This window comes from Microlunatus antarcticus (assembly GCF_014193425.1).
Lineage (GTDB): Bacteria > Actinomycetota > Actinomycetes > Propionibacteriales > Propionibacteriaceae > Microlunatus > Microlunatus antarcticus.
Genome location: NZ_JACHZG010000001.1, coordinates 340,862 through 396,754, shown reverse-complemented (window position 1 = coordinate 396,754; position 55,893 = coordinate 340,862). Strand labels below are relative to the sequence as shown.

Annotated in this window: 55 protein-coding genes (2 of these 55 only partly in view); 27 read left to right on the top strand and 28 right to left on the bottom strand. The window is 71.1% G+C overall.

What is annotated here, in order from left to right; translation table 11 throughout:
- Positions 1 to 483, bottom strand: partial view of a sensor histidine kinase gene (locus tag FHX39_RS01930; RefSeq protein WP_332836623.1) — the start only. 762 nt of this gene lie to the left of the window's left edge; only the first 483 of its 1,245 coding nucleotides appear in the window; the start codon lies at positions 481 to 483; its stop codon lies beyond the left edge, outside the window.
- 179 nt (positions 484 to 662) lie between these two features.
- Here FHX39_RS01930 and phoU point away from each other — a divergent pair, with 179 nt between their 5' ends.
- The gene (gene phoU, locus FHX39_RS01925; protein ID WP_183340775.1) at positions 663 to 1,328 is read left to right on the top strand and encodes a phosphate signaling complex protein PhoU; all 666 of its coding nucleotides are present in this window, start codon (positions 663 to 665) and stop codon (positions 1,326 to 1,328) included.
- A 196-nt stretch (positions 1,329 to 1,524) separates the two neighbouring features.
- Here phoU and FHX39_RS01920 read toward each other — a convergent pair whose 3' ends face one another.
- Positions 1,525 to 2,271, bottom strand: a complete 747-nt coding sequence (locus FHX39_RS01920; protein ID WP_183336326.1) for a phosphoglyceromutase — start codon at positions 2,269 to 2,271, stop codon at positions 1,525 to 1,527.
- Positions 2,272 to 2,332: 61 nt separating this feature from the next.
- Between FHX39_RS01920 and FHX39_RS01915 the strand changes: the two genes are divergently transcribed.
- Positions 2,333 to 2,809, top strand: a complete 477-nt coding sequence (locus FHX39_RS01915; protein WP_183336324.1) for a PPOX class F420-dependent oxidoreductase — start codon at positions 2,333 to 2,335, stop codon at positions 2,807 to 2,809.
- Here the strand turns inward: FHX39_RS01915 and FHX39_RS01910 are convergent.
- Both FHX39_RS01910 and FHX39_RS01905 read right to left on the bottom strand, forming a co-directional pair.
- Positions 2,806 to 3,303 (bottom strand): type III secretion system chaperone family protein, encoded by a 498-nt coding sequence (locus FHX39_RS01910; RefSeq protein ID WP_183336322.1) that lies wholly within the window; start codon positions 3,301 to 3,303, stop codon positions 2,806 to 2,808. The two genes, FHX39_RS01915 and FHX39_RS01910, sit on opposite strands and share 4 nt — an antisense overlap.
- A gap of 161 nt (positions 3,304 to 3,464) precedes the next feature.
- A complete protein-coding gene (locus FHX39_RS01905; protein WP_332836622.1) occupies positions 3,465 to 5,366 on the bottom strand; it encodes an amylosucrase in 1,902 nt (633 codons plus the stop codon).
- Between the two features lie 41 nt (positions 5,367 to 5,407).
- Between FHX39_RS01905 and FHX39_RS01900 the strand changes: the two genes are divergently transcribed.
- Entirely contained in the window at positions 5,408 to 5,896 is a 489-nt protein-coding gene (locus FHX39_RS01900; RefSeq protein WP_198423223.1) for a hypothetical protein, read from the top strand.
- A 12-nt stretch (positions 5,897 to 5,908) separates the two neighbouring features.
- Here the strand turns inward: FHX39_RS01900 and FHX39_RS01895 are convergent, their stop codons facing one another.
- Positions 5,909 to 7,039, bottom strand: coding sequence for a GTPase family protein (locus FHX39_RS01895; RefSeq protein WP_183336320.1), 1,131 nt, complete (start codon positions 7,037 to 7,039; stop codon positions 5,909 to 5,911).
- Between the two features lie 172 nt (positions 7,040 to 7,211).
- On the opposite strand from FHX39_RS01895, the gene typA reads away from it, so the two are divergent.
- Positions 7,212 to 9,077, top strand: a complete 1,866-nt coding sequence (gene typA / locus FHX39_RS01890; RefSeq protein ID WP_183336318.1) for a translational GTPase TypA — start codon at positions 7,212 to 7,214, stop codon at positions 9,075 to 9,077.
- A gap of 66 nt (positions 9,078 to 9,143) precedes the next feature.
- Here the strand turns inward: typA and FHX39_RS21620 are convergent, their stop codons facing one another.
- Positions 9,144 to 10,004: a hypothetical protein gene (locus FHX39_RS21620; protein ID WP_183336316.1), complete on the bottom strand. Its 861-nt coding sequence runs from the start codon at positions 10,002 to 10,004 to the stop codon at positions 9,144 to 9,146.
- Between the two features lie 31 nt (positions 10,005 to 10,035).
- Complete coding sequence (locus FHX39_RS01880) at positions 10,036 to 10,431, bottom strand: helix-turn-helix domain-containing protein (protein ID WP_183336314.1); 396 nt, start codon at positions 10,429 to 10,431, stop codon at positions 10,036 to 10,038.
- Between the two features lie 137 nt (positions 10,432 to 10,568).
- Here FHX39_RS01880 and FHX39_RS01875 point away from each other — a divergent pair, with 137 nt between their 5' ends.
- On the top strand, positions 10,569 to 12,011 hold the full coding sequence (locus tag FHX39_RS01875; protein WP_183336312.1) for an APC family permease: 1,443 nt from the start codon (positions 10,569 to 10,571) through the stop codon (positions 12,009 to 12,011).
- A gap of 157 nt (positions 12,012 to 12,168) precedes the next feature.
- Here the strand turns inward: FHX39_RS01875 and FHX39_RS01870 are convergent, their stop codons facing one another.
- Both FHX39_RS01870 and FHX39_RS01865 read right to left on the bottom strand, forming a co-directional pair.
- Complete coding sequence (locus tag FHX39_RS01870; RefSeq protein ID WP_183336309.1) at positions 12,169 to 14,673, bottom strand: glycoside hydrolase family 65 protein; 2,505 nt, start codon at positions 14,671 to 14,673, stop codon at positions 12,169 to 12,171.
- Entirely contained in the window at positions 14,673 to 15,407 is a 735-nt protein-coding gene (locus FHX39_RS01865) for an HAD family hydrolase (protein WP_332836621.1), read from the bottom strand. The genes FHX39_RS01870 and FHX39_RS01865 overlap by 1 nt, the downstream gene beginning before the upstream one ends.
- 166 nt (positions 15,408 to 15,573) lie before the next feature.
- Between FHX39_RS01865 and FHX39_RS01860 the strand changes: the two genes are divergently transcribed.
- Positions 15,574 to 16,551: an asparaginase gene (locus FHX39_RS01860; RefSeq protein WP_183336308.1), complete on the top strand. Its 978-nt coding sequence runs from the start codon at positions 15,574 to 15,576 to the stop codon at positions 16,549 to 16,551.
- 28 nt (positions 16,552 to 16,579) lie between these two features.
- Here the strand turns inward: FHX39_RS01860 and FHX39_RS01855 are convergent, their stop codons facing one another.
- The 4 genes from FHX39_RS01855 to FHX39_RS01840 form a co-directional block, all read right to left on the bottom strand.
- Complete coding sequence (locus tag FHX39_RS01855) at positions 16,580 to 17,458, bottom strand: hypothetical protein (RefSeq protein WP_183336306.1); 879 nt, start codon at positions 17,456 to 17,458, stop codon at positions 16,580 to 16,582.
- 126 nt (positions 17,459 to 17,584) lie between these two features.
- Positions 17,585 to 17,776 carry a CsbD family protein gene (locus FHX39_RS01850; protein ID WP_183336304.1) on the bottom strand — a complete coding sequence of 64 codons (192 nt, stop codon included), beginning with the start codon at positions 17,774 to 17,776 and terminating at the stop codon, positions 17,585 to 17,587.
- A 71-nt stretch (positions 17,777 to 17,847) separates the two neighbouring features.
- On the bottom strand, positions 17,848 to 18,837 hold the full coding sequence (ygfZ, locus tag FHX39_RS01845) for a CAF17-like 4Fe-4S cluster assembly/insertion protein YgfZ (protein WP_183336302.1): 990 nt from the start codon (positions 18,835 to 18,837) through the stop codon (positions 17,848 to 17,850).
- A 71-nt stretch (positions 18,838 to 18,908) separates the two neighbouring features.
- Complete coding sequence (locus FHX39_RS01840; RefSeq protein ID WP_183336300.1) at positions 18,909 to 19,403, bottom strand: FABP family protein; 495 nt, start codon at positions 19,401 to 19,403, stop codon at positions 18,909 to 18,911.
- 38 nt (positions 19,404 to 19,441) lie between these two features.
- Here FHX39_RS01840 and FHX39_RS21925 point away from each other — a divergent pair, with 38 nt between their 5' ends.
- Positions 19,442 to 20,458, top strand: coding sequence for a ketopantoate reductase family protein (locus FHX39_RS21925; RefSeq protein WP_183336298.1), 1,017 nt, complete (start codon positions 19,442 to 19,444; stop codon positions 20,456 to 20,458).
- A gap of 21 nt (positions 20,459 to 20,479) precedes the next feature.
- Here FHX39_RS21925 and FHX39_RS01830 read toward each other — a convergent pair whose 3' ends face one another.
- Positions 20,480 to 20,854 (bottom strand): DsrE family protein, encoded by a 375-nt coding sequence (locus tag FHX39_RS01830; RefSeq protein WP_183336296.1) that lies wholly within the window; start codon positions 20,852 to 20,854, stop codon positions 20,480 to 20,482.
- Positions 20,855 to 20,889: 35 nt separating this feature from the next.
- On the opposite strand from FHX39_RS01830, the gene dtd reads away from it, so the two are divergent.
- A complete protein-coding gene (dtd, locus tag FHX39_RS01825; protein WP_183336294.1) occupies positions 20,890 to 21,321 on the top strand; it encodes a D-aminoacyl-tRNA deacylase in 432 nt (143 codons plus the stop codon).
- Between the two features lie 97 nt (positions 21,322 to 21,418).
- Here dtd and FHX39_RS01820 read toward each other — a convergent pair whose 3' ends face one another.
- From FHX39_RS01820 to FHX39_RS01810, 3 genes are all read right to left on the bottom strand, one after another.
- The gene (locus FHX39_RS01820) at positions 21,419 to 21,721 is read right to left on the bottom strand and encodes a DUF1416 domain-containing protein (protein ID WP_183336292.1); all 303 of its coding nucleotides are present in this window, start codon (positions 21,719 to 21,721) and stop codon (positions 21,419 to 21,421) included.
- A gap of 44 nt (positions 21,722 to 21,765) precedes the next feature.
- The gene (locus FHX39_RS01815; RefSeq protein WP_183336291.1) at positions 21,766 to 22,614 is read right to left on the bottom strand and encodes a sulfurtransferase; all 849 of its coding nucleotides are present in this window, start codon (positions 22,612 to 22,614) and stop codon (positions 21,766 to 21,768) included.
- A gap of 396 nt (positions 22,615 to 23,010) precedes the next feature.
- Entirely contained in the window at positions 23,011 to 23,265 is a 255-nt protein-coding gene (locus FHX39_RS01810; protein ID WP_183336289.1) for a MoaD/ThiS family protein, read from the bottom strand.
- Positions 23,266 to 23,366: 101 nt separating this feature from the next.
- Between FHX39_RS01810 and FHX39_RS01805 the strand changes: the two genes are divergently transcribed.
- Positions 23,367 to 24,074, top strand: a complete 708-nt coding sequence (locus FHX39_RS01805; RefSeq protein ID WP_183336287.1) for a winged helix-turn-helix transcriptional regulator — start codon at positions 23,367 to 23,369, stop codon at positions 24,072 to 24,074.
- A 286-nt stretch (positions 24,075 to 24,360) separates the two neighbouring features.
- On the top strand, positions 24,361 to 27,630 hold the full coding sequence (locus tag FHX39_RS01800; RefSeq protein WP_183336285.1) for a CHAT domain-containing protein: 3,270 nt from the start codon (positions 24,361 to 24,363) through the stop codon (positions 27,628 to 27,630).
- Positions 27,631 to 27,796: 166 nt separating this feature from the next.
- Here the strand turns inward: FHX39_RS01800 and FHX39_RS01795 are convergent, their stop codons facing one another.
- Complete coding sequence (locus tag FHX39_RS01795; protein WP_183336283.1) at positions 27,797 to 28,396, bottom strand: hypothetical protein; 600 nt, start codon at positions 28,394 to 28,396, stop codon at positions 27,797 to 27,799.
- On the opposite strand from FHX39_RS01795, the gene mshD reads away from it, so the two are divergent.
- Genes mshD through FHX39_RS01780 form a run of 3 tightly spaced genes read left to right on the top strand, consistent with a single transcriptional unit; the run spans position 28,395 to position 32,527 of the window.
- Positions 28,395 to 29,330, top strand: coding sequence for a mycothiol synthase (mshD, locus tag FHX39_RS01790; RefSeq protein ID WP_183336281.1), 936 nt, complete (start codon positions 28,395 to 28,397; stop codon positions 29,328 to 29,330). The two genes, FHX39_RS01795 and mshD, sit on opposite strands and share 2 nt — an antisense overlap.
- A 54-nt stretch (positions 29,331 to 29,384) precedes the next feature.
- Positions 29,385 to 31,568, top strand: coding sequence for an RNA degradosome polyphosphate kinase (locus tag FHX39_RS01785; protein ID WP_183336279.1), 2,184 nt, complete (start codon positions 29,385 to 29,387; stop codon positions 31,566 to 31,568).
- Positions 31,565 to 32,527, top strand: coding sequence for an NUDIX hydrolase (locus FHX39_RS01780; RefSeq protein WP_183336277.1), 963 nt, complete (start codon positions 31,565 to 31,567; stop codon positions 32,525 to 32,527). Before FHX39_RS01785 ends, FHX39_RS01780 begins: the two co-directional genes overlap by 4 nt.
- 9 nt (positions 32,528 to 32,536) lie before the next feature.
- On the opposite strand, the gene FHX39_RS01775 is transcribed toward FHX39_RS01780, so the two are convergent.
- Genes FHX39_RS01775 through FHX39_RS01760 form a run of 4 tightly spaced genes read right to left on the bottom strand, consistent with a single transcriptional unit; the run spans position 32,537 to position 35,661 of the window.
- On the bottom strand, positions 32,537 to 33,235 hold the full coding sequence (locus FHX39_RS01775) for a Type 1 glutamine amidotransferase-like domain-containing protein (RefSeq protein ID WP_183336275.1): 699 nt from the start codon (positions 33,233 to 33,235) through the stop codon (positions 32,537 to 32,539).
- 43 nt (positions 33,236 to 33,278) lie between these two features.
- Complete coding sequence (locus FHX39_RS01770; RefSeq protein ID WP_183336273.1) at positions 33,279 to 33,671, bottom strand: hypothetical protein; 393 nt, start codon at positions 33,669 to 33,671, stop codon at positions 33,279 to 33,281.
- Positions 33,668 to 34,732, bottom strand: coding sequence for a glycerophosphodiester phosphodiesterase (locus FHX39_RS01765; protein WP_198423221.1), 1,065 nt, complete (start codon positions 34,730 to 34,732; stop codon positions 33,668 to 33,670). The genes FHX39_RS01770 and FHX39_RS01765 overlap by 4 nt, the downstream gene beginning before the upstream one ends.
- 32 nt (positions 34,733 to 34,764) lie before the next feature.
- Entirely contained in the window at positions 34,765 to 35,661 is an 897-nt protein-coding gene (locus FHX39_RS01760) for a hypothetical protein (RefSeq protein WP_183336268.1), read from the bottom strand.
- Positions 35,662 to 35,875: 214 nt separating this feature from the next.
- On the opposite strand from FHX39_RS01760, the gene FHX39_RS01755 reads away from it, so the two are divergent.
- On the top strand, positions 35,876 to 36,976 hold the full coding sequence (locus tag FHX39_RS01755; protein ID WP_183336266.1) for a hypothetical protein: 1,101 nt from the start codon (positions 35,876 to 35,878) through the stop codon (positions 36,974 to 36,976).
- 24 nt (positions 36,977 to 37,000) lie between these two features.
- On the opposite strand, the gene FHX39_RS01750 is transcribed toward FHX39_RS01755, so the two are convergent.
- Positions 37,001 to 37,957, bottom strand: coding sequence for a glycosyltransferase family 2 protein (locus FHX39_RS01750; RefSeq protein ID WP_198423220.1), 957 nt, complete (start codon positions 37,955 to 37,957; stop codon positions 37,001 to 37,003).
- A 143-nt stretch (positions 37,958 to 38,100) separates the two neighbouring features.
- On the opposite strand from FHX39_RS01750, the gene FHX39_RS01745 reads away from it, so the two are divergent.
- The 3 genes from FHX39_RS01745 to FHX39_RS01735 all read left to right on the top strand — a co-directional run bounded on the left by FHX39_RS01745 (position 38,101) and on the right by FHX39_RS01735 (position 41,590).
- The gene (locus tag FHX39_RS01745; RefSeq protein ID WP_183336264.1) at positions 38,101 to 39,039 is read left to right on the top strand and encodes a glycosyltransferase; all 939 of its coding nucleotides are present in this window, start codon (positions 38,101 to 38,103) and stop codon (positions 39,037 to 39,039) included.
- A 135-nt stretch (positions 39,040 to 39,174) separates the two neighbouring features.
- A complete protein-coding gene (locus tag FHX39_RS01740; RefSeq protein ID WP_183336262.1) occupies positions 39,175 to 40,335 on the top strand; it encodes a UDP-galactopyranose/dTDP-fucopyranose mutase family protein in 1,161 nt (386 codons plus the stop codon).
- Between the two features lie 16 nt (positions 40,336 to 40,351).
- Positions 40,352 to 41,590, top strand: a complete 1,239-nt coding sequence (locus FHX39_RS01735; RefSeq protein ID WP_183336260.1) for a glycosyltransferase family 2 protein — start codon at positions 40,352 to 40,354, stop codon at positions 41,588 to 41,590.
- Here FHX39_RS01735 and FHX39_RS01730 read toward each other — a convergent pair.
- Both FHX39_RS01730 and FHX39_RS01725 read right to left on the bottom strand, forming a co-directional pair.
- The gene (locus FHX39_RS01730; RefSeq protein ID WP_183336258.1) at positions 41,574 to 42,917 is read right to left on the bottom strand and encodes a glycosyltransferase family 2 protein; all 1,344 of its coding nucleotides are present in this window, start codon (positions 42,915 to 42,917) and stop codon (positions 41,574 to 41,576) included. The genes FHX39_RS01735 and FHX39_RS01730 overlap by 17 nt on opposite strands.
- A gap of 36 nt (positions 42,918 to 42,953) precedes the next feature.
- Entirely contained in the window at positions 42,954 to 43,913 is a 960-nt protein-coding gene (locus tag FHX39_RS01725; protein ID WP_183336256.1) for a glycosyltransferase, read from the bottom strand.
- A gap of 327 nt (positions 43,914 to 44,240) precedes the next feature.
- On the opposite strand from FHX39_RS01725, the gene pstS reads away from it, so the two are divergent.
- The 7 genes from pstS (at position 44,241) to FHX39_RS01690 (ending at position 50,737) form a co-directional block, all read left to right on the top strand.
- Positions 44,241 to 45,392, top strand: coding sequence for a phosphate ABC transporter substrate-binding protein PstS (gene pstS, locus FHX39_RS01720; RefSeq protein WP_183336254.1), 1,152 nt, complete (start codon positions 44,241 to 44,243; stop codon positions 45,390 to 45,392).
- Between the two features lie 456 nt (positions 45,393 to 45,848).
- A complete protein-coding gene (gene pstC, locus FHX39_RS01715) occupies positions 45,849 to 46,730 on the top strand; it encodes a phosphate ABC transporter permease subunit PstC (protein ID WP_183340764.1) in 882 nt (293 codons plus the stop codon).
- Positions 46,730 to 47,650, top strand: a complete 921-nt coding sequence (pstA, locus tag FHX39_RS01710; protein WP_183336252.1) for a phosphate ABC transporter permease PstA — start codon at positions 46,730 to 46,732, stop codon at positions 47,648 to 47,650. Before pstC ends, pstA begins: the two co-directional genes overlap by 1 nt.
- Positions 47,651 to 47,654: 4 nt before the next feature.
- On the top strand, positions 47,655 to 48,431 hold the full coding sequence (pstB, locus tag FHX39_RS01705; protein ID WP_183336250.1) for a phosphate ABC transporter ATP-binding protein PstB: 777 nt from the start codon (positions 47,655 to 47,657) through the stop codon (positions 48,429 to 48,431).
- Positions 48,432 to 48,580: 149 nt separating this feature from the next.
- On the top strand, positions 48,581 to 49,645 hold the full coding sequence (locus FHX39_RS01700) for a DUF2510 domain-containing protein (protein ID WP_332836620.1): 1,065 nt from the start codon (positions 48,581 to 48,583) through the stop codon (positions 49,643 to 49,645).
- A gap of 41 nt (positions 49,646 to 49,686) precedes the next feature.
- Positions 49,687 to 50,265, top strand: coding sequence for a biotin transporter BioY (locus tag FHX39_RS01695; protein ID WP_183336248.1), 579 nt, complete (start codon positions 49,687 to 49,689; stop codon positions 50,263 to 50,265).
- A 19-nt stretch (positions 50,266 to 50,284) separates the two neighbouring features.
- Positions 50,285 to 50,737 (top strand): YdeI/OmpD-associated family protein, encoded by a 453-nt coding sequence (locus tag FHX39_RS01690; protein WP_183336246.1) that lies wholly within the window; start codon positions 50,285 to 50,287, stop codon positions 50,735 to 50,737.
- A 387-nt stretch (positions 50,738 to 51,124) separates the two neighbouring features.
- Here FHX39_RS01690 and FHX39_RS01685 read toward each other — a convergent pair whose 3' ends face one another.
- Positions 51,125 to 52,537, bottom strand: a complete 1,413-nt coding sequence (locus FHX39_RS01685) for a mycothione reductase (protein WP_183336244.1) — start codon at positions 52,535 to 52,537, stop codon at positions 51,125 to 51,127.
- Between the two features lie 151 nt (positions 52,538 to 52,688).
- Between FHX39_RS01685 and FHX39_RS22375 the strand changes: the two genes are divergently transcribed.
- The 3 genes from FHX39_RS22375 to FHX39_RS01675 all read left to right on the top strand — a co-directional run bounded on the left by FHX39_RS22375 (position 52,689) and on the right by FHX39_RS01675 (position 53,723).
- On the top strand, positions 52,689 to 52,769 hold the full coding sequence (locus FHX39_RS22375) for a putative leader peptide (RefSeq protein ID WP_408631497.1): 81 nt from the start codon (positions 52,689 to 52,691) through the stop codon (positions 52,767 to 52,769).
- 73 nt (positions 52,770 to 52,842) lie between these two features.
- Positions 52,843 to 53,316: a cysteine dioxygenase gene (locus tag FHX39_RS01680; RefSeq protein ID WP_183336242.1), complete on the top strand. Its 474-nt coding sequence runs from the start codon at positions 52,843 to 52,845 to the stop codon at positions 53,314 to 53,316.
- Positions 53,313 to 53,723: a rhodanese-like domain-containing protein gene (locus tag FHX39_RS01675; RefSeq protein ID WP_332836619.1), complete on the top strand. Its 411-nt coding sequence runs from the start codon at positions 53,313 to 53,315 to the stop codon at positions 53,721 to 53,723. The genes FHX39_RS01680 and FHX39_RS01675 overlap by 4 nt, the downstream gene beginning before the upstream one ends.
- Positions 53,724 to 53,860: 137 nt before the next feature.
- Here FHX39_RS01675 and ccsB read toward each other — a convergent pair whose 3' ends face one another.
- Both ccsB and resB read right to left on the bottom strand, forming a co-directional pair.
- Positions 53,861 to 54,847 (bottom strand): c-type cytochrome biogenesis protein CcsB, encoded by a 987-nt coding sequence (ccsB, locus tag FHX39_RS01670; protein ID WP_183336239.1) that lies wholly within the window; start codon positions 54,845 to 54,847, stop codon positions 53,861 to 53,863.
- On the bottom strand, positions 54,844 to 55,893 hold the 3' portion of the coding sequence (gene resB, locus FHX39_RS01665) for a cytochrome c biogenesis protein ResB (RefSeq protein WP_232530743.1). 471 nt of this gene lie beyond the right edge of the window; 1,050 of the gene's 1,521 nt are visible here — the last part of the coding sequence; its start codon lies off the right edge, out of view — the gene reads right to left on this strand; its stop codon occupies positions 54,844 to 54,846. The genes ccsB and resB overlap by 4 nt, the downstream gene beginning before the upstream one ends.

Below are 55,893 nucleotides of genomic sequence, written 5' to 3'. Positions count from 1 at the left end.
GAGCTCGTGGCTGACGTTGGCGACGAAGTCGCGGCGGGTCGCCTCGATCCGGTGCGACGCCGTCAGGTCGTCGGCGAGCACCACCACGAGCCCGTCGGGCAGGGCGGCCACGCGAGCGCTGAGGTAGAGGACCGGGTCGCTCGGCCCACGGCTCAGCTCGAGGTCGAGCAGCCGCGTCTGCCCGTCGCGGCGGGCGGCCCGGACCAGGTCGAGCACCTCGGGGATCCCCACGCGGGTCCCCCGGGCCAGGCCGAGCGAACGGGCGGACCGGGTCGCCTCGAGCACCTCGTCGTGGGGGCCGACGACGACGGCCGAGGCGCTGAGCACGGACAGGATCTCCGAGACGCCATCGGGCACGACGGGCGGCGGCTCCTCGAAGGTGACGGGCTCCTCCGGAGCGGGCCGGCGCATCAGCATCCAGACGACGAGGGCGCCGAGAAGGATCCCCGTGAGCAGCACGGCGGCGGCCCCGAGTGGGTTCACGCTGCGATCCTAGGCCGACCGCACCCGGCCGCTACCGCCCAGAACCGCCGTACGCGACAAGGGTCGCCAGGCGTTCGGGACCCGTTCACGCGCCGTTCACGCGCCGATGGGTCTGCGGTAGGCCGCGACCCTAGGCTGACCCCTGCACACGATCTTCTCAGATGGGACACCCACCGACCATGCGCGAGAACTACCGCGAACAGCTGGACGACATCCTCGCCGACCTGGTGCAGATGTGCCAGACCGTGTCGGGCGCCGTCCGCACGGCCACGACCGCCCTGCTGGAGGCCGACCTCCAGCTCGCCGAGACCGTCATCAGCGAGGACGAGGCGATCGACGCCAAGCAGCGCGAGGTCGAGGCCCGGGCCTTCTCCCTGCTCGCCCGCCAGGCGCCGGTCGCCGGCGAGCTGCGGACCGTCGTCACCACCCTGCGCATGGTCACCGAGCTCGAGCGCATGGGCGACCTCGCCGCGCACGTGGCCAAGATCGCCCGCCTCCGCTACCCCGAGGTCGCGGTCCCGACCTCGCTCCGCTCGAACTTCGTCCGGATGGGCGACGTGGCGGAGAAGATGGTGGTCACCGCCGGCCAGACCCTGAACGACCGGAACATCCAGGTCGCCCAGGAGCTGCGCTCGCGCGACGAGGAGATGGACGAGCTGCGGCGTACGCAGTTCCGCGTGCTCCTCAGCGACGAGTGGGACGACGGGGTCGAGAAGGCCGTCGACGTCGCGCTGCTCGGCCGCTACTACGAGCGCATCGCCGACCACGCCGCCTCGATGGGCCGCCGGATCATCTACGTCGTCACGGGGCAGTTCCCCGAAGAGGACTTCTGGCCCCAGCCCTGACGCTGCCGCCCGGCCTGCGCTCGTACGCGGGTCGGGCCGCGCTTCAGGCACACCCTGCTCACGTCGGCACACCTAGCTCGTCGCGGCACACCCTTCTCGGAACGGCACACCCTGCAGGGTGTGCCGAATCGAGGAGGGTGTGCCTGCTTGCAAGAGGTGTGCCGACGGCGCCAGCGGGAGCGCCTGCGCCGTCGGGCTACTTCTTGCCCTGGTTCTTGACCGCCTCGATCGACGCGGCCGCGGCGGCCGGGTCGAGGTAGCGGCCCGGGCCGGTCGGCTGGAGGTCGTCGTCGAGCTCGTAGACCAGCGGGATGCCGGTCGGGATGTTCAGGCTCACGACCTCGGCGTCGCCGATCTTGTCGAGGTGCTTCACGATCGCCCGCAGCGAGTTGCCGTGCGCGGCGACCAGCGTGACCTTGCCGGCCTGCAGGTCGGGGACGATCGCGTCGTACCAGTACGGGAGCGCCCGCAGCAGCACGTCCTTGAGGCACTCGGTCGCCGGACGCGCGTCCGGCGGCAGGCTCGCGTAGCGCGGGTCGGAGAAGTTGGCGTACGGGTCGTCGCGCGGGATGGGGGGCGGCGGCACGTCGTACGAACGGCGCCAGACCATGAACTGCTCGGCGCCGAACTCGGCGAGCGTCTCCGCCTTGTCCTTGCCCTGCAGCGCACCGTAGTGACGCTCGTTGAGGCGCCAGGAGCGACGCGTCGGGACCCAGTGGCGCTCGGCCCCCATGAGCGCGATCTGGGCGGTGCGGATGGCCCGCTTGAGCAGCGAGGTGTGCACGACGTCGGGCAGCAGGCCGGCCTCGACCAGCAGTTCGCCACCGCGCTTCGCCTCGGCCTCGCCCTTGTCGTTCAGGTCGACGTCGACCCACCCGGTGAAGAGGTTCTTCGCGTTCCACTCGCTCTCGCCGTGACGGAGCAGGATCAGGGTCGACGTCATGTTCCCGACCCTAGTAGAGCGGTCTGAGAGCGACCACACACGCCCGGGTAGTGTCCGCGACGTGCCCCGCTCGATCGCCACGACCACCTCCGTGCCCCTCGCCGAGCTGCTCGACTTCGTCCGGCCGCGGCACCGCTTCCTGCTGGCGACGACCCGCCGTGACGGCCGGCCGCAGCTCTCCCCCGTCTCCGGCGGCGTCGACGCCGAGGGCCGCCTGGTCGTCTCGTCGTACCCCGCGCGGGCCAAGGTCACGAACGCCGAGCAGCGCCCCGAGGTCTCCGTCTGCGTCATCTCCGACGAGTGGAACGGCCCCTGGGTGCAGGTCGACGGCCACGCCGAGGTGCTGCACATGCCCGAGGCCGAGGACGGGCTCGTCGACTACTTCCGCTCGATCTCCGGGGAGCACCCGGACTGGGACGAGTACCGCGCGGCGATGCGGCTGCAGGACAAGTCGCTGCTGCGCATCACCCCCACGCGCTGGAGCCCGATCGCGACGGGCGGCTTCCCGGCCGACGTGGCCGCACGGCTGGACGCCTAGAGGCCGTCCGGGGTTCCGCGCCCGGGGTCGAGGCTCGCGAACGCGGCGAGGTTGGCCGTCGACTCTCCGCGGGAGCGCCGCCAGGCCCACTCGCGTCGGATGCTGTCGGCGAACCCCATCCCCACCAGCGGGTCGAAGCTCCTGTCCGCGGTCTCGGCGACCGCGCCGAGCAGCCGGTCGACGCTCTTCGGAACCAGCCCGGCGACGGGCAGCCGCCCGACGAGGTAGACGTCCCCGAGGTGGTCCACGCAGAACGCGATCCCGCCGAGTCGTAGGTTCCGCTCGAGCAGCCAGCGGTGCACGCGGTCGGCGTCCTGCTCCGGCGCCCGGACGACGAACGCCCGCACCTGCACGCTGTGCACCCCGACCTCCAGCGCGCACTCGGTCGTCAGCTTGTGCTCCCCCGGCAGCGTCACGGTGAACGTGTCTCCACGTCGTCCCCATGGCAGCCCGAGGTCACGCAGGGTCTGTTCTACGACCTCGACCGCACTCACGAGGCGAGCCTACGAACTCGCTCGGCGAACCAACCGCACAGGACGCAGCAACGGGGCCGCCCTGCGTGGTCGAGGTCGGCTGCCCGGCTCGCGAACTCTGCGCCCCCGCCATCACCTTGCGCCCGCAGGAACGGGCGCAACGTATCCGGCGGGGCGTGACGTCACGTCTGCTGGACGAACCAGCGCACCTCGTACGGCTCCAGGTGCAGCGGGCCGTCGGTGAGGGGCGTCTCCTCGGTCAGCGCGTCCCAGGCCCAGCTGCCGACGGGCAGCACCCAGCGCGGGAGGCTCTGCGGCTCCGGCGTGACGTTGTGGACCGCGACCATCGTCTGGCCCGGGGCGGAGCGCAGACAGACCAGCACGGCCGGGTTCACGGGGTCGAGGACCTGGGTCTCGACCGACGCCTCCAGCGCGGGCAGGGCGGAACGCACGGCGACGAGGTGCCGCATCCCGGTGTAGACCCGGTGCTCGAGCGTGCCGGGCTCGTGGCGCCGCCCGACCCGGTCCCACGGCATCTTCGGGCGGTGCACCCACCGGTTGTCGTCGGCGTGGTCGGGGTCGGCGTCGAACTCGTAGTCGTTGACCAGCCCGAGCTCGTCGCCCATGTAGATCAGCGGGAGGCCGCCGTAGCCGAGCACGACCGCGTACGCGAGGAGCAGCTTGCGGACGGCGAGCTCGAGGTGCGTCTCGTCGGTGCTGCCGAGCGCGGCCTCGATCCCGACGAGGGACGCCGCCGTGCCGCTGATCCGGCGGTCGCCGGTCTCGAGGTTCTCCTGGAACACGAGCCCCCGGGCGTCGCTCATCGGGTAGACGCCGGCGTAGAAGTCGGCCAGGAAGCGGCGGTGCTCGAAGCCGTTCAGCCCCACCGAGGCCGCGTCGGCGTCGTCGATGGCCCAGCCGATGTCGTCGTGGCAGCGGAGGTAGGTGTCCCAGACCGTCGTGACGGGCTTGGACGGGAAGCGGTTCATGGCCGCGCAGAAGAGCCGGGTGTCCTTGGCCGCCAGAGCCGACCAGATCTGGACCATCAGCGAGTTCTGGTAGGCCATGTCGCTGACCTTGCCGGCGTGCTTGCCGACCCCGAGGTACGGCGCGAGGTCGGCCGGGCCGACGATCGCCTCGGCCTTGAAGACGAGGGCCGGAGCCGCGATCCGCGCGACGGTCCGCAGCGCCTGGGTGATGGCGTGCACCTCGGGCTGGTTCTGGCAGGCGGTGCCCATGCGCTTGAACAGGAACGCGATGGCGTCGAGCCGCAGGCACTCCACGCCCAGGTTGGCCAGCCAGAGGATCAGGTCGGCGAACTCGTAGAACACGTCCGGGTTGTGCCAGTTGAGGTCCCACTGCCAGGAGTTGAACGTCGTCCACACCCACGAGGACGACTCCTCGTCGAAGGTGAAGCTGCCCGGCGCGGTGTCCGGGAACACCTCCGGCAGGGTGCGCTCGTACGCGTCGGGCAGCTGGCGGTCGGCGAACATGTGGAAGTAGCTGCGGTGATGCGCGTCGCCGCTGCGGGCGGCGACTGCCCAGGCGTGCTCGGCCGCCACGTGGTTGAGGACCAGGTCGAGCGTCAACGAGATGCCGCGTCCGCGCAGCGTGGTCGCGAGGTCGCGCAGGTCCTCGACCGTGCCGAGGTCCTCGCGCACCGCGCGGTAGTCCATGACCGCGTAGCCGCCGTCGCTCTGCCCCGGCCGCGGCTTGAGCAGCGGCATCAGGTGCAGGTAGGTGACGCCGAGCTCGGCGAGGTAGTCGACCTTCTCCCCCACCCCGCGCAGCGTCCCGCCGAAGAGGTCGGTGTACGTCGCGTAGCCGAGCATCGACTGGTGCCCGAACCACTGCGGGTCGGCGTGGCGCTGCAGGTCGAGCAGCCGCAGATCGGCCGGCCGGCGCCGGAAGTTGTCCGCCGCGATCTCGACGAGGCGGTGCGCCATCTCCATCGCGTGCGCCGGGTAGGCGCCGGTCAGACCCGTCACGAGGTCCGGCCAGTAGCGCTTGAGGCGCGTCGCGAACACGGCCTGGTCGTGCGGCGGCTCGCCCTCGAGCAGCTCCGCGACGTCGGGAATCGTCACGCCGGGAGCCTAACGGGCCTGGTCACGGAGAGGATGGTGCGGTGCGGATCACCGGGGACGAGATGTGGACGGTGCTGCGGAGGCTCGACGACCCGGACCACCTGGAGTGGCCCGCCGACTTCGACTTCGCCGCGACGCGGGCGAGGTTCGAGCGGCTGGTGAGTGGCCTGGACGCGGCGTTCGGCTGCCGGTGCGACGCCGACCGGTCGGTGCAGGACGCGAGCCTGCACGCGCAGGTCGCGATCCCGGCGGGCGCGACAGTCACGGGCGAGCGCCTGGTCGTCTGCGTCAGCAACTTCGGGTCCTTGGCCACCGTCTCGGTCGTCAACCCGGGCGTCTTCGACGAGGAGGAGCACGAGGCGTTGCTGGACGCCGAGGACGCACGGCGGATCCACGACGTGCTCGACGACCTGGGCTACGTCGTCGTCCCCGAGGCGCCGCTGTGGCAGACCTACGACGGCCCCAGCCGGATCACCGTCGACCCCTCGTACCCGGCGTCCTGGTGGACGCGCTACTTCGACTACCTCTGAGGGGCAGAACGCTCAGCGCGTCTTCTGCCCGCCCCGGAGCCTGAGGCGCGACTTGAACTCCTGGGTGAACGCCTCGCGCACGGCGTCGGTGTCGAGCGAGTCGCCGAGCTTGCCGAACGACCCGGTGACGGCACGCTGGCAGACGGCGAGCCAGGCCTGGCCCATCGCGTACGTGTAGGTGGACGCCACCCCGGCGCCGATCAGCCCGCCCGCGATCGTGCCGGCACCCGGGATCAGCTTGAGCAGGCCCGTGGCCGTGGCCCGGCCGGCCTGCGTCGCCGCGGTCGTCGAGGCGATCGCCATGAGTGCCGCCCGGTCGAACTTGATCTTGTAGAGCTGGGCGATCTTGGCCATCATGCCGAGCTGGATCGGCACCAGCATGACCGCGTCGGAGAACGGCACCGGCACGGCCGCGCTGGCCGCGGCGCTCGACGCGGCGGCCGCGATCACCCTCTGGGCCTCGGACGCCTTCCGGGAATGATCGATCTCCTGCGCCGCGACGAGTGCTCCGTGTACGCCTTCTGGCGCAACGCGAAAGGTGGCATCGAGGACCTCTCGCAGCCCGTACGCCCGCTGCCCGGTGAACGAGTCCGCCTTGGCGTAGGTGAGGAACGGGCTCCCGGGCACGATCGGCAGGTGCCGCTGCCGGACCAGCTCGGCCAGGGCGACGGCGTCCGGGTGGAAGCCGGACTCGTTCCGCGGCACCTGGGTCATGACGATGATCACCGGCAGCCCGAGCTCGTCGAGCGCGCGGACGAAGTCGGCCTCGGTGTCCTCGAAGCGCCGGTCCATGCCGCGCACGCAGTACCAGGCGACGTGCACCTGCTCGCTCAGCGGCATCTTGCGGGTGCGGTTGATCATCTTCTGCATCTCGTCGATGATCTTGCGGTCGTCGGTGCCGATCTCCAGGCCCTGGGTGTCGACGATGCCGAGGCTCCCGACCTTGTCCAGGTAGAGGTGGCTGCCCTGCGTCACCGGCTCGCCGATGCCCACCTTGGCGACGTCCTCACCGAACACCGCGTTCACCAGCGTGGACTTGCCGACGCCGGTCTTGCCGAACACCGCGAGGTTGAAGCGGCCGATCGCCTCCGACTGCTGCTCGTACTCGGTACGGAACGAGTCCTTGAGCCAGTCGTTCGCCATGGGACCTCCTGCAGGTGGGAAAAGCCAAGGCTACGGGGGTCCTGCGCGAGCGTGAGCCGGCGCCTCCGGTCCCAGGTAGACTCGTCTGGTTGCCCGAACGACGCCGTCGCGGGCCTGCAGGACCGGCTTGCCCTGGTCCGCACCCCACGTCTGAACAGGGAGCACCACCGCCATGCCCGTACGCAGCGATCTGCGCAACGTCGCCATCGTGGCCCACGTCGACCACGGCAAGACCACCCTCGTGGACGCCATGCTGTGGCAGTCCGGGGCCTTCCGCGCCAACCAGGACATCAACAACCGGGTCATGGACTCCATGGACCTCGAGCGCGAGAAGGGCATCACCATCCTCGCGAAGAACACGGCGGTGCTGCACCACGCACCGGACGGTTCCGACGTCATCATCAACATCATCGACACCCCGGGCCACGCCGACTTCGGTGGCGAGGTGGAGCGCGGCCTCGAGATGGTCGACGGCGTCGTCCTGCTCGTGGACGCGTCCGAGGGGCCGCTGCCCCAGACCCGGTTCGTGCTGCGCAAGGCGCTGGCCAAGAACCTGCCGATCATCGTGGTCGTCAACAAGGTCGACCGCCCCGACGCCCGGATCACCGAGGTCGTCGAGGAGACGTACGAGCTGTTCCTCGACCTGCTCGAGGACGGCGAGACCGACGTGCTCGACTTCCCGGTCGTCTACGCCTCGGCCAAAGCCGGCCGCGCGTCGCTGAACGCCCCCGAGAACGGCGAGATGCCCGACTCCGACGACCTCGGCCCGCTCTTCGCGACCATCCTCAACGGTGTCCCCGCCCCGGAGTACGAGGAGGGCGCGGTCCTCCAGGCCCACGTCACCAACCTCGACGCCTCCCCCTACCTCGGCCGCCTCGCGCTGTGCCGGGTGTTCGCGGGCGAGATGAAGCGCGGTCAGGTCGTGGCCTGGTGCAAGCAGGACGGCACCATCCAGAACATCAAGCTCACCGAGATGCTGATCACCGAGGCGCTCGACCGGGTCCCGGCCGACATCGCCCGTCCCGGCGACATCATCGCCATCGCGGGCATCCCCGACATCACCATCGGCGAGACGCTCTCGGACCCCGAGAACCCGAAGCCGCTCCCGCTGATCACGGTCGACCAGCCGTCGATCTCGATGACCATCGGCATCAACACGTCGCCGCTGGCCGGCAAGTCCGGCAAGCTGCTGACCGCCCGCCTGGTCAAGAACCGGCTCGACGCCGAGCTCATCGGCAACGTGTCGATCAAGGTCGCGAACACCGAGCGCCCCGACACCTGGGAGGTCCAGGGCCGTGGCGAGCTGCAGCTGGCGATCCTCGTCGAGATGATGCGCCGCGAGGGCTTCGAGCTCACCGTCGGCAAGCCGCAGGTCGTGACCCGCGAGGTCGACGGCAAGATCCACGAGCCCGTCGAGCGCCTGACCATCGACGCCCCCGAGGACTTCGTCGGCGTCGTCACCCAGCTGCTCGGGCTGCGCAAGGGCCGCCTCGAGCAGATGATCAACCACGGCACCGGCTGGGTCCGCATGGAGTACCTGGTTCCCGCCCGCGGCCTCATCGGCTTCCGGACCGAGTTCCTGACCGAGACGCGCGGCACCGGGATGATGCACCACGTCTTCGAGAAGTACGAGCCCTGGCACGGCGAGCTGCGCACCCGCCCGAACGGCTCGCTGGTCTCCGACCGCAGCGGCGTCGTGACGGCGTACGCGTCGTTCTCCCTGCAGGAGCGCGGCACCCTCTTCGTCGGCCCGACCACCGAGGTCTACGAGGGCATGATCGTCGGCGAGAACGCCCGTTCCGACGACATGGACGTCAACATCACCCGCGAGAAGAAGCTCACCAACGTGCGCTCCTCCACAGGTGACGAGCTGGAGCGGCTGATCCCGCCGAAGAACATGGCGATGGAGCAGGCGCTCGAGTTCTGCCGCGGTGACGAGTGCATCGAGGTCACCCCGGCCGCCGTCCGGATCCGCAAGGTCGTGCTGAACGCCGGCGAGCGGTCGCGCACCCGCTCGCGGGCCAAGACCAACAGCTGACGCACCACGCGTGACGAACGCCCCCTGAGCCTGGCTCAGGGGGCGTTCGTCGTTCGTGTCCGTCCGTCAGCTGGCGGTCCCGGCGCCCTGGTCGGGAGCAGGCTCCTCGTGCTGCGGGAGCGTCGACGCCTTCTTCGCGGCGGTCTTCTTCGCCGGGGCCTTCTTGGCCGGCGCCTTCGTGGCCGGGGCCGTGGTCACCGAGGCCTCGGCCGCGGTCTTCTTCGCCGGAGCCTTCTTGACCGGGGCCTTCTTGGCCGCTGTCTTCTTGGCCGCCGTCTTCGCCTCGCGCTCCTGCGCAAGGGCCTGCGCCGGGCTCACGTCGGCGTCGACCTCCGGGGCGGCGGCGGTCGTCGCGGCCGCGGCCGCACGGGCGGCCCGGGTCGCGCTCTCCGGCGTGACGTCCTCGGCCGGCTTGGGCGTGGTCCGGGCCCGCGCGGCCCGGCCGGTCACGTTCCGGCGGACCTCGGTGACGGCCTCCTGCGCCTGGTCGACCAGCGGCTGGACGGCCTCGGCCGCCTCGTCGAGGTTCTCCTCCGCGGTCTGACGCGCGGCGCGGGTAGCCGTCCGCACGTCGCCGACCCGGTCGTCCACGACGCGCTTGCCGCGCCCGGCGAGCGAGCTGTAGGTGTCGCCGGCCTGCGCGACGAGCTCCTCGGCCTGACGCTGCAGGTCGGCGAGGCGGATCCGCGTCGTGTCCGGCAGGGCCCGGACCTGCTCGGGCAGCGTGGACAGGAACTCGCGCAGCTCGTCGGCGTTCACGCGCGCCTGCTCGACGCGCTCGAGCCGCCGGTCACGGATCTCGGCCAGCCGCTCCTCGGCCTTGCGCTGCCGTGCGGCGACCGACTCGCGGAACAGGTCCGCGATCACGTCGGCCAGGCCGGCGACGGCGTAGAAGGGGCGCAGGTCGGGCTCGTCGTGCTTGGGCATGGTGCTCCTTGGGGGTGATCGGACGCGGGGATCAACCCGCGACGGGCTCGGGCTCGGGTCCGGGGTCGGACGGGTTCGCCGCGTCCTCGGCGACGAAGCTGCGGTAGACGTCGAGCAGCACCTGCTTGTGCCGCTCGCTGATCGCGGTGTCGGCCAGCACGGCCGTCTCGACGGTGCTCGACGGGTGGTCCTCGGGGTCGAGGATCCCGGCGCGCACGTACAGCGACTCGGCCGAGACCCGCAGCGCCTTGGACAGCTGCTGCAGGACCTCCGCCGAGGGGCGCCGCAGCCCGCGCTCGATCTGGCTGAGGTACGGGTTGGACACCCCCGTCAGCTCGGCGAGCTGACGCAGCGTCAGCTCGGCGGCACGACGCCGGTCGGCGATGTACTCACCCACCGAGTCGAGCGTGCTGGTCCGCCGTGCCATGCACCCCAGGATGCTTGCAGGTGCAAGCAGAATCAAGGGGGAGCAAGCAGGAGTGTGAGAGAACTCCCCCTAGCCATTCCGGCGCACGACCCGGCACACTTGAGCGCTCCTCCGTCCCCTGACCCAGGAGCGCACCCGTGAGCGACACCACCACGGCCGACCGGACCGACGAGGTCCAGGACGAGCCCGGCCTGAAGCGGGTCCTCGGGCCCAAGCTGCTCCTGCTGTTCATCGTCGGCGACATCCTCGGGACGGGGATCTACGCCGTCACCGGGACGGTCGCCAAAGAGGTCGGCGGTGTCGTCTGGCTGCCGTTCCTCATCGCGTTCGCGGTCGCGCTCGTGACGGCGTTCTCGTACCTGGAGCTGGTCACCAAGTACCCGCAGGCCGCCGGCGCCGCCCTCTACGCGCACAAGGCGTTCGGGGTGCACTTCGTGACGTTTCTGCTGGCCTTCGCGGTCATGTGCTCGGGCATCACGTCCGCGGCGACCGCCTCCCGGGCGTTCGCGGCGAACCTCGAGGCCATGGTCAACGTCGTCCGCGCGGAGTGGCTGGGCGGCGTCGAGGTCGACCTCTCCGCCGGCCTGACGACCGTGCTCGCCGTCTGCTTCATGCTCGTCATCGCGCTGGTCAATCTGCGTGGGGTCGCGGAGAGCGTCTACGCCAACATCGTGCTGACCTGCGTCGAGCTGACCGGCCTGCTGATCGTGATCTTCGTCGGCTTCTACGCCTTCACGCAGGGCAAGGCGGACATGTCACGGGTCGTCATGTTCGACACCGCCGAGGACAAGTCGATCTTCATCGCGGTGACGACGGCGACGTCGCTGGCCTTCTTCGCCATGGTCGGCTTCGAGGACTCGGTGAACATGGCCGAGGAGGTGCACGAGCCCTCGAAGGTCTTCCCGAAGATCCTGCTGACCGCCCTCGGGATCACCGGTGCGATCTACATCCTGGTGTCGATCACCGCGATCGCGCTCGTGCCGGCCGGCGAGCTCGGCCAGGGCGACGCCCCGCTGCTCAAGGTCGTGAACGCGGGCGCCCCCGACCTGCCGATCGGCGACATCTTCCCGTTGATCAGCATGTTCGCCGTCGCGAACACCGCGCTGATCAACATGCTCATGGCCAGCCGCCTGCTCTACGGGATGGCCCGTCAGCGGGTGCTGCCGCCCGTGCTCGGACGAGTGCTGCCGGGCCGGCGTACGCCATGGGTCGCCATCCTCTTCACCACCGCGCTGGCCGTCGGCCTGATCACCGTCGTGGGCCGGATCAGCGCGCTCGGCGGCACGACCGCGCTGCTCCTGCTGGGCGTCTTCACCGTGGTCAACATCTGCTGCCTCGTGCTGCGGCGCGAGCGCGTCGACCACGAGCACTTCCACGCCCCGACCTGGCTGCCGGTCGTCGGCGCGCTGGCGTGCGCGTACCTCGTGGGTCCGTGGACCGGCCGGGCCGCCGAGCAGTACTGGGTCGCGCTGGTCCTGATCGGCATCGGCCTGGTGCTCTGGCTGGTCACGTTCGTGGTCAACCGCGCCCTCTACAGCCGGCACACCTACTTCCAGAGCCCCGAGGACCTGGAGAAGTAGGACCAGGGCGCTCGACCGTGCCTTGACCCCACCGCCGCCGGATCTCGCGCCGGTGCCTGGACGACCGGAGCGAGCAGGACACGCTTTTCGTCCTGCTCGCGGAGGGAGGAAGGCATCGGGTCAGAGCGAGATCCGCGCCGGAGCGGAGCGGAGGCAATCAAATGCGGGCGGACTGAGGAACGCTCGACGTGATCAGCGTCCCGTCGGGTCGCCGCTCGCCGCCGCGCGGGCCGATCGGGCCCTGCAGCCGGGGCCCCTGGTCCTCGAGCGGGACCGTCACCTCCGCCGCCGCCGACACGACCACCCGGTGCCCCCTGACGCTGACCTCGGCCTGGCCGCCCTCGAGCACCGTGAAGATCATCTGCTTCGCCCGCAGGTCGACCCGGAGGCGCGTGCCGCGCAGCGTCAGCTGGAAGCACAGCCCCTGCCAGCCCTCCGGCAGACGGGGGTCGAAGGTGATCACGCCGTTGTAGTCGCGCATGCCCGCGAAGCCGTAGACCAGCGCGTTCCAGACGCCACCGGTCGAGGCCACGTGCACGCCGTCGCTGGTGTTGCCGTGCAGGTTCGCCAGGTCGACGTAGAGCGAGTTCTCGAAGTAGCGCAGCGCCAGGTCGGCGTAGCCCACCTCGGCCGCGACGATCGACTGCACGACCCCCGACAGCGTCGAGTCGCCCGTGGTGATCGGGTCGTAGTACTCGAAGTCGACGCGCTTCTGCTCGGCGGTGAAGTGGTCGCCCTGCAGGAACAGCGCCAGAACCACGTCGGCCTGCTTGAGCACCTGGAAGCGGTAGATCACCAGGGGGTGGTAGTGCAGGAGCAGCGGCCGCATGTCCATCGGCGTGTTCGCGAGGTCCCAGACCTCGCGGTCCAGGAAGAGCGAGTCCTGCGGGTTGATGCCGGTCACCGGGTCGAAGAGGATCGTCATCGCGCGGGCGGCCGCGGTCCACTCGTCCGCCTCGTCCCGGCCGATGTCGAGCCGTTCGACGGCGCGGGCGTACGCGTCCGGCGCCTCGGTCTTCATCCAGCCCAGCGTCCAGGCCGCCTGGTCGAGGTTGAAGCGGGCCATGACGTTGGTGAAGAGGTTGTCGTTCACCACGGTCGTGTACTCGTCCGGGCCGGTGACGCCGTGGATGTGGAAGCTCCGACGCCCGTCGCCGTTCTCGCGCCAGAAGCCGAGGTCGGCCCACATCCGCGCGGTCTCGACGAGGATGTCGACGCCCTCGCGGTTCATGAAGTCGTGGTCGCCGCTGGCCGCGACGTACTTGCAGAGCGCGAAGGCCACGTCGGCGTCGATGTGGTACTGCGCGGTCCCGGCCGCGTAGTAGGCCGAGGCCTCCGAGCCGTTGATCGTCCGCCAGGGGTAGAGCGCGCCCACCTGCGTGAGCTCCTGCGCGCGCGCCCGGGCGGCGTCCAGCAGCTTGTAGCGGAACCGCATCGCGCTGCGGGCCATCGCCGGCGACGTGTAGGTCAGGAAGGGCAGGACGTAGATCTCGGTGTCCCAGAAGTAGTGGCCGCTGTAGCCGGACCCGGTGACGCCCTTGGCCGGCACGCCCGACTGCTCGGCCCGTGCCGCAGCCTGGGCGATCTGGAACAGGTTCCAGCGGATCGCCTGCTGCAGCTCCGGCTGGTCGACGAGCGCGACGTCGGAACGGTCCCAGTAGGCGTCGAGCCAGCGGCGCTGCTCCGCGAGCTCGCGGTCGATCCCGTGCCCGGCGACGCGGTCGAGCACCCGACGGCAACGGTCGTTGAGCTCGCGGACCGGCACGCCGCGGGAGGTGTGATAGGTGACGGTCTTGACGATCGTGATCGCCTGGCCGCGCGAGGCCGCGACCCGGTAGACCATCTTGCCGGTGTCCTCGTCGGCGCTGATGTGCTCGGTGTACGCGTTCTCGGTGATGATCTGGTGGTCGACCCCGACGGCGAGCGTCATCCCGGAGTGGGCGCAGCGGTAGCCCATCATCAGCCGCGCCCCGTCGGCCGAGTGCGTCTGCGGCTCGAGCACCCGCTCGTGGAAGCCCTCGGCCTTGCGCGGGTCGGCCAGGCTGCCCTCGCCCATCGCGGCCGAGCGAACGTGGTACTCGTCGCGGCCGTCCTGGCGGTTGAGCGTCTGGCTCGAGATGACCACGGGCGCGCTGTCGTCGAGCATCGTGACCTCGAAGGTCATGATCGCCAGGTGGCGCTGGGTGAAGCTCACCATCCGCCGCGAGCTCACCTGGACGCGCTTGCCGCCCGGGGTGCGCCAGATCAGGTCGCGCCGCAGGACGCCGTCGCGGAAGTCGAGCGTGCGGTCGTAGTGCTCCAGGTCGGCCACCGAGAGGAGCAGCGGCTCGTCGTCGACGTAGAGCTTGATCGTCTTGTTGTCGGGGACGTTGACGATCGTCTGGCCGACCTTGGCGAAGCCGAATGCCTCCTCCGCGTGCCGGATCGGGTAGGTCTCGTGGAAGCCGTTGATGAACGTCCCGTGCGCGTACGTCTCGCGCCCCTCCTCGACGTTCCCGCGCATGCCGAGGTAGCCGTTGCCGACGGCGAAGAGCGTCTCGGTGACGCCGAGGTCGTCGGCCCCGTAGACGGCCTCGGTCAGGGCCCAGTCCCGGACCGGGAAGCGGACCCGGTCGAGCGGGTCGCCGTGGTGGCGCGGGGTGTCCTCGTGCGAACCCCTCATCAGCGCTCGCCTGCCAGCTCGGCGAGGTCGGTGACGACGACGTCCGCACCCGCGTCGGCGAGCTTGTCCGCGCCCACGCCCCGGTCCACGCCGACGACGAGACCGAAGCCGCCCGCGTGCCCGGCCGCGACCCCGGAGACCGCGTCCTCCAGCACGACCGCGTGCTCGGGATCGACCCCGAGCCGCCGGGCCCCCTCGAGGTAGGTGTCCGGGGCCGGCTTGCCCGGCAGGCCGGCGTCGGACGCGACCTGGCCGTCGACCACGACCTCGAAGCGGTCGGCCAAGCCGGCGGCCTCGAGCACGGCGGGTGCGTTCCGCGAGGAGGAGACGACCGCGATCTTGGTCCCGCGCTGCTCGAGGTGGTCGAGCAGCGTGACCGAGCCCGCGTACGGCTCCACGCCGTCGGCGGCCAGCGCCGCGGCGAAGAAGTCGTTCTTGCGGTTGCCCAGCCCGCAGACCGTCTCGGCCGACGCCGGGTCGGAGGGCTCCCCCTCCGGCAGCGTCAGGTCGCGGGAGGCGAGGAAGTCGCGGACCCCGTCGTACCGGGGCTTGCCGTCGATGTGGTCGAAGTAGTCGGCCTCGGCGTACGGCCGCGCCGTCTCGCCCTTGAGGGTGAGGTAGTCGGTGAAGAGGTCCCGCCACGCGCGCATGTGCACCTCCGCCGTCGGCGTCAGGACCCCGTCGAGGTCGAAGAGCGCAGCGTCGTAGTCGTCCCAGTCCACGAGGAAGAACACTAGGGGGAAATTGTCACGACAAGATGCCGTCGGCGCGCATCGATCAGCGCGTCACGAGGAAGCGCTGACGGCATACCGCCCCTGCGAGCGCACCTGGGTCTGGAGTCAGCGGTTCCTGCCGCGGACGAGCAGGTCCCGGGTGGGGTCAGACCCTAGAGTCGGGCGCGTGCTGAGCCCGTTCGACCGTGACCCCGTCCTCGTCGAGGTCGTCCGTGACGGCCTGGTGGAGAGCGTCCACCACGGCCGGGTGGCGGTGACGGGACCCGACGGCTCGCTGATCGCCTCGCTCGGCGACCCGGGCGCCCTCGTCTACCCGCGCAGCGCGAGCAAGCCGCTCCAGGCGGTCGGGATGCTGCGCGCCGGGCTCGACCTCGACGGCGAGCTCCTCGCTCTGGTCTGCGCGTCGCACTCGGGCGAGCCGTTCCACCGCGCGGCGGCCCTGCGCGTCCTGGCCCTGGCCGGGCTCGACGAGTCGGCTCTGCAGGACCCGCCGGACTGGCCGCTGGACGAGCAGGCCAAGGAGGAGCTCCTCCGCCACGGCGGCGAGCGGAGCCGGCTCGCCATGAACTGCTCCGGCAAGCACGCCGGGATGCTGCTGACCGCCGTACGCACGGGGTCCGACCCGGCGACCTACCTCGACCCGGCGCACCCGGTGCAGCGGGCGGTCGAGGACGCCCTCGCGGACCTGACCGGGGAGACTCCGGCGGGACCGGCGGTCGACGGGTGCGGTGCTCCGCTCTGGGCGGTGTCGCTCACGGGCCTCGCGCGGGCGTTCGGGCGGGTCGCGGCCGACGGAGGTCCGGCGGAGGCGCGGGTGGCGGCGGCGGTCCGGGCCCACCCGGAGTTCGTGTCCGGCACTCGGCGCGACGAGCTCGCGCTGCACCGGGGCCTGCCCGGGATCGTCGCCAAGGCCGGTGCCGAGTCGGTGTACGCGGTCGGCCTGCCCGACGGTCGTGGGGTGGCGATCAAGATCGACGACGGCTCGACCCGGGGCCGGGCGGTCGCGATGGCCGGCGTCCTCCAGCGGCTCGGGCTGGTCGCCGACGTGCTGGACGAGCAGTCCCGCGTCCCGGTCCTCGGGGGCGGGCGCCCGGTCGGCGAGGTCCGGCCCTACGCCCCGACCCTGGAGGGGATCGGGGCGTAGCGCCTCGGCGGCCGTGGCCGCCGGGGACCTACTTCTTCTTGCTCTTCTTCGACTTCTTGTCGTCGGACTTCTTGTCGGACTTCTTGCTGTCCGACTTCTTCGTGGCCTTCTTGCTGTCCGACTTCTTGTCCGACTTCTTGTCGGACTTCTTGTCGGACTTCTTGTCGGACTTGTCGTCCTTGGCCGGAGCCTTCGCGGCGGCCTTGGCCGGCTTCGCCGCGGGGACGGCCGCGTTCAGCGACGCCTCGAGGCTGGTGAGCCGCTTCTCGGCGTTGGCGAGCGCACGACGCAGGACCTTGAGCTGGTCGCCCTGCGCGTCGACCTGGTTGTCGATCTCGGTGATGACGTCGCTGACCGGGGTGTCGATCGTCGGGCGGGCCGGCGGGGTCGGCGTCGTACCGCCGTCGGGGCGACGGCTCAGGTGCTCGGCGACCTCGGTCGGCAGGGCCTGCTTGTTGTTCGGCGCGTCGAGCGGCGAGTCCGGCGTCTCCGCACCCGACTGGGGCGTGGGGGCCGGCGTCGAGGCGGGGGCCTTGCGGGCCGTCGTCTTGCGCGGCGTGGTCGGTCGGGCCGTCGCGGCCTTGCGAGCCGTCGCCGCCGTACCGGTGGTGGTCCCGGCCGTCCGCGGCGTCGCCGCCTTGCGCGGGGTCGCGGCCTTGCGCGGCGTGGTGGTGGTCTTGCGCGCGGTGGTCTTGCGCGGGGTCGTGGTCCGGCGGGCCGGCGGCGCGGTCGCCGGGGGCGTGTCGGCGTCTGCGGCGAGGTCGCCCGGGGTGGCGCTGGACGGGTCGGACGGCGCGGGCGTCGTGCTGCTCGCCTCGGGCTCCGTCGTCGTCGAGGTCGGCTCCGACTGCTCGGCCGCGGCCTCCGCGGGGGCGTCGGGGGTGACGTCAGGGGTGGTTTCGGTCATGGGCGGTCCTCGTGGTGTGGATGGTTTGACGACGTGCCGCCCGAACAGGGGCACGGGGTGGAGAAAAGGGTGGTGAGACGACTCAGCCGCCACCATGACGGTGACGGCTGAGTCGAGGACGACGTGCTACTTGAAGGCGTCCTTGACATCACCAGCGGCGTCCTTGACGTGCTCGCCGGCCTGCTTCGTCTGGGCGGAGGCCTGGTCGGACTGACCCTCGGCCTGCAGCCGCTCGTTGTCGGTCGCGTCGCCGGCAGCTTCCTTGGCCTTGCCACCGAGCTCTTCGACCTTGTTTTGGATCTTGTCACCGATGCCCATAGGAGGGGCTCCCTTCGTCGACGCTGTTGCGGTCAGGTTACGCCCCGGCCCCGAACCGCGCCGGATCGGGATCAGCGCACCCCGAGGCGGGGACGGACGTGCAGCCCGACCTCCGGGTCGACCAGCGCCTCCTGCCCGGCGGCGATGCCGTCGGCGAGCAGGGTGGCGTCGACGTCGACGTTCCGCTTGACCAGCCCCAGCGCGATGGGCCCGAGATCGTGGTGACGGGCGGAGCTGCCCACGAAGCCGACCGTACGGCCGTCGAGCGTCAGCGGGGAGCCGACCGCCGGGAGCCGCTCGGCGCTGCCGTCGAGGAGCAGCAGCACCAGGCGGCGCGGTGGGCGTCCGAGCGTGTGGACCCGCGCCACCGTCTCCTGGCCGCGGTAGCAGCCCTTGTCCAGGTGCACGGCCACGCCGATCAGGCCGGCCTCGTTGGGGATCGTGCGGGCGTCGGTGTCGAGACCGGTCCGCGGGACGCCGGCCGCGATGCGCCGCGCCTCGTACGCCCAGGTCCCGGCGCGCGGGGCGTCGCCCAGGACGTCCTCGAGGCGTTCGCGGGGCACGAGGAGCTCGGCCCCGCCGAGCGAGTCGGCACCCTGTCGTACGGCGAGGGCGTCGGGCTCGACCACGTCCGGGTCGGCGCTCCAGACCACGGCGACGGAGTCGGTCAGGTCGGCGACCTCGACCCGCATCATGAAGCGCATCGAGTCGAGCCAGGCCGCGGCGGCCGCAGCGGCTCCGGGCTCGGTGTGGGCCCAGAACGACGTGCCGTCGTCGACCCCGTACAGGGTGTGCTCGAGGTGCCCTTGCGGGGAGAGCACCAGCACCGTCGTCCCCTGGCCGGGCGCCAGGCCCAGCAGGTGCTGGGTCGTCAGCGAGTGCAGCCAGGTGAGCCGGTCCGGGCCGGTGACCCGGAGGACACCGCGGTGCGACAGGTCGACCCTTGCGTCACCACGTTCCATGGCGCGCTGCTCGCGGACCGGGTCGCCGTAGTGCCAGGGCACGCCGGCGTCGGGACCCTCCTCGGCCACCACGGGGGTCGGTCGCTGCGCGTCGCTCATGCGAGGGTCAGCGTCTCCGGGGAGACGTTTCTTCCCCCTCCGCCGGGAGACGATCTCCCGGCGCTCGGAGCTCAGACGCGACGCAACCGCGCCCAGAGGTGGTTCTGCAGCGGGTGGCCGCCGGCGGCCTTGTCGAACGTCCACAGCAGGTCGCCCTCGACCAGGCCGTACAGCCGCTGCCCGGCCGTGTACTCGTCGGCGCTCGCGGTCCGGACCACGGCGTCGGTGGTCAGCTCGATCTTGGCGCCGGTGATGCTGCCGTACCAGACCTCGGCGTAGCCGCTGGGGTGGCACATGACGACCTCGAGCCCGTCGTCGGCCTGCGGGCGCCAGAAGCCGGTCTCCATTGAGAGCGGGCGGACCGCCTTGCCCTCGGCGTCGACCTCGAAGGTCTGGGAGAGGTAGTGCAGGAAGTCGCCCCCGTTGGACGCGAAGTCGATCTGCTGGCCGAAGTCGAACTCCTCGGTGCCGGGGTAGACCCCCTTGCCGGTGCCCTCCCACCGTCCGACCAGCCAGGCCAGGCGGTTGACGGCAGGGTTCAGGTCGGTCGGGAGCTCGAATGGCACGGGAGCAACCCTAGTAGCCGGCCGCATAGCGTGGTCCCGTGCCGAACCGCTACGTCATCGTCGGAGCCGGAGCCATCGGGGGCGCGGTCGGGGGTCGGCTGCACCAGGCCGGGCGCCCGGTCGTGCTCGTGGCCCGCGGCGAGCACCTCGAGGTCCTGCGCCGCGACGGCCTGCGGCTGCGGACCCCGGACGAGGACGTCCGCCTGGACGTGCCGGTCGTCGGCGGTCCCGACGAGCTGGAGCTGACGCCCGACGACGTGCTCGTCTTCGCGACCAAGACCCAGCAGGTCGACGCCGCGCTGCGCACCTGGGCCGACGTCGACGTGCACGCGGACGGACGGGTGGTCGGCCCGGCCGGGGCGCTGCTGCCGGTGCTGACCGCGCTCAACGGCGTGGCCGCGGAGCCGATGGCGCTGCGCTACTTCTCCCGGGTGGTCGGGGTCTGCGTCTGGATGCCGTCGGTGCACCTCACCCCCGGCGAGGTGATCATCCGGGGAGGTCCGACGTCGGGGATGCTGCACCTCGGCTCCGTCCCCGCCGGGCGCGAGCACGACCTCCTGGCCGGCGTCAGCGCCGACCTGGTCGCCGCGACGTTGGACGCCCCGCGGCCCGACGACGTCATGCCGTGGAAGTACCGCAAGCTGATCTCCAACCTGGCCAACGGCCTCCAGGCGTTGCTCGGCGCGGGCGGTGGCTCGAAGGACCTCGCGACGGCCTTGGAGGGCGAGGCCCGTACGGTGCTCGCCGCCGCCGGCATCGAGGTGACGCCGGACGCCGAGGAGGCCGCGGCCCGCTCGGCCGGCTTCTCGATGCACCACGTGCCCGGCGTGCCCGACGACGTGGGCGGCTCCACCTGGCAGTCGCTGCAGCGCGGGACCGGCAACGTCGAGACCGACTACCTCAACGGGGAGATCGCGAGGATCGCGCACGGGATCGGGCAGGAGGCGCCGTACAACGCGCGGCTCGCCTCGCTCGTTCGGCAGGCCGCCGCCCGGGGTCAGCAGCCCGGGGCGGTGACCGCGGCGGAGGTCGCCGAGGCCCTCGGGCTCGCGTAGCCGGGCTCGGCCAGGCGAGCTCTAGTAGACGAGCGCCTGGACGTCGGGCGCGAGCACCCGCTCGACGAACGACGCCGACCCGGCGATCGTGCACCCGTCGAGCAGGTCCGCCTCCGTGAGCCCGCGCCGGGCGGCGCACTGCGTGCACACCGCGACGGCGCCCAGCTCGACCAGAGGTGCGGCGAGGTCGTCCACGGGGGTCGCGTGCTCGAGCCCGAGGTCGGGCCGCCGGTCGTCGCCGACCGCGAACCAGACGGCCTCGCCGGTGAGGAACACCCCGACCTCGGCGCCGGCGGCCAGCGCGGTCGCGGCGACCGTCCAGGCCTGGTTGGCCCGTTCCGGGGCCTCGGCCCCGCAAGTGATCGAGACCATCAGGGGACGCGGCGAGGCGGGCATGCGGTCATTGTCGGCGCGAGGCTAGGGTCCCCGACGTGCGGGTGGTGGTGCAGCGGGCGTCGAGCGCGAGCGTGACGGTGGACGGCGAGGTCGTCGGGTCGTTGCCCGGCCCCGGTCTGGTCGTGCTCGTCGGCGTGACGCACGACGACACCGAGGCCGACGCCACCCGGCTGGCGGAGAAGGTGTGGACGCTGCGCGTGCTGGAGGGCGAACGTTCCGCGGAGCAGGAGTCCGCTCCCCTGCTGGTGGTCAGTCAGTTCACCCTCTACGCCGACACCCGCAAGGGCCGACGTCCCTCGTGGAACGCGGCCGCTCCCCGACCGGTGAGCGAACCCCTGGTCGAGGCCTTCGTCGCCGCCCTGCGGGCCCGCGGAGCGCACGTCGAGACGGGCGTCTTCGGCGCGATGATGCAGGTCGCCCTGGTCAACGACGGCCCGATGACCCTCCTCCTCGACTCGCAGACCTGAGGGCAACGACCCCGGAGACGAGAAAGTGGTCACCCCGGGCCGCTTCCTGTCGCCAGGGAAGGGCTCGGAGTGACCACTTGCGTGGAAGAGCAGGGGGTCAGGCGGCGTCGAGCTCCACGTCGACCTCGGCCACGCTCCCGACGGTCGCGACGACCGTACGGTCGGTCTTGGCGCCCGGCGCAAGGGTGCGCAGGGTCCAGCGACCGTCGTGGGCGAAGAACCGGAAGTGCCCGGTCGCCGAGGTCGGGACCTCGGCCGTGAACTCGCCGGACGGGTCCAGCAGGCGCACGTACGCGCCGGCGACGGCCTCGCCGCCCCGCAGGACGCGGCCCTGGATGACCGCCTCCTTGGAGGTGTCGACGCCGGCGATGCTCAGGCCGCCCTTGGTGGCTCCGCACATGGTGATTGCCTCGATCGTGAGAAGGGGTGGAGCAGGAGGGGTGGTCAGGCCTGGCCGGGCTCGTCGCCGACGGCGACCGGGACGCCCACGAGGGAGCCGTACTCGGTCCACGAGCCGTCGTAGTTCTTGACGTTGCTCTGGCCGAGGATCTCGTGCAGCACGAACCAGGTGTGCGCGCTGCGCTCACCGATGCGGCAGTAGGCGATGATGTCGGTCCCGAAGTCGAGGCCGGCCCCGCTGTAGAGCGCCTTCAGGTCCTCCGCCGACTTGAACGTGCCGTCGTCGTTGGCCGCCTTGCTCCACGGGACGTTCACCGCGGTCGGGATGTGACCGCCGCGCTGGGCCGCCTCCTGCGGGAGGTGAGCCGGCGCGAGCAGCCGGCCGGCGAACTCGTCGGGGCTGCGGACGTCGACGAGCGCGTCGGTGCCGATCGCACCCACGACCTCGTCGCGGAACGCGCGGATGCTCAGGTCGGGCTCGCCCGCCTGGTACGAGGCGGCCGGGCGGGTGACGGTCTCCGACGACAGCGGGCGGGCGTCGAGCTCCCACTTCTTGCGACCGCCGTCGAGCAGGCGGACGTCGCTGTGGCCGTACAGCTTGAAGTACCAGTACGCGTACGCCGCGAACCAGTTGTTGTTGCCGCCGTAGAGCACCACGGTGTCGTCGTTGCCGATGCCGCGCTCGGACAGCAGCGCGGAGAACTGCTCACGGTTGACGAAGTCACGCCGGACCGGGTCCTGGAGGTCGGTCTTCCAGTCGATCTTGACGGCGCCCTCGATGTGGCCGCCGTCGTAGGCGGTCGTGTCCTCGTCGACCTCGACGAGGACGACGTTGCTGTCGGACGCGTGCTCGGCGACCCAGTCGGCGTCGACGAGAACCTCAGACGTGCTCATGTGCGAATCTCCTGTGCAGTGGCGGTGGGACGGACCGGACGCTCGACCTCCGGGGCGCGAGGCCGCGGGCGGTGCGTACGGATGTTCGGCGCGCGCGAGGCGCGGGGCTCCATGGCACGCACCAGGCGTGGCGGCGGAGCCGGTCAGGCACCCAGGGTCAGGGCCGACAGAGCGACGAGCGCATTCGACCGTGGTCCACCGCACGGCGGCGGACCAGCGGGAGTGCCCACTCGGTCGTCATGACGGCAACGTTACGACGGTCACGCGCGAACCCCCCAGCGGGCGTACCAGATCCCGAGATCGTTGCCCACATCCTGAGACGTCACGGATGCGTTTCCGTTTCGTCACGTGAGGTTGTTCACACGCCGTTCACGTCTCCGCCACATCCTCGGCGGTCTAGCCGCCCGCGAACGGGGGCAGCACCTCGACCGTGGTCGGTCCGTCGAGAGCCCGCCCCAGGGAGTCCGTGGAGGCCGCGATCCCGTCGACCAGCAGGCTCGAAGCCCTGATCACACGCGTGAAGCGGTCGTCGTCGTGCCCGGTGAGGACGAGGTCCACCGCCTGCCCCACCGTCGCGGCCTCGACGGCCTCCGAGGCCCGGCCGGCGGCGGCCCGGGCGCCCGCCCAGTAGTTCAGGGTCACCAGCGTCACTGGGATATTGTCCCGCCATGCACCAGGGCAGCGAAGCGGCGGCCCGGGTGCGGTCCGGCGTCTGCTGACCGAGCTCGACCATCCCGCTGAGGAGACCTTCGATGGCCACCCTGCTGCTCCTGACGAACGACATGCACGCGTCCGCCGAGATCCTTCCAGCGCTCGAGCTCCTCCCGCACCAGGTCAAGGTCGCCCAGGCCGAGGCCACGGCGCTCCTCGACGCACCGGCCGCCGACGTCATCCTGCTCGACGCCCGCCGCGACCTGGTCGGGGCCCGCTCGCTCTGCCGCCTCATCGAGACCACCGGCAAGGAAGCACCCCTGCTGGTCATCGCCAGCGAGGGCGGCCTCGCCGCGCTGAGCTCGGACTGGGGCTTCGACGACCTCCTGCTCGCCACCGCCGGACCCGCCGAGGTCGACGTCCGGCTGCGGCTCGCGATGACGCCGGTCTCCCACTCCGGGGTCGACCCGCTCATCCAGACCGGCAACATCATCATCGACGAGGCCGGCTACAGCGCGAAGCTCAACGGCGTCCAGCTCGACCTCACCTACACCGAGTTCGAGCTGCTGAAGTACCTCGCGCAGCACCCCGGCCGGGTCTTCAGCCGTCAGCAGCTGCTGAGCGACGTGTGGGGCTACGACTACTACGGGGGCACCCGGACGGTCGACGTCCACGTGCGTCGCCTCCGCGCCAAGCTCGGCCCCGAGTACGAGTCGGTCATCGGCACCGTGCGCAACGTGGGCTACCGCTTCGTCACCCCGGCCGACGAGCCGAGTCGTGACTCCGGACGCGTGCCGACAAGCCAGTAACCCCCGTCTGAATGCAAAGCGCGGCAACAAGTGGGGGACCAAAAGCCGCTGCCGCACGCCGAGGAAGATCCATCCAACGGACCACCGAGGGCCGACGCGACCGCGCACCGCGCAATGCGCACGCTCGCTAAACGCGAAGTTCTGCCGTGGTCGATAACTGGGCGTTGAAGGATTCCACGTGGCAAATTTTGCTCGACTTGAGGTAACGTCCTTCTCCTCTTTGAGCCGGTGGCACTGGCGACTTGTATCCGCAAATGGGACTTTGTTAGCCGATCATCAAGCGGAGTTGAACACCTCAAGTTGGCAGTTTGCCGCTTTCATTGATCTCGATGGATACATCCAGTCGAACGCTGACCCCGACGGCGAACCACACGACGAGAACTTTATCGTTCGTGGGCTTGGGGAGTGGCTTACCTCTTACGGGCTTGGCGCAATTAGCATTGAGTTGAGCCAAAGTCGCCAGCCCGTCCTTCTGACAATATCGAGCTCAGCGGCCGGCGCCGAGGTCCTGGCGTACAAGCCGTGGGAGATCGCTCTTGTGAACGGCGTGACGTTGGCCGAGCAGCAAGTTAACTTCATACTGGACAAGAGTTCTCCTCGAACCATTGCAAAGAGCGCAGTCGGAGATCGGCTACGGATGCTTGGCGTCTTCAGTCATCCAGAAGGCCTAGATGCACTCAATCTGCGGCGGGAGCGATACGAACTGGTAAAACTGATTCATTCTATCGCCGCCGTTGGCAACAAAGCAATCGAATTGAAGGTCCTTCAATACGGGGCAACGCGCACAGAGTTGACCGAGGCACTACTGGAAGGCAGCGGTTGGGATATCATCCACATTTCAGGCCACGGCTCGCCCGGTTCGCTTGTTCTAGAGTCATCGGAGGGCCTGCCAGACTTCGTTACCTCAGACGACCTACTTGACATTCTCGAGTACAACTCTGATCAACTAAAGCTTATTACGATCTCCACATGCAACTCCGCCACGCTAGTGGCCCACCGAACGCTTGAAAGCCTTGGATTCGCGCAGTCGCCCATAACCGGTACGGCCGCAAGCGCTCAAACACCGGGCTTCTCGGTCGCAGGCGAGGTAGTCGAGAAACTTGATTGCACCGCACTCGCGATGCGTTATCCAGTTGAAGACGATTTCGCAGTGGCGTTTGCGAGCGAGTTCTACGACATCCTGCTCGGGAAGGCTCAGCCTGTCGCCAAAGCACTGAGCTTGGCGCTGCGGCGGAACCTACAGAACTCAGCCTTCGACTTCGGTGCGCTATGTGCGGCTACCCCGATGCTAGTCGGTGAACGGGCTGCAACACTCTCTATGGTCGCACCGGCAGGCAGACCGATCTTTTTCGATCCTGCAGATCTCAAGCTTGCAGGACTCCCACCCGAGCCCGACCGGTTTGTTGGTCGAGTTAGCGCCATGTCGGCGATGCGAGAAGTTCTCGCGCCACAGTCCAAATATGTGGGGGCACTCCTTCACGGCATGGCAGGTACAGGAAAGACGACTATGGCTCTGGAGGTTGCATATAATTTCCAACATTCGTTCCAGGTGGTCATCTGGTTTGAGGCCCCAACCGCTGATGTGGCCGCGCCGGCAGTCGACGGAGCCCTACTCAACTTTGCTCTGGAGTTAGAGCGCAGGATCCCAGGGCTGGCATTAATTGACGTTCTGACAACTGGCACTGAACTTTCGCGGCGCCTAACATTACTCACAGAGTTCCTTGCGCAGAACCGAGTTCTTGTCTTAATAGACAATATCGAATCGCTCCTTACCGCTGACGCCTCTTGGAGAGACGCGCGGTGGTCGCAGTTGATTAGCGCACTGACCTCCCATGCTGGGCTCTCCCGAGTTGTGTTTACCACTCGCCGGGTCCCAACCAACTTGAACCTTCGAGTTCGTAGCTATCCTGTGCACGCCCTGAGTCTTGAGGAGTCGGCATTACTCGCGCGAGAATTGCCGCACCTCCGCCAGCTAATAGACGGGACGAGTAGCGAAGCCGGCGTGAGTGCGGCTGCTGGCAGAAACCTAGCGGCTCGAGCGCTGCGCTTGATGCAAGGGCACCCGAAATTGGTCGAGTTGTGCGACGCTCAGGCAAAATACCCCTCAAACTTGAGAATGCAGCTCGATGACGCCGAGAAAACGTGGATCGAGCGTGGCGTATCACTTGAGGCGTTCTGGGCGATTGGTGCATCTAACGCAACCGGAGACGATTACTTCGCCTTGCTCCGAGACTGGACCAGGTCTGTCTTTGACGCACTACCTGCGGGAAGTAAAGGCTTTCTTGCCTACTTATCTGCACTTGAGGAGGGCGACAGGATTTCCAACGTCGTCCAGGAGAACTGGCAGAGCCTGCTTGTAGCAACCTCCAGCAATTTAGCCGAGTGGCCGGACGTCGACAAAGCCGTAGGTGAGTTGGTAAGTCAGGCCTTGATCCGTGTCTCCTCTGATGGATCTGGACGTGCGTTCAAGTTTGAGATACACCCCGCAGTAGCCGAGACGGTCCTTAGCGCTTCATCCACCAACTATTTGGATCTAGTCGCACGAACACTCGGTGACTTCTGGCTACGAATACTTGACAACGGCTTAAGTCACGAAAGCCTGGGCGGTGGCAGTTCCATCCTGCATGCTGCTAGGTCTGGATTGCCGTACCTAGCCCGCTCGAAGAGGTGGGCGGACGTTGACTTCGCAGCTCAAGGATTAATCAACCGCGACCTTAGTCCACTTACGGCGGCGATCGTCATCCCCTTTCTGGACGTCGCCATAGCGGCTGAGACGGATCAGGCCATCAAGATCTACCTGGCCCGTACACGTGCCCGAGCACTTACGTCCGTTGACTTAAGACGGGCGACGGCCGCATTCGAGAACCTCTTAGTGACGTCGGTTCAGGCCGAAGAGTGGGAGGTTGCGTATGGCTTAGCTGGAGACGTCGCTAACGGTTACATGGATTTATCTATATTTGACCAGGCCTTCATCTTCGCTGAACAACAAATCGATTATGTACAAAGAGCGGGTCGCGGGCCTTGGACTCAACTACTCGCGCAGGGGACGCGGCTAGAAGTTGCGTATCTGATGGGAGACGCGAAAGGCGCTCTAGAACAAGGGCGGGCCCTTTATGCTCGGATTCCTGACTTGCCGTACCCGCCTGGGCCCACAGACTCGACAGTTATTGACTGGAACGTTCGGGAATCCCTCCTTAATACCTTGGTCTTGGCCGCGAGGCAGTTGCGTCTCTGGGATGAGGCGCTTGCCATCAACGGGGAGATCAACAGATCCCAAGTCGCTCGGGGCGCAGCAGCGGGCGAGCAGGCTTCTGATGCATTCCATAGCTGGCAGCCGCTTGTTGAACTTGGACGCCTACCGTTAGCAAGGGATCTTCTACAGAAGTGCCGCCAGATTTTCGAGTCTGAAGGTCGCCTACAACAACTAGCAGAGACGCTTGCTGCGCTTGCTGAAGTCGAGCTACTTGCTGGGCGCGCGGACCTCTCGGCCCATCTGCACCGCAAAGCCGAGCGGCTCCGGGATGGGATCGACAAGGAAGGTCGTTCGAAAGACTGAATCAGAACTCCCGAAGCAGTCGCAGGCAACAGGGATCGTAAAAGACTTATCTGAGCGCCGGCCGGTAACCGGCCTAGGGAAAACACGTATTAAAGAATCCCTGCCGACTTCTAGGCTATACGTGACGGGGGCGCGAACGGCTGCCCGGACTGAGTAACCGAAGGCATCAGTCCTCGTGCCGCGAGCGCTCGATCCGGGCGGCGAGGCGGCGGACGTGAGTGGGGATCGTGCCGGGAGGCCCGTCCTTGCGCACGTGCTGGACGGCGCCGACGACCTGCGCGCCGATGAGCGGGACGAGGGCGAGCGTCGACCAGTTCGCCACCGCACCGGCAAAACCGACGTCGTGGCTCGCCGCGATGCCGGCGAAGATGCCCGCGACGACCACCGGGTACGAGACGACGTGGACGACCCAGGAGAAGCGCTCGCCGACGCTGGCCGAGGGGTCCACGCGCCAGACGTTCCAGGCGCGGAGCCACAGCCGCTGCTGCACCACGCAGCAGACGCCGATCAGCGCACCGCAGACGAGCAGGGCGATGATCCAGGGCACCGCGGTCGTCGAGGTCACGCCGCTCGTCGTCGCGTTCAGCGCCAGCAGGGCGAGGATCACCGACGCCGTCGCCAGCACGGACCCCACGGCCACGAGCATCGCGCTGCGCTGAGCACCGGCCACCAGCAGGTCGGGATCGTTGGTCCTGCCGCCGTTCGCCACGGCGGTCAGGATAGGCGCAGCGGCCAGCCCGACCGGGCCGCGTAGCGTGACGGCCATGCCTGGCGCGGACGACGTACGGATCAGCCGCGACCCGGACCTCGAGCTGCTCGACCGGGTCGGCGCCCTTCTGAAGCGTGCGGCCGCGGCGGACCCGTCTCCCGCGCTCAACGAAGCGGGGCTGCTCGCCCTCAAGCACCCGGAACGTCCGGACACGCGTCACCTCGTCGCGCTCCGCGGGCCGGAGCCGGTCGGCTACGCCCAGCTGGCCGCCGACGGGACGGGCCAGCTGGTCGTCGACCCCGCGTCCCGGCGGCAGGGCGTCGGCGGTCTGCTGATGACCTCGCTCCTCGACGCGGCCCGCGACCTGGGCCTCCGGTTGCAGGTGTGGGCCCTCGGTGACTCCCCCGCCGCCCACGCGCTCGCCGCCCGCACCGGCCTCGTCCCGATGCGCACGCTGCTGATCATGGAACGGCCCCTCGCCGACCTCCCCGGGCCGGTGGTCCCCACCGGGATCACGATCGCGCCGTTCCGCGTGGGGACGGACGAGCAGGCCTGGCTGACCGTCAACGCGCGTGCCTTCGCCCACCACCCCGAGCAGGGCTCGATCGACGCCGAGGACCTGGCCGAGCGCCTGCACGAGCCGTGGTTCGACCCTGCGGGCTTCTTCCTGGCGCGGGCCACGGGAGATCCTGACGGCAAGGTGCTGGGCTTCCACTGGACCAAGCAGCACGACGCGCTCGGCGAGGCGGGGCTCGGCGAGGTGTACGTGCTGGGGGTCGACCCGGACGCGCAGGGCCGCGGGCTGGCCAAGGCGCTGCTGCTCACCGGGCTCGCGCACCTGCGCGACGCCGGCGACGAGGTCGTCGAGCTCTACGTCGAGGCCGACCAGCCGGGACCGGTGGGGCTCTACCGCGCGTACGGCTTCACCGACGCCAGCCGGGACGTGATGTACGGCGGACCCGCCGTCGGTCCCACGTCTCCGACGTCGTAAGAACGTTCACCTGCGCTGAGTAACATCAGCGCTTCGCCGAGCATGAGGAGTGTGATGGACGTGGTCGACACGGCTGTCCCCAGCCTGGAGACCGATGGCGGCACCATCAACACCGACGGGGCGGACCTGAGCCTCCTCGACGACCTGCCGGCGCCGGAGCTGCCGTCCGACCGGTTCCTGGACCGCGAGCTGTCGTGGCTCGCGTTCAACAACCGGGTCCTCGACCTGGCCCGTGACACCGTCCGGGTGCCGCTGCTCGAACGGGCCAAGTTCCTGGCGATCTTCGCCTCCAACCTGGACGAGTTCTTCATGGTCCGGGTGGCCGGGCTGAAGCGCCGGATCGCCGCCGGCGTGGCGGTCCCCGGCGTCAGCGGCCTGCTGCCGCGCGACCTGCACGCCGCGATCCTCAACCGGACCCGCAAGCTCGTCGAGGAGCAGCACCGCCTGTTCTCCGACGAGATCCGCCCGGCCCTCGCGGACACCGGCATCGAGCTGCTGCGCTGGGACGAGCTGCGTCCCGAGGAGCGCGAGCGCATGCACGTGCTCTTCGCGGAACGCATCTTCCCCGTGCTGACGCCGCTGGCCGTCGACCCGTCGCACCCGTTCCCGTACATCTCGGGCCTGTCGATCAACCTGGCCGTCCTGGTCAAGAACCCCGAGACCGGCCAGCGCCAGTTCGCGCGCGTCAAGGTGCCGACGGTGCTGCCGCGGTTCATGTCGCTGGGCGAGGGCCGCTTCGTCCCGCTCGAGGACGTCATCGCGCGCCACCTGGACCAGCTGTTCAGCGGCATGCAGGTCGTCAGCCACCACGTCTTCCGGGTCACCCGGAACGAGGACGTCGAGGTGGAGGAGGACGACGCGGAGAACCTGCTGCTCGCCCTCGAGAAGGAGCTGCTGCGCCGCAAGGTCGGCCGCCCGCCCGTGCGCCTCGAGGTCGAGGACGACATGGACCCGCGGATGCTCGAGATCCTCACCACCGAGCTGGACATCAGCGAGCGCGAGGTCTTCTCGCTGCCCGGTCCGCTGGACCTGCGTGGGCTGTTCTCGCTCACCGACCTCGACCGGGCCGACCTCAAGTACCCGGCGTTCCTGCCCACGACCCACCCGCACCTGGCCGAGGTCGAGACCGCGCAGCCGGCCGACATGTTCGCCGCCATCCGGCAGCGCGACGTCCTGCTGCACCACCCGTACGACTCCTTCGCCACGAGCGTGCAGCGCTTCATCGAGCAGGCGGCGGACGACCCGCAGGTGCTCGCGATCAAGCAGACGCTGTACCGCACGTCGGGCGACTCCCCGATCATCGACGCCCTGATCGAGGCGGCCGAGGCGGGCAAGCAGGTGCTCGCGCTGGTCGAGATCAAGGCCCGCTTCGACGAGCAGGCGAACATCGCCTGGGCCCGTCGGCTCGAGCGGCACGGCTGCCACGTCGTCTACGGCGTCGTCGGCCTCAAGACGCACTGCAAGCTGGCCCTGGTCGTCCGCGACGAGCCGGACGGCCTGCGCCGCTACGCCCACGTCGGCACGGGGAACTACAACCCGAAGACGGCCCGCCAGTACGAGGACATGGGCCTGCTGACCGCGAACCCGATCGTGACCGACGACATCGGCCGGCTCTTCAACCACCTGTCGGGGATGAGCCAGGAGACGTCGTACAAGCGGCTGCTGGTCGCCCCGCACGGCGTCCGGACCGGACTCATCGAGCGCATCGAGACCGAGATCGCCCACCACGAGGCGGGCCGCGGCGGCTACATCCGGATCAAGGTCAACTCCCTCGTCGACGAGGCGATCGGGGACGCGCTCTACCGCGCGTCGCAGGCCGGCGTGCCGGTGGACCTCTGGGTCCGCGGCATCTGCACCATCCGGCCGGGCGCCCCCGGGCTCAGCGAGAACATCCGCGTCCGCAGCATCCTGGGCCGGTTCCTCGAGCACAGCCGCCTGTTCTGGTTCGCCAACGGCGGGCAGCCCAGCGTCGGCATCGGCTCGGCCGACCTGATGCACCGCAACCTGGACCGCCGGGTCGAGGTGCTGACCTCGATCAGCTCGCCGGCGCACGCCGCCGAGATCGGCGAGCTCTTCGACGTGGCCTTCGACAAGGGCACCGCGTCGTGGAAGCTGCAGCCCGACGGCACCTGGACGCAGTTCACCGCCGACAGCGAGGGCAAGCCGCTGCTCGACATGCAGGAGTGGTTGATCGGGACCAAGAGCCGACGCCGGCTGGGCGCCAACCCATCACGGTGACCGTCTCCGTCATGCGCGCGGGCGGGGTGCAGGTCATCCCCGCCCGGCCCGTGCTCGCCGGCGGCGCGGTCGTCACGCGGCAGCACCCCGAGCGCGGCACGGAGGTGGTGGTGGTGCACCGCCGCCGCTACGACGACTGGTCGCTGCCCAAGGGCAAGGTCGAGAACGGCGAGTCGGTCCCGGCCGCGGCGGTCCGCGAGGTGCTCGAGGAGACCGGCGCGACGATCAGGCTCGGCGCCCCGCTGGACACGGTCTCGTACGACCTCACCAAGCCCGCCCGGCCGGACCTGTCCAAGCACGGCAAGCTGCTGACCGGCATCAAGCGGGTCAGCTACTGGGGCGCGACCGCGACCCACGTCGCCCGGCGTGCCCCGGACCACGAGGTCGACGTCGTCTCGTGGCTGCCGGTCCGCGCGGCGCTCGGCCGGCTGTCGTACGCCGCCGACCACTTCCTGCTCGAGCAGTACCTCGAGCAGCCGGTGACCACGCCGTTGATCATCGTGCGCCACGCCAAGGCGATGGACCGCAAGGACTGGTCCAAGAAGGACGTCGCCCGCCCCGTCAACGCCCAGGGCCGCAAGCAGGCCAGGCTGCTCGTTCCGATGCTCGGGGCGTACGGGGTGGAGAAGCTGGTGTCGTCGACGGCGGTCCGCTGCGTCAGCACGCTGCAGCCGTACGCGGCCGCGGGGAAGCACAAGATCGCGACCTACCCCGGCCTCACCGAGGAGGAGGGGACCGACGACGCGAAGGGCGTCGCCCGCATCGTCCGCCGGGTCCGGTCGAACGCCGTCCGGTCGGGACGACCCGCGGCGATCTGCGTCCACCGCCCCGTCCTGCCGCACGTCCTCGAGGCCCTCGACATGGCCCCGGCCACGCTCGTGACGGGTGAGTTCCTGGTCGCGCACCTCACCGAGGACGGCAGCGTCCACAGCCTCGAACGGCACCGACCGCAGGTCTGAGCGCGAGCGTCAGGGAGCGTCGGCCGCGCTGACCGGCTCCTCGACCACGCGACCGTCGTCACCCCGACGCACCAGGACGGCCTGCGCGCCGGCCCGGGCGGAGATCGCGCCGACGAGCTGCTCGTCGACGAAGTGCAGGCCGCAGTCGTCGTCGACGCCGTAGGTGTCGCCGAACCCGTCCGCGACGAGGTCGAGCAGCGCGGGCCGGCGGCTGGGCTCCGACCGGTAGTGCGGGCACATGCCGCCGGGCAGCCAGCCGAGGCCGTCGGTCAGGCCGTCCGCCCGCCCGACGAGCCAGGAGTCGGTGGTCGAGCGGCCGAACCAGCAGTTCGCGCCCGCGCTCACGCCGGCCATGACGACGCCCGCCTCGTACGCGCGGCGCAGGGCGGCGTCCAGGCCGTGGGCCCGCCAGACGGCGAGGAGGTTGACGGTGCTGCCGCCGCCGACGTAGACGACGTCCTGCTCGGCGAGGAACGCGTCCAGGTCGGCCACCTCGCGGTCGAAGAGCCGCAGCACGCTGGGCCGGGCCCGGCCGGTGAACGCGTCACGGAACCGGTCCTCGTTGTGCCCGGGGTCCCCGCTCGCGGTCCCGACATAGGCGACGCGCGGGGTGTCGCGGTCCGCGAGCGCCAGCACGGCATCGTCCAAGGCGCGGTCGTCGCCGGACAGGAACCCGCCCCCACCGAGGGCGACGACGTGTCGGGGCACGACGGGCAGCCTGCCACGCGCCTCGCCCAAGCCCGGCGTGGGGCTACTCCTGGACGACGAGGGCCTGGTCACGCACCGCGCGGGAGACGAGGCGGACCGTCAGCCGCTTGAACGCGTCCTCGACGAAGGCCTCGACGTGGGCGTCGTCGACCGCGAACGCCGTCACCGGGATCTGCCCGGAGTCCCAGCCGAGCCGCTCGATCTCCTCGACGCTCACCACGCCGTGGGTCGTCCGGTCGAAGGCGTAGACGGTGACCGCGGTGGACTCGTCCACCGCGATGTCGACGCCGAGGATCGTCCAGCGCTCGCGGTCGACGCCCGCGAGCTCGTAGAGGCTCGGCGACCCCAGCGTGGCGACCGCGTCCTCGGCGGCCGCCGTCCCGACGTAGTCGCTCCATCCGGCGGTCGCCGGGCCCAGCACCTGGTGCTCAGTCACCCCGTGATCGTGGCAGCGCCCGGTGAACGACCGGCGAACGGCGGGCGGACGGCACCCGACGCACGCTGGTCCGTGGCCATCGCCGTCCGCACGGCCGCGCCGACGTCCGGGTTGTCGGTGAAGAAGTCGTCCATCCCCGCCCGCACGAACGTGCTGATCTCGCCCGCGAGGTCGCCGACGCCGTCGAGGTCGTCGCCACCGCGCAGCTGCAGCGGCAGGAAGCGGTTCTCGCGGCGGAACGTCCAGCCGGTGACCCGCAGGCCCGCCTCGTGGGCGTCGCGCAGGACCTGGGTCGGCTCGAGCAGCCGCCCGTCGGCGTCGCGCGGGATCATCAGGTCCTTGTGCAGCCCGACGTGGTCGGCGTACTCCTTGATCGCCGCGAGCCCCTGCGGGGTCATCAGGTCGAGGTACGTGCGCGGGTCGTCGGTGCTGCGCAGGTCGTACGGCGCGCCGCTCACGTGGCAGACCTGCATGAGCGGCAGGTCGGTCAGGCCCGCGAGCGTCTGGAGGTTGCCGGTCTCGAAGCTCTGGATGACGACCGGGTCGTCGCGCCGGCTCCACCCGTGCCGGTGCAGCGCGTCGACCAGCGCCTCCTCGAGCGGCAGGCCGATCGAGCGGAAGTACGTCGGGTGCTTGGTCTCCGGCGCGACCCCCACGGGCCTGCCGTCGCGCGTCGTCGAGCGGCGGGCGAGGGCGAGCACCTCGTCGAGGGTGAGGACGGCCTCGTCGGCGTACGCCGCGCTCTCGGGCCGGAGCGCCGGGAGGGGCTCGCGCGCCCGCAGGGTCTGGAGCTCGGCCAGGGTCAGGTCCTCGGTGAACCAGCCGGTGACCTGGCGACCGTCGATCGTCTTGGTCGTCCGCCGGTCGGCGAGCTCGGGGTGGTCCGCGACGTCGGTGGTCTCGGTGATCGCGCTCTCGTGCCGGACGACCAGGTGCCCGTCGGACGTCGGGACGACGTCGGGCTCGATCACGTCTGCACCCTGGGCGATCGCCAGCTCGTAGCTCGCGAGCGTGTGCTCGGGTCGGTAGCCGCTTGCGCCGCGGTGAGCGATGACCAGCATGAGGACCATCCCAGCAGATCGCCCCGCGACTTCTACGGCGCCACGAGCGCCGACACCCCCACCGGTCGGACAAGGACCGCGGACGTCCGTACGCGGGTGTCCGCGAGGACGAGCGGCAGCGTGCGGGCGACGGTCGGGGACAGGCTGAGGACGGTCGCGTTCACGGGGCCGCGACGCGCCTCGATCTCGAGCGGCAGCCTCGGTCGCGTGACCTCGACGCCGAGGGCCCGGATCTGCGCGAGCTGCGCCTCCGGCTCCCGGCGGTGCGCGAGGTAGCGGGTGACGCCCTGCTGATCGACGATCCGGGCGACCCCGTCGAGGTAGCCACCCGGGTCGGGCGCCGCGGACCCGACGAACGAGCCGGCCACCAGGTCGACCCCGTCGCGGACGTCCGGGGCGGGGAACCGCTGCCGCAGCCACGCGTACGTGTTCGGCCGGACCTCGACGCCCGTCGACCTCGGCCCGGGCTCCTCCGGCGACCGGCAGGTGAAGAGCCGGAGCCGCGTCCCGGCGGCCCACCGCCGGACGAGCTCCGGCGTCACGCTGCCGTCGTCGACCACGGTCACGTCGGTCGGCCGGACGAGGCCGACCAGCACCTGCAGGACGCCGGAGGAGGGGTCGCCCACGACCAGGTGCCGGCTCTGGCCGAGCTCGTCGAGCAGCCCGCGGATCGTGCGCGCGACCGACGCCCCGCCCGAGCGCGGCTCGTGCCAGCGCACGGGAAGCCCCTCCCCGCGGGCCAGGGCGACCACGGCCCGGAGCTGGTCGCGGGTGCGGCCCGGGGCCGGCGCCAGGACGGCGACGCGGAGGCCCGCGAGCTCGTCGTCCCCCCGTGACGCGTACGCGAGCTCGATCACGTCCAGCAGCTGCGTCGGGCTCTCGACCAGGGCGAGCGCGGCGGTCGCGGGCGCCGAGGTCGGGTACGTCATCCCCGGACGGTAGGGGGACGACGAGGACGGACGCCCCGGACGGGACGAACGCCGGACGAACGGCACCGCAACGGTGAACGACGGGGCCGGGGGCGGACGACAGGTGTTCACCTGGCGTTGGCCCGGCGCACCGCCCGCGGCCACCTGCTGCCGTCCGCGACTCCTAGGTTCGCCGCGTGAGCGCGATTCCGGACCCGGGTGGGACCCGCCCCGCATGACGACGCAACTGCTGGTCACCTCGACCGCCGCCGAGGGACTGCTGGCCACGGCCGCGGCCGAGGCCGGCCTGCTCGACGTGGCCGACCGCCTGGTGGTGGTGCCGGGCACCGACGACGTGGAACGCGCGGCCGCCGCCGTCGGCGACGACGCGGTGGAGCTGGTCGTCGGCACCAGCAGCCTCCCGGTGGGTCGGGCGCTGTCCCGGCACCTCGGCGACGCCCCGGTGACGCTGCTGGCCGTCGGCGCGACCGCGTACGGCCCGACGTACGGCGCCCTGCAGGGCCGGCTGGCGAAGCGGGTGCGGCAGGTGCTCCACCTCGACCTCGTGCCCGAGCTGGAGCCGCTCCTGCTCGACGAGCGCGACGTCCCGACCCGACCCGTGCCGCTGGCGGGCGTCCGGGCGTTGGCCGCCGCGCTGCCCTCCCCGGGTCCGGTGCCGGACCCCACGACGCTCGTGCTGGGCCGGTCCGCGGCCTGGGGTGGCGGCCTGGACCGCGACGACCGCACCGACCTGCTCGTCGCGATGGTCCAGCGCTGCGCCGAGGCGGGGCACTCGCGCATCGTGCTGCTCCTCGACGAGGACACCCCGGACCGCGTCCGGCGCCCGCTCGACAAGGCCGCGGCCGCCGCCCGGGCCGACCTGACCCTGGTCACCGACGACGGCCCGGTCGAGGCGTGGCTCGCGCTCGACGGGGTCGGCCTGGTGGTCGGCAGCGCGACGGAGGACCTGCTCGTCGCCCGCAGCGTCTTCGGACGCCGGGTCGCCCAGCTGGACTCGGAGGTCGTGCTCAAGCACCTCGACGCGGCCGACGACCCCCGACGCGTCGCCGCCACCCTCGTCGCGGCGACGGTCCCGGACCTGCGCACCTGGACGGCTCACCCGGGCGGCCAGGACCCCGTCCCGCTCGACCTCACGGGGCTGCTGGGGACCGTCGCCTACACGATGCAGCCCGGCCTGCTCGCGGCCCGGCGGGCGGCCTCGATCGGCTTCCTCGAGGTCCACCCCAAGATTCGGCAGCGGTTCCTCCGCAAGCGCTGGCTCAGCGAGCTCCGGCTGCCCGGCGGCAAGCGGAAGGTCCACAAGACCCTCGGCTGACCGCTTTCCCTAAGAACGGGGCGCTCAGAGGACGGGCGGGCGACCCAGCCGGGTCATGCGCACGACGGTGCGCCACCGCATCGGCCGACGGAGGGGCCGGGCCGACCAGGCCTGCCGGTAGCCGGCCAGGATCTGCGGCAGCGGACCGCCCCGGAGGACGGCGACCACTGTCCACGTCAGCAGGTAGGCCACGCAGAGGGGCCAGGGCAGGGAGCGGACCGCCGCCCACATCCGGTTGCGGGCCGTCAGGACGACGTGCCCGGGGTGCCGCGAGGGAGCCGTGCGCGGGTGGAACGCGGTGAGGTCGGCCGAGTACCAGATGGTCCAGCCGGCGTCGAGCAGCCGCCACGCGAGGTCGGACTCCTCCATCGCGTAGAAGAACTGCCGGTCGAAGCCGCCGAGCGCGGCGAACGCGTCGGCGCGGACGAGGCAGGCGGCCCCGATGAAGTGGGTCACCTCGCCCGAGCGCAGCGCCGAGCGGCAGCCGACGCGGGGCACGTGACGCTGCTGCGTCCGGCCCTCCTCGTCGACGAGGCGGATCGCCATCGCGCCGAGGCCGGGGTCGTCGGCGAAGCGCCGCACCACCGTGGCCAGCACCGTCGGGCCGAGCAGCTCCGCGTCGTCGTCCAGGAACAGCAGCAGGCGGGCGTCCGCGACGGAGGCGCCGAGGTTCCGGCCGCCGGGGATGCCGAGGTTCTCGGGCAGCACGACGAGCTCCTCGTCGGGCCCGAGGGCGGGCAGGCGGACCTCCGAGGCGGGTCGCGCGGTCGCGCTGCCGTTGAGCACGAGCACCAGCTGCAGGTCGACGCCCACCTGGGCCCGCACCGAGGCGATGGCCCGCTCGAGCTCGGCGGGACGGTTGGCCTGGGTGAGCAGGACGACCGCGACCTCGTACGGCGACGTCCGCGGCAGCGGCTGGACGGCCTCCGGCTCGACCTCGCGGGCGGTGCTCCGCACCAAGGTCCCGGCAGTCGGGGTCAAGGGGTTCCTCCATCGTGCTCGTGCGGCCTCGTCCCCTGCATCGTCGACGGCCCGTCTGAACGGCAGGCGAACGTCAGCCGAGCGCGGCCCCAACTCACCGACAACGGCGGACCCGGCCCGGTGGCGCCCACTACTGTCGCCGCGTGCTCGCCATCCCGGCCGTCCCCGACGTCCCCGACGTCCCCGACGGGGCCCGCCCCCGCTGGTCGGTGATGATCCCCGTCCACGACTGCGCCGGCTACCTCGCGCTCGCGCTGCCCGAGGTGCTCGCCCAGCTCGGCGACCGCGACGACGCGGAGGTCGTCGTGGTCGACGACGCCTCGACCGACGACCCCGGGGCGGTCGTGGCCCGTCTCGGGCAGGGACGCGTGCAGTACCGGCCCAACCCGGGCCACCTGGGCGCCATCGGCACGTTCAACCGCTGCCTGACCCTCGCGCAGGGCGAGCTGGTGCACCTCCTGCACGGCGACGACACGGTCCTGCCCGGCTTCTACCCGGCCACGGAGGCCGCGCTGGCCGACCCGGCGGCCGTCGCCGCCGTCTGCCGCGTCCGCGACGTCGACGCCGACGGCGGCCCGCTGCACACGACCCGTTCCTACCGGCACGGGACCGGGGTCTGGTGCGACGCCCTCGAGTCGCTCGCGCTCTCCAACCGCGTCCGGGCCCCCGGCGTCGTCGTGCGCCGGTCCGCGTACGAGGCCGTCGGCGGCTTCCGGACCGACCTGCCGCACGCCGCCGACTGGGACATGTGGACGCGGCTGGCCGCGCACGGCCCGGTGGTGTTCGTCGACGAGGTCCTGGCCTGCTACCGCCGCCACGCCGCGTCCGACACCTCCACCCGGGTGCGGTCCGGCGCGAACGTCCGGGAGCGCGTGACGGTCGTCGGCGTCGTCCTCGGCTACCTCCCGCCGGCACGGCGGGCCCCGCTGGCCCGGCGCGCGTACGCGTACGCCGCCGTCTTCGCGGCCCGCACCGCGCTCCAGCAGGTACGCGCCGGTCGCCTCCCCGGCGCGGCGCGCCAGCTGCGGGAGGCGCTGCGCTGCCTCGCGCTGATCCCGCGGGGACTGCCCCGGCCCCCCTGACGAACGCCCCTGACGGACGCCCCGGACGACCAGCAGGAGACCGGCGGGCGACCACTCGACGACGAGTCGGCGACGACCGCGCGACCGCCCCGTCCACCGGCGGGCAGGGCCCGTCCCGGTCGTTAGCGTCGCCGGGTGACGACGAGACGAGCGCGCCGGATCGGCATCGCCGGGGCCGGCTTCTCCGGGGCGGTCATCGCCCGGCAGCTGGCCGAGGCCGGCCACGACGTCGTGGTGTTCGAGGCGCGAGACCACGTGGCCGGCAACTGCCACACCGAGCGCGACCCGGCCACCGGCGTGATGATCCACCGCTACGGCCCGCACATCTTCCACACGGCCGACGAGCGGGTGTGGTCCTACGTCAACCGCTTCGGCGCCATGGTGGCCTTCAACCACCGGGTCCGCACGACGGTGCAGGGCCGGGTCTACCTGCTCCCGGTCAACCTGCTGACGATCAACCAGCTCTTCGGCACGACCCTCGGTCCCGACGAGGCCCGGGCGCTCATCGCCCGCGAGGCGGACTCCTCGATCGGCGAGCCGCAGAACTTCGAGGAGCAGGCGCTGAAGTTCATGGGCCGACGCCTGTACGAGGCGTTCTTCCTCGGCTACACCCGCAAGCAGTGGGGCCTGGCGCCGTCCGAGATCCCGGCCGCGGTGCTCAAGCGGCTGCCGCTGCGGTTCACGTACGAGGACTCGTACTTCAACCACCCCCACCAGGCGATCCCCCGCGACGGCTACACCGCGGTGGTGGCGGCGATCCTCGACCACCCGGGCATCGAGGTCCGGCTGTCGACCCCGTACACGGAGGCGGACCGCGCCGACTTCGACCACTCGGTGTGGTCGGGGCCCCTGGACGCGTGGTTCTCCCACCGGTACGGCCGGCTCGGCTACCGCACGCTCGACTTCGAGGAGATCCGGGCCGAGGGCGACCACCTGGGCTGCGCCGTCATGAACTACGGCGACCTCGAGGTGCCGTACACGCGCATCGCCGAGCACAAGCACTTCGCGCCCTGGGAGGAGCACGCCGAGACGGTGTGCTTCCGCGAGACGAGCCGGCTGGCCGGGGAGGGCGACACGCCCTACTACCCGATCCGGCTGGCCCAGGACAAGAGCCTGCTGGGCCGCTACGTCGACGCCGCGCGCGTCGAGCCCGACGTGACGTTCGTCGGGCGGCTCGGCACCTACCGCTACCTCGACATGGACGTCACCATCGGGGAGGCTCTGACCGCGGCCGACGGCATCCTGCACGCGTTCGAGCACGGCACGGCCGTCCCGTCCCTCTTCGTCGATGCCTGAGCAGGAGGTCCGACCCATGGACGACGTCGTCCCCGGCACCCCGGGTGCCGCCGACGGGCGGCTGATCACCGTCGGCATCCCGGTGTTCAACGGCCGGTCGCTGCTGCGGAGCTGCCTGCACTCGGTGATCAGCTCCGGCCTGCCGCGCGAGCGCTTCGAGATCCTCGTGGCCGACGACGGCAGCCGCGAGCCCGAGACGCTGGCCATCCTCGCCGACTTCAGCGCCAAGCTGGCCGGCGAGCCGGGCTTCTTCCGGGTCCTCTCGCTGGGCACGAACTCCGGTGGCGCCGCGCGTCCACGGAACCGGATCCTCGACGAGGCGACGGGGGCGTACGTCTTCTTCATCGACTCCGACGACACGATCGGCAGCCAGGCCCTCGAACGCATCGCCGAGGCGGTCGCGGCGGTGGAGCCCGACTGGGTCGCGCTCCACCAGGTGCCCGTCAACGGCCGCGCCGCCGGGTGCACGGTGCGGCAGACGCAGGTCGAGGTGTCGCGCGACAAGGCCCTGTCGACGCTCACCGTGCACAAGGTCTTCCGCCGGGCCGAGATCGAGCGTCAGCACCTCCGCTTCGACGAGGAGCTCCCGTCGGGGCAGGACATCAGCTTCGCGTTCTCCTACCTCGTCAACGCGCAGCGCTTCCTCATGCTCGGCGGATACGACTACTACTACCTGACCCAGCACGGCGGCAACCCCGACGAGCCCGTGCACCTCTCCCGGCGGGCCAGCAGCCCGGCGGCGCTGATCGAGAAGAACCACCGGATCCTCACGTCGATGATCACCGACCTGACGCGCAGCCCGCTCTCCGAGGCCGAGCGGCTCCGGGTCGTCTACGACGTCCTGCTCCCCCGCGTGCTGCTGCGGCAGCGCTACCTCGCCTCGATCGCGAACGCCGACCCGGAGGTCGGTGCGAAGGCGCTGGCCGAGCTGGCCGGGCTGCTCGCCGACCCGCTGCTCGCGGGCCTCGACGACGCCGGGCTGCGGAAGGGCTTCACCCCCGAGCACCTGGCGGCGATCCGCGATCGGGACCTGCCCGGGCTCCGCCGGCTCATGAAGCAGGCCGGCCCCGCGCCGAAGGCCCCGGTCGGCACCGCCGAGCGCTGGGCGGGCCGGGCCCGCCGGGTCACCGACGTGGTCGCCGGGCTCGCGAGCCACCGGCACGTGGTCGAGGAGCTCGCGGCGCTGCGCCGCTCGGTCCGCGAGCTCCAGAAGGCCCAGGAGCGCCTGGAGGAGGAGCTCAGGACCCGCGGCTGACCGGCCCCCGGCCGTTCGCGGGGGCCTGGGCGCGACGCGGGTCCGGCCCGGCCTCCGGTGCCTGCCGCTCGGCGTCGCCGAGCCGCGCGTCGATCTCGCCGAGGCGGGTGGCCAGGACGTCGAGCCGCTGCTGGATGACCATCAGCCCGAACATGAGGTCGCGCCGCGACGGCTCGCGCCGCCGCAGCTTGGTCGCGCGGCTCACGGTGCGGGTCACCGCACCCCCCTGCAGCGTGTTGCGCAGGTAGCGGCCGGTGAGCGTCGCCGTGTGCTGCACCCCGGAGTGCTTCAGGTGGAAGGCGGCGGTGACCAGCGGGTTGTTCGACCCCGGCCGGCTCGCCAGCGTCCGGACGAAGCTGCCGAACTCGCGCTTGCGGACGGCCGCGCTCAGCTTCTGCGCCGTGGCCCCCTTGCCGCCCTCCCGCAGCGCGCTCGCCACGGTCTCGGGCGCGTACTGGGCGAAGACCGGCACGAGCGTGTCGAAGAGCGTGCGCTGCAGCGGGCCCGGCGTACGACGCGAGATCCACTCCATCTGCGAGATGACCCAGCCGAGCAGCGAGGTCTCGTAGACCTCGAGCAGGCGCTTCTGCGCCAGCCAGGTGTGCACCGTGTCGTGGTGGGCGAAGATCTGGAAGAGCCGGGCGTCGACGGTGGCCATCGTCTGACCCGCCCGGCCGACCCGGTGGTAGCAGAGCACCTCGGGCACGACGGCGAGCGCGCGCGCGGACAGCACCGTGAACCAGTGGAACGGGTTGTCCTCGTAGAAGCGGTCGCCGACCGGGAACCGGATGGCGTCGTCCTCCAGCAGGCTGCGGCGGTAGAGCTTGCGCCACGGCACCGCGATGAAGCGCAGCACCTGCCGCCGCGTCGGGACGTCGAGGGTGTAGCAGGGCTCGGTCAGGCCGGCCCAGCGGTGGGCGTCGGCCGGGTCGTGGCGCTCGCCGGTGGAGTCCACGACCTCCTGGTACTCGCACATCGCCAGGTCGGCGCCGCAGCGCTCGGCCGCCTCGACGAGCCGCTCGAACATGCGCGGCTCGACGAAGTCGTCGCCGTCGACGAAGCCCACCCACTCCCCCGTGGCCCGGTCGAGCCCCGCGTTGGCCGCCGTACCGACGCCGCCGGGGCTGTTGGTGGGCAGGAGCACCGGGACGAAGCGGGGGTCCCGCGCGCAGAACGCGGCGATCAGCTCCGCGGTCGCGTCGCTCGACCCGTCGTCGACGACCAGCACCTCGAGGTCGCGCAGGGTCTGCGCGGCCACGCTCTCGAGGCACCCCTCGATGTAGGTCTCGATGTTGTACGCGGTCACGACGATGCTCACTGCGGGCACGTCCGCCTCCTTCTTCGGGTCAGGCCGGCACTTGGGTCAGGCCAGCGCGCGACGCAGGACGAGGTCGGCCAGGAGCGGGTCCCGGCGCAGCCGCAGCCGGGCGTAGTCGCCCAGGTCCATGCGCAGCAGGTGGCGGTGCATCTTCAGGTTGAACTCGTCGACGACCTCCGGGGTCAGGCGGGTGGTCGCCCAGCCCCCGACGCGCAGCACGAAGTCCCAGTAGTGCTGGGCGTAGCGGCTGCGCTTCTCGGGCCGGCGCTCGAGCTCGGTGTAGGTCTCGTCGAGCGCCTCGACCAGGCTGAGCCGGGCCCGGCTCTCCCGGTTGGTCAGGTTGCGCCCGCCGGCGCTGACGATGTGGGTGCAGAGCGGCTGGTCCAGCAGGAGGATGCCGTCCGCGTCGAGCAGCGTCAGCCAGTGGCCGAGGATGTCGTTGTGCACCGGGGTGCCACCGAAGCGCAGCCCGGCCCGGCGGTAGTGATCGGTCCTCAGCACCTTGTTCCAGGGATAGCTGGAGAAGCCGAGCAGCTGCGGCGCCTCCGCCAGGTGCGTGAGGCGACGCCCCGTCGGCATGTAGCGGCCCCAGGCGGCGAGGTCGAAGACGTTCATGCCCTCGAAGGTCGACGCGTGCCCGCGGCGGTACCGGTACGGCAGGAAGGCGACGTCGGCGCTCGTCTCGTCCAGCCCCGTCACCGCGGCGGCCAGGCTGCTGGGGTGGATCTCGTCGTCCGCGTCGAAGAAGAGCGCGTAGCGCCCGGTGGCGAGCTCGAGCCCGCGGTTGCGCGCGATCCCGGCACCCCGGTTGGTCGTGAAGCGCTCCACCACCACGCGGGGGTCCCCGGTCGCGTCGACGCGGTCGGCCGAGCCGTCGGTCGACGCGTCGTCCACGACGACCACCTCGACGCTCGGCGCGTCGATCGCCAGGAGCGACCCGACCAGCCGGTCGACCGTCGCGGCGGCGTTGTGCATCGGGATGATCACCGACACGTCGGGTCGCATCGTTCCTCCTGGTCGGTCGGCGTGGGCTCGCGTCGGCGCGCACTGTAGAGGACGCGGACGACCGGCAGGTGACGTCGGTGGACCGGGGTGCGCGACCCCGTGAGGGCACGGTCGGCCCGCTCCGACCCACGAGCCGCCGTCGACCGCAGGACCTGCTTCTGCATCGTCACAGCAGCACGGTGGGACCGTTCATCCTCCGTTCACCTGACCGGGTCCAACCGGACAACTGACCTGCGTACGTTCCGGATCAGCCGGCGAGCCGCCGGCCGGCGTCGGGGGGCGCGCACGCGCTCCCGGCAGCCCTCCACTTGTCTGTGAAGGACTTGCATGATCACCTCCCGCCGCGCGCGGAACACCACGTTCGCCGCCCTCGCTGCGATGGCCTCCCTGAGCCTCGTCGCCTGCGGCTCCGACCCTGCTGGCACCGCAGCCCCGGGCTCGTCCGACGCCGGGTCGACCGGCGCCAACGCCTCCGGCCTGGCGTGCCCCTCGGGCACCCTCAACGCCGAGGGCTCGAGCGCCCAGGGCAACGCCATCACCGAGGCGATCGCCGACTACGGCTCCGCCTGCAACAACGCCTCCACCATCGAGTACAACCCGACCGGCTCCGGCGCCGGCATCAAGTCGTTCTACAACGGCCTGGTCGACTTCGCCGGCTCCGACTCCGCCCTCAAGACCGCTGCGGTCGACGGCGTCGTCGAGTCGGACAAGGCCAAGGAGCGCTGCGGCGGCAACGAGGCCTGGAACATCCCCATGGTCGTCGGGCCGATCGCCTTCGCGTACAACGTCGACGGCGTCGACAAGCTCGTCCTGAGCGCCGAGGTGCTGGCCAAGATCTTCAACGGCACCGTGAAGACGTGGAACGACCCGGCCATCACCAAGCTGAACCCGGGCGTCACCCTGCCGGGCGACGCGATCACCGTCTTCTTCCGCTCCGACGAGTCGGGCACCACCGAGAACGCCACCAAGTACCTGGCCGCGGCCGGCAACGGCGCGTGGACCAAGGAGCCGGCCAAGGCCTGGACCGGCACGGGCGAGGGCAAGAACAAGTCCTCGGGCGTGGCCGAGGCCGTCGGCAGCACCAAGAACTCCATCTCCTACATGGAGTGGAGCTACGCCCGCGACAACAAGCTCGCGATCGCCCAGCTCTCCAGCTCCACCGGCACGGGCGCGACCGAGCTGACCGGCGAGTCGGTGGGCAAGGCCGTGTCCGAGGCCACCGTGGCCGGCAGCGGCAACGACCTGGCCCTCAAGCTCAACTACGAGCCCAAGGACTCCGCCGCCTACCCCGCCCTGCTCGTGACCTACGAGATCGTCTGCAGCAAGGGCCTCGCCGCCGACAAGACGGCCCTCGTGAAGGACTTCCTCACCTTCTTCTCCTCCGACGAGGAGCAGAAGGCACTGCAGGACCTCGGCTACGCCCCGCTGCCGACCGACCTGCAGACCAAGGTCAAGACCGCGGTCTCCGCGATCTCCTGATCCATCCGGCGCCGGTGCCACCCGGTCGCGTCCGAGGTCGCCCCCGAGGCCTCGGACGCGCCGATCGGGTGGCGCCGGCGTCCTCGCGTCAAGCCGCAGAGCGTCCTAGAAGGGCTGACAGTGACCGATACGACACGACAGCCGGGTCCCGACGGCCGGACCGGCACCGTCGAGCCGGTGGTCGACCCGCTGGCCCACGCCAGGACCGGGTTCGACGACGGGCCATCCGCCTTCGCCCGCCCGGTGGAGGGTGACCCGCTGACGAGCGTCCCCGCCGCGGCCGACCCGGCCATCTCGCCCGTCCAGGACGAGGCCGCCCCCCACAGCCCGGTGCCCGTGGTCGAGCACCACGTCGCGCCGTCCCGACCGGACGCCGACCTGCGTGACGCCGACCGCCCGGGCAGCGGGGTCAGGCTCGCCACCATCAGCCGCACCGGGGACCTCGTCTTCGGCGCGATGACCAAGGGCACCGCGGTCCTCCTGGTGGCGCTCGTCGCCTTCGTCGGCATCTTCCTGCTGGTGCTCGCGCTGCCGAGCATCCTGGCCGACCAGGACAACTTCCTGCTGTCGCGCAACTGGCAGGTGTCCGGCGGCGACCTCCGCTTCGGCATCCTCGGCCTGCTCTGGACGACGGTGCTCTCCTCGCTCGTCGCGCTGGTCATCGCCGTGCCGGTCGCGATCGGGGTCGCGCTGGGCCTCACGCAGTACCTGCCCAAGCGCGTCGCCGGGCCCGTCGGCTTCCTGGTCGAGCTGCTGGCCGCCGTCCCCTCGATCATCTTCGGCCTCTGGGGCCTCACGGTCTTCGGTCCGTTCCTCGGCCCGATCGGTACCTGGCTCGGCAACGCCCTCGGTGTGATCCCGCTCTTCCGGCTGGAGTCCGACCCGAAGAGCACCGTCTTCGTCGCCGGCATCGTGCTGGCGATCATGGTCCTGCCGATCATCACGTCCATCTCCAAGAACGTCTTCGAGCAGACCCCCCGCGACCAGATCGAGGCCGCGCTCGCCCTCGGTGCGACCCGCTGGGAGGTCATCCGGACCTCGGTGCTCCCCTACGGCCGCTCCGGCGTGATCAGCGCCTCGATGCTCGGGCTGGGCCGGGCGCTCGGCGAGACGATCGCGGTCCTGATCATCCTCAGCCAGCCGGCGCCGGGCAGCGCCTTCACCCCGTCGATCTTCGCCGGCGGCGAGACGTTCGCCAGCAAGATCGCCAACAACGCGTCCGAGTTCGACTCGCCGTCCAAGACCGGCGCCTACATCGCGGCGGGCCTCGTGCTGTTCGTGGTCACCTTCCTGGTGAACGCGGCGGCCCGGACCATCGCCGACCGGGGAGTGAAGTGATGGCCACGTCCACCGCAGTGACGCCGGGCACCGGAGACGCCCCGGTCTCGTTCTCCAAGCCGAGCGGCTCGCGCACGCTCAAGAACGGCATCGCGACCGTCTACGTCGGCCTGGCCACCGTCCTCGCGCTGATCCCGCTGGTGTGGGTCCTGTGGACGGTGATCAGCAAGGGCTACAAGCTGCTGCTGACCTCCAGCTGGTGGCTGGAGAGCCAGCGCGGCATCACGCCCCGCCGGGAGGGTGGTGGCGCCTACCACGCCATCGTCGGCACCCTGGAGATCGGCCTCATCTGCGCGGTCATCGCCGTCCCGCTCGGGGTCCTCGGCGCGATCTTCCTGGTCGAGTACGCGCGGGGCACCAAGGCCGCGAGGGTCGTCAGCTTCACCGTCGACATCCTCAGCGGGATCCCGTCGATCGTGGCGGCGCTCTTCATCTACGCGCTCGTGATCACGATCCTCGGCCTGGGCCGCTCGGGCATCGCCGTGTCGCTGGCGCTGGTGCTGCTGATGCTCCCGGTCGTGCTGCGCTCCACCGAGGAGATGCTCAAGCTCGTGCCGGACTCCCTCCGTGAGGCCTCGTACGCGCTCGGCGTCCCCAAGTGGAAGACGATCCTGCAGGTCGTCATCCCGACCGCCTTCGGCGGCATCTCCACCGGCGTCATGCTCGGCCTGGCCCGCGTCATGGGCGAGACGGCGCCGCTGCTGATCCTGGTCTCGTACGCGGTGGGCATCAACTTCTCGCCGACCAGCGCGACCATGGCCTCGCTGCCGACCATGATCAACTCGAGCCGCGACATCGCGCCGAGCCTCCCCGGCTACGACCGGACGTGGGCTGCAGCGCTCACGCTGATCCTCATCGTCATGCTGCTCAACCTCCTCGCCCGCGGCATCTCGCGCGCGACGAAGCTCAAGGAGAAGTAAGAACATGGCCAAGCGCATCGACGCCAAGAACGTGGACATCTACTACGGCTCCTTCAAGGCCGTGGAGAACGTGTCGCTGACCGTCGAGCCCCGCACCGTCACGGCCTTCATCGGGCCGTCCGGCTGCGGCAAGTCGACCTTCCTGCGCACGCTCAACCGGATGCACGAGGTGATCCCCGGGGCGTACGTCGAGGGCAGCGTGACCCTCGACGGAACGGACCTCTACGCCCAGGGCGTCGACCCCGTCGCGGTCCGCCGGGTGGTGGGCATGGTGTTCCAGCGGCCCAACCCGTTCCCCTCGATGTCGATCTTCGACAACGTCGCCTCGGGCCTGCGGCTGAACGGCGTGAAGAACAAGGGCGTGCTGGCCGACGCCGTCGAGCGCTCGCTCAAGGCCGCCAACCTGTGGAACGAGGTCAAGGACCGTCTCGGCCGCGCCGGGATGGGCCTGTCGGGCGGTCAGCAGCAGCGTCTGTGCATCGCCCGCGCGATCGCCGTCGAGCCGCAGGTGCTCCTCATGGACGAGCCCTGCTCGGCCCTCGACCCGATCTCCACGCTGGCCATCGAGGACCTGATCAACCAGCTCAAGGAGCAGTACACCGTCGTCATCGTCACCCACAACATGCAGCAGGCCGCGCGGGTGAGCGACCGGACCGCGTTCTTCAACCTCGCGGCGCAGGGCAAGCCGGGCCACCTCATCGAGGCCGGCCCGACGGACCTGATCTTCTCCAACCCCACGGAGAAGGCGACCGAGGACTACATCACCGGCCGCTTCGGCTGAGCCGCCGACGCTCCTGCCAGCCGGCCGGACGCCCCCTGGACCCGCCGACGGGTCCAGGGGGCGTTCCTGCTTGTGACGCACAGGTCACGGCTCGCTGTGAAGGCGCGCAGGACCCTGGCCTGGGACCCGCGGCCTCCTAGACTCGCCCCGTGAGTGCGACGGGCGGCTGGTATCCCGATCCCGGCGGCGGCCAGGGTCTCTACCGCTACTGGGACGGTCGGGCGTGGTCTGCGGCGACCACCACCGACCCGTCCTCGGCGGCCCCGCCGCAGGGCCTCGTCAACCCGGGCTCCGCCGCCGGCACCGCCGGCAGCACCGCGCACGCCAACTACGGGCAGGGCTCGTACGGCCAGGGCTCGTACGGGCAGTCGTCCTACGGCCAGGGTGCCTCCGGCCAGGGCGGGTCCGCCTTCGGATCGGGCACCGCCGGCGCCGGACGCAACCCGTACGGCCAGGCCACCGGTCAGCCCGGCCAGGCCGGTCAGCCCCCGTACGCGCAGTTCCAGAAGAAGAGCTCCGGGATCCGCTGGTGGATCGGCGCCGGGGTCCTGCTCGTCGCGCTGGTGATCGTCGCGGTCGTCGCCATCCGGGCGGCCACCGACGGTGGCGGCATCACGGCCGGTGGCGGAGGGAGCGGTCAGGCGTCGGCGGACCAGTGCCCGCCCGAGCGTTCCGACTCCCCCTCCGCCGCGCAGCCGCCGGCCGACGGCCGCGTGCACGGCGGTCCCGTCTCCTACCCGCAGCTCGGTTCCCCGTGGGGAGCGCCGAAGGCGGAGACCCGGGTGCCCTTCGGCGTCAACGTCCTGAGCCAGGACGTGCCCGTGCAGTCCAACTACGACGGCCGGGGCGGCGGCTGGGTCGCCTCGGTGCTGGTGGGCGAGCTGCAGGCCGGCGACGGCTTCTTCACCCCGCAGCAGGGCTCGCAGATCGTGGTCAAGTGCATCCTCGGCAAGTTCTACGGCCAGAACCAGGTCAACAGCGACGTGGTCACCGACAAGGCGACCACGATCGACGGTCACGACGCCTGGGTCGTGGAGTCGAAGCTGACCTTCGACATCCCCGGGCTGCAGACCAAGGGCGAGCGCCTCATCGTGGCGATCGTCCAGGCGGGGACCGAGCGCTCGGGTCTCTTCTACGCCTCGATCCCGGACACCACGCCCGAGCTGCTGCAGCCGGCCCGGGACGCGCTCGAGCAGCTGCAGGTCGACGGCTGAGCGTGTTCCGGTCGGCCGACGCCGCCCATTAAGGTGAGGCCATGTCTCTCGTCAGCGCCTCCCCCCGCACGCTCGCGGACGTCGTCCCGGGCGGCCTGGTCCGCAACGTCGCCCTCGTGGTCGGCGGCACGCTCTTCGTCGCGCTGAGCGCGCTGGTGCAGATCCCGCTCCCCTTCACGCCGGTCCCCCTGTCGCTGCAGACCTTCGCGGTCCTGCTCGCCGGTGCCGCGCTCGGCAGCCGCCGCGGCGCCGCGTCGATGGCGCTCTACCTCCTCGCCGGCATGGTCGGGGTCCCGTGGTTCGCGGGCCACCAGAGCGGCTGGGCGTTCGCGTCCTTCGGCTACGTCGTCGGCTTCGTCGCCGCGGCCTGGCTGGCCGGCCGCCTCGCCGAGGCCGGTGCCGACCGCAAGGTGCTCAAGAGCGCCGGCCTGCTGGTCCTCGGGAACGTCGTCATCTACGCCTTCGGCGTGACCGGCCTCGCCGCCAGCACCGGCATGGGGATCACCACCGCGCTGGCCAAGGGCGTCGCCCCGTTCCTCGTCGGCGACCTCATCAAGGTCGTCGTGGCCGCAGCCCTGCTGCCGGCCGCGTGGAAGCTCGTCGGCACCCGTCGCGGCTGACCGACCCCTCTCACGCCGCGTGCCCGCCTTCGACGCCGAGGTCCGCGCGTCGGGGCGCGGGAGCCACGCGCTGGTCGTCCCCAAGGCGGCCCTCACCGAGCTGGCTTCGCGCCGCGTCGTCGTCCGGATCGGCCCCGAGTCGTTCGAGGCGACCCTCGGCGCGTACGGCGGGCGCACGTTCCTCGGGCTGAAGAAGGCCCTCCTGACTACCCTCGGCGTCGTCGCCGGTGACCAGGTCCACGTCGAGCTCGAGGCCGCTCCTCCCGTCGAGGAGCCCGAGGCGGAGCCCGTCCCGCTGACCTGCCTCGAGCTGGACGAGGCCCTCAGCACCGACGCACCCCTGCGCGACGCCTGGTCAGCCCTACCCGAGGACCACCACGACGAGTACGGCCGCTGGGTCACCGCCGGCGACGACCCCGCCGCCCGCCTGGCCCGCATCGCCCGCCTCCGTCACCGCCTCCTCCCGAGCTGAACGCCAACCTCTCCGAGGCCCCCTTCGACAGGCTCAGGACACCGCTTCGACAAGCTCAGGGAGCGTTAGGCGCAGTCCCCCGCCGACGTGTGGACTCTGACGGGCTCAGGGGGCAGCGACTACGGAGCCGGGACCTACCAGGGACGCCGCTGCCACCCACCCGTAGAACACGGGGGAGGGTTGAACGAACGAGGCGCCGACGGTGACCGTGAAGGAGCGGTGTCGGACGGCGGCGGGGAGCGTGGATGGGTCTGGCGGGAGCCCGGGCGTACGCGTACGGAGGAGAAGCAGCAGACGCAACGACGCCCGGGCGGATGGTTGCGAGCCGCCGCCGTCCGACACCGCGACGGCGCCGGACGTCAGCCAGGAGGCCAGAGACCTGAGACCTCAGACCTCCGACGACCCAGCCGGAGAAGGAAGAGCCAGCAGCGCGTTCTCCACCACCTCGGCCATGGCCGGATGGATCCAGTACTGGCCCCGGGCCACCTCGTGGGCCGGAGTGCCGAAGCTCATGGCCTGGATGAGGGGCTGGATCAGCGAGGACGCCTGCGGGCCGATCAGGTGCGCGCCGAGCAGGCGGCCGGTGCGTCGGTCGCCGACCAGCTTGACGAAGTGGTCCTTGTCGCCCATCGCCCACCCGTAGGCGGTCGAGCCGTAGTCCTGGACGGCCACGGCGTGGTCCAGGCCCTGCTCCTCGGCCTGGGCCTGCGTGAGGCCCACCGAAGCGACCTGGGGGTCGGAGAAGACCGCGTGCGGCACGTAGCGGTGGTCGGACGCCACGAGGGCGTCGGGGTGCAGCAGGTTGTGCTTGACGACCCGGGCCTCGTGGTTGGCGACGTGCTTGAGCTGGTGGGGCGACGACACGTCGCCGAGGGCGAAGATGTTCGACGCGGTGGTCCGCTGCTGGGCGTCCACGACGACCCGGCCCTCGTCGTCGACCTCGACGCCGGTGGTGGCGAGGTCGAGCGTGTCGGCGTTGGGCTTGCGGCCGGTGGCGACCAGGAGGAGGTCGGCCTCGATCGTGCTCTCGGTCCCCTGCCCGTCGCGGACGGTCAGCCGGACCCCGTCGCCCGCGGCGCGGCGGTCGACCCGCTGCACCTCGGTGCTCGTCCGGACGTCGACCCGGTGGCCCAGCAGCTCGGTGAACCGCTCCGACACCTGCTCGTCCTCGCGGGAGAGCAGACGCGGCGAGCGCCCGACGATCGTCACCGCGACGCCGAAGGAGGCGAAGACGTGCGCGAACTCGGCGGCGATGTAGCCACCCCCGACGATCACCAGAGAGCGCGGCAGCTCGGGCAGCCGCATGACGGTGTCGGACGTCTCGTACGGGACCTGGTCGAGCCCAGGGAACGGCGGGATCACCGGCCGGCTGCCGTTGGCGAGGACGAAGCGGTCCGCGGTGATCCTGGTCTCCGGGCGGCCGTCGCGGGCCTCGAGGAGGAGCTCGTGGTCGCCGACGAAGCGGCCCCGCTGCTCGTACAGGCTCACGTTGGGCCGATTGGCCCGCCAGTCGCGACCGCCCGAGGAGATCGGGTCGATGCGGCCGAAGATCCGGTCACGGATGTCGGGCCAGCGGACGCCGGCGAGGTCGAGGTCGACGCCGAGCTCCCGGGCCTGGTGCGGCGAGGCGGCGAGGTCAGCCGGGTAGACGTACATCTTGGTCGGGATGCAGCCGACGTTGAGGCAGGTCCCGCCGAACGTCCCCGCCTCGACCATGGCGACCGACCAGTCGTCCATCGCGTCGTCGATCACGGAGTTGCCGGAGCCGCTGCCGATGACGCAGAGGTCGAAGTGTCGCACGCGACCAGTCTGCCAGGCGGACAGGAGGCGGTGGCTGCGAACGCAGCGCCGACACAAACCCGATGTTCCCTACGGTGAGACAAGGGATTAGGCTCCTGCAGTCGGGCCTAGCGTGGGCTCCGCACGCACGAGGAGAGAAGGAGCGACCCGGATGAGGACGCTGCACCAGCGCCGCCACATCGACCTGAGCCGGACGGCCAGCGCGGTGTGTCGAATGACCACGCGCTCCTAGCGCGCTCCCCGTGAGGGCCCGGCCCGTGCGCCGCCCCTCTGGTCATCCTCTTCCCGCCCGACAGGACCTCTCCATGCCTCAGCGCCATCTCGTCGACCTCGCGGCCACCGCGACCCGGCTCGCCGACAACACCCGCCTCTGGGAGTCGCTCGTCGACTACGACCCCGTCTCCCGCTACTACGCCCGCCTCGCCATGACCCGCGAGCACGAGGCGTGGCTGCTCACCTGGGTGCCCGGCCAGGGCACCGACTGGCACGACCACGGCGGCAGCGCCGGGGCCTTCACCGTCGTCCGTGGTGCCCTGACCGAGGAGCACGCCGTCCTGCAGGGCGACGAGTCGGCCACCGTCGCGTCGACCCGTGAGCTCGGGGCCGGTGCCATCCGGCCCTTCGGCACCCGCCACATCCACCGCGTCACCAACACGAGCCTCGAGCCGGCCGTGAGCATCCACGTCTACGCTCCCGCGCTGACCCGCATGAACGGCTACGTCCGCGAGGGCGACCGTCTCCGCCTCGTCGAGTCGCGCCTGGCGGGCGTGGCGTGGTGAGCACCCTCCTCGCTCCCCCGGCCTCGGACTACCTGGCCCGCCGTCGCACGATCGACGAGGTCCTCGCCGAGGCCCGCTCCCGGATCGACCGGCTGACCCCGGCGGAGGCCGTCGCGGCGCGCGAGGCCGGCGCCGTGGTCGTGGACATCCGCCCGGCGGCCCAGCGTGAGGTCCAGGGCGGTCCCGACGGCGTGCTGCTCGTCGAGCGGAACGTCCTCGAGTGGCGCTTCGACCCGGCGAGCGACGCCCGGCTGCCGATCGCCGACTACGACCTGCAGGTCGTCGTGCTGTGCCAGGAGGGCTTCACCTCGAGCCTCGCCGCCGCGGCCCTGCAGGACCTCGGCCTGCACCGCGCGACCGACGTCGTGGGCGGCTGGGCCGCCTGGCGCGAGGACCTCGGCGCCTGAGTCTGCCCCGCGGGTTGCACCGGCACTGGACACAGAAACCGCTGACTCCCGTCACGCGCATCGAAGGATGCGGTGGCGGGAGTCAGCGGTTTCTGACGTGCGGTGCCCGACGGGGAGATCCCGGAGAGGGCGCGCTCTCAGACGCCGGCGTACGAGTGCAGGCCGGAGACGAGCAGGTTGACGCCGATGAAGTTGAACCAGAAGGACGCGAGGCCGACGATCGCGATGACCGCCGCCTTGCTCCCCCGCCAGCCGGCGGTCGACCGGGCGTGCAGGTAGCAGGCGTAGATGACCCAGGTCACGAGCGCCCACGTCTCCTTGGGGTCCCAGCCCCAGTAGCGGCCCCAGGCGTACTCGGCCCAGATCGCGCCGGCCGCGACGGTGAACGTCCACAGCGGGAACGCGAAGGCGTGGAAGCGGTACGTGATCAGGTCGATCCGGCGCGAGCTGGGGATGCGGGCCAGGTAGCCGCGCACCTGGCCGCGGTCCTCGGCGCGCTTCTTGACGATGTAGAGGATCGACATCAGCCCGCCGACGTTGAACGCCGCCCCGGCGATGGCCGCCGCCGTGATGTGGATCAGGAACCAGACCGAGTGCAGCGCGGGGACGAGCGGCGCGACGGCCACGTAGAAGACGGTGACCGCGAGGCCGTTGCCGACCGTGGCCAGCAGCGTCACGGGCAGCCCGAGCCAGCCGAGGCCCGCGCGCCAGACCATCAGCAGGTAGGCGGCGACGACGAAGACCAGGGCCAGCGTCGTGAACTCGTACATGTTGCCCCAGGGGGCGCGGCCGGCGGCGAGACCGCGGCCGACGACCCCGATCGCGCTCAGCAGGAAGCCGAGCACGGTGAGGAACACCCCGATGCGGCTGAACTGCTCGACCCGGAGGTCGGCGAGGCGGGCGTCGGCCAGGGACCGCGCGTACGCCTCGACCTGATCGGCCTCGACCGGTGCGTTCCCGGACCCACCGGCCCCCACGGACACCAGCTCGCGCTGGGTGGCGACCTCCTCGGCGGCCGGGTCGCGCCGGGCGGCGGCCCACTCGGCGGCGTGCGCGAAGAACGCCAGGAGGTAGACCACCACCGAGCTCACCAGCGCCACGCTGGAGTAGTAGCTGTAGTTCACGTGCTGCTCGCCTCTTCCTTGTCCTGGCGGCCAGCGGTCGTCAGATGTTTCACGAGGTCGTCCACGTCGTCGGTCAGGCCGCCGCGGGCGTCCGCCCGGTCGAGGCCACCGACCTCGACCACTGTAGATGTCTGCTCACCCTCGGTTCGCTCTGCCAGCCGCACCCAGACGCGACGCGGCCGGACGAAGAGCGAGAGGCACAGGCCGAGCACCGCGAAGGCGATCGAGCCCAGGGCCAGCGGGGCGCCCGGGGAGTTGCCGACCTGCAGCTTGACCCACCGGCTCCAGCCGACGAGCTCGACCGAGCCGAGCCCGTCGGGCAGGGTCACGCCCTGCTTGGGCGCCAGGGCGACCCGCAGCGGTGCGCCGTCGTCGCCCTTGACCTGGGTGAGGCCGGTGGTGTCGAGGGAGTAGATGTTCTCGGCCTTGCCCGTCTCGGCGGCGGGCGGGCCCGCCCACACGTTGACGAACAGCATCGGGTTGAGCGCGTCGGGGAAGGCCGAGACCGGCGCCTGGTTGGCCCCCTCGACCGTGCTCGGCAGGAAGAAGCCCTGCAGGGCGATCCGCTCCGGCCGCGCGTCGGGGACCTTGACCACCCCGGCGGAGGTGAAGTTGCCGTCCTGGGGCAGGAACACGACCGGTCCGGAGAACGCGACGTTCCCCTGCCCGTCCTTGACCGTGACGATCGGCGCGTAGCCGTGCCCGATCAGGTGCACGGTCGAGCCGTCCACGTTCAGCGGGTGGTTGACCTCGAGCACGACCGGCTTCGTCGGGTCCCCCGGGGCGTCGGTCACGTCGAGGTCGGCGCGGAACAGCCGCGCGGCCCCGGTCTGCACCGGGCCCTCCTCGAACTTGACCTGGAAGTCCTTGACCAGCACGTTGAACGGCTTGAGGCTCGACGCCTTGAACCACGCCCCGGCCTGGAGGTCGTCGTACTGGGTGATGCTGTTCGAGAAGCCCTGGCCCACGACCACGACGCTCGTGCCGCGGTAGCCCCACAGCGCGCCGACCGCGACGCCGAGCAGCAGGAACAGCAGGCTGACGTG

What these genes read in the sequence shown, in the direction of transcription:
- FHX39_RS01830 (WP_183336296.1), bottom strand. Translation starts at nt 20,854, where the DNA reads ATGCCCGCCTCGCCGCGTCCCCTGATGGTCTCGATCACTTGCGGGGCC.
- FHX39_RS01725 (WP_183336256.1), bottom strand. Translation starts at nt 43,913, where the DNA reads ATGCGACCCGACGTGTCGGTGATCATCCCGATGCACAACGCCGCCGCG.
- FHX39_RS01815 (WP_183336291.1), bottom strand. Translation starts at nt 22,614, where the DNA reads ATGAGCACGTCTGAGGTTCTCGTCGACGCCGACTGGGTCGCCGAGCAC.
- pstB (WP_183336250.1), top strand. Translation starts at nt 47,655, where the DNA reads ATGGCCAAGCGCATCGACGCCAAGAACGTGGACATCTACTACGGCTCC.
- FHX39_RS21620 (WP_183336316.1), bottom strand. Translation starts at nt 10,004, where the DNA reads ATGCCCAAGCACGACGAGCCCGACCTGCGCCCCTTCTACGCCGTCGCC.
- FHX39_RS01765 (WP_198423221.1), bottom strand. Translation starts at nt 34,732, where the DNA reads ATGCTGGTCATCGCTCACCGCGGCGCAAGCGGCTACCGACCCGAGCAC.
- phoU (WP_183340775.1), top strand. Translation starts at nt 663, where the DNA reads ATGCGCGAGAACTACCGCGAACAGCTGGACGACATCCTCGCCGACCTG.
- mshD (WP_183336281.1), top strand. Translation starts at nt 28,395, where the DNA reads ATGCCTGGCGCGGACGACGTACGGATCAGCCGCGACCCGGACCTCGAG.
- FHX39_RS01805 (WP_183336287.1), top strand. Translation starts at nt 23,367, where the DNA reads ATGGCCACCCTGCTGCTCCTGACGAACGACATGCACGCGTCCGCCGAG.
- FHX39_RS01895 (WP_183336320.1), bottom strand. Translation starts at nt 7,039, where the DNA reads ATGGCGAACGACTGGCTCAAGGACTCGTTCCGTACCGAGTACGAGCAG.
- ygfZ (WP_183336302.1), bottom strand. Translation starts at nt 18,837, where the DNA reads ATGAGCGACGCGCAGCGACCGACCCCCGTGGTGGCCGAGGAGGGTCCC.
- pstS (WP_183336254.1), top strand. Translation starts at nt 44,241, where the DNA reads ATGATCACCTCCCGCCGCGCGCGGAACACCACGTTCGCCGCCCTCGCT.
- pstC (WP_183340764.1), top strand. Translation starts at nt 45,849, where the DNA reads ATGACCAAGGGCACCGCGGTCCTCCTGGTGGCGCTCGTCGCCTTCGTC.
- FHX39_RS01680 (WP_183336242.1), top strand. Translation starts at nt 52,843, where the DNA reads ATGCCTCAGCGCCATCTCGTCGACCTCGCGGCCACCGCGACCCGGCTC.
- FHX39_RS01850 (WP_183336304.1), bottom strand. Translation starts at nt 17,776, where the DNA reads ATGGGCATCGGTGACAAGATCCAAAACAAGGTCGAAGAGCTCGGTGGC.
- pstA (WP_183336252.1), top strand. Translation starts at nt 46,730, where the DNA reads ATGGCCACGTCCACCGCAGTGACGCCGGGCACCGGAGACGCCCCGGTC.
- typA (WP_183336318.1), top strand. Translation starts at nt 7,212, where the DNA reads ATGCCCGTACGCAGCGATCTGCGCAACGTCGCCATCGTGGCCCACGTC.
- FHX39_RS01795 (WP_183336283.1), bottom strand. Translation starts at nt 28,396, where the DNA reads ATGGCCGTCACGCTACGCGGCCCGGTCGGGCTGGCCGCTGCGCCTATC.
- FHX39_RS01820 (WP_183336292.1), bottom strand. Translation starts at nt 21,721, where the DNA reads ATGTGCGGAGCCACCAAGGGCGGCCTGAGCATCGCCGGCGTCGACACC.
- FHX39_RS01870 (WP_183336309.1), bottom strand. Translation starts at nt 14,673, where the DNA reads ATGAGGGGTTCGCACGAGGACACCCCGCGCCACCACGGCGACCCGCTC.
- FHX39_RS01735 (WP_183336260.1), top strand. Translation starts at nt 40,352, where the DNA reads ATGGACGACGTCGTCCCCGGCACCCCGGGTGCCGCCGACGGGCGGCTG.
- FHX39_RS01855 (WP_183336306.1), bottom strand. Translation starts at nt 17,458, where the DNA reads ATGACCGAAACCACCCCTGACGTCACCCCCGACGCCCCCGCGGAGGCC.
- FHX39_RS01880 (WP_183336314.1), bottom strand. Translation starts at nt 10,431, where the DNA reads ATGGCACGGCGGACCAGCACGCTCGACTCGGTGGGTGAGTACATCGCC.
- FHX39_RS01920 (WP_183336326.1), bottom strand. Translation starts at nt 2,271, where the DNA reads ATGACGTCGACCCTGATCCTGCTCCGTCACGGCGAGAGCGAGTGGAAC.
- FHX39_RS01755 (WP_183336266.1), top strand. Translation starts at nt 35,876, where the DNA reads ATGACGACGCAACTGCTGGTCACCTCGACCGCCGCCGAGGGACTGCTG.
- FHX39_RS01785 (WP_183336279.1), top strand. Translation starts at nt 29,385, where the DNA reads ATGGACGTGGTCGACACGGCTGTCCCCAGCCTGGAGACCGATGGCGGC.
- FHX39_RS22375 (WP_408631497.1), top strand. Translation starts at nt 52,689, where the DNA reads ATGAGGACGCTGCACCAGCGCCGCCACATCGACCTGAGCCGGACGGCC.
- FHX39_RS01760 (WP_183336268.1), bottom strand. Translation starts at nt 35,661, where the DNA reads ATGACGTACCCGACCTCGGCGCCCGCGACCGCCGCGCTCGCCCTGGTC.
- FHX39_RS01695 (WP_183336248.1), top strand. Translation starts at nt 49,687, where the DNA reads ATGTCTCTCGTCAGCGCCTCCCCCCGCACGCTCGCGGACGTCGTCCCG.